This window comes from Streptomyces sp. NPDC057302, from assembly GCF_042667685.1.
Lineage (GTDB): Bacteria > Actinomycetota > Actinomycetes > Streptomycetales > Streptomycetaceae > Streptomyces.
Map to the genome: position 1 here is coordinate 54,745 of NZ_JBHUZJ010000003.1, position 57,092 is coordinate 111,836.

The 57,092-nt window shown below is 70.3% G+C and carries 49 protein-coding genes, 1 tRNA gene and 1 pseudogene; 20 read left to right on the forward strand and 31 right to left on the reverse strand.

All coding sequences use genetic code 11. From position 1 onward, the window contains the following. Positions 1-41: 41 nt before the first annotated feature. The 3 genes and pseudogenes from ACFUPX_RS03280 to ACFUPX_RS03290 form a co-directional block, all read right to left on the reverse strand. Positions 42-296: pseudogene (locus ACFUPX_RS03280) on the reverse strand (MMPL family transporter); the annotation flags it as partial. 128 nt (positions 297-424) lie between these two features. Next, positions 425-2,668 carry an MMPL family transporter gene (locus ACFUPX_RS03285; RefSeq protein ID WP_383315042.1) on the reverse strand — a complete coding sequence of 748 codons (2,244 nt, stop codon included), beginning with the start codon at positions 2,666-2,668 and terminating at the stop codon, positions 425-427. A gap of 108 nt (positions 2,669-2,776) precedes the next feature. Beyond that, on the reverse strand, positions 2,777-3,349 hold the full coding sequence (locus ACFUPX_RS03290) for a TetR/AcrR family transcriptional regulator (protein ID WP_383315711.1): 573 nt from the start codon (positions 3,347-3,349) through the stop codon (positions 2,777-2,779). Positions 3,350-3,547: 198 nt separating this feature from the next. Between ACFUPX_RS03290 and ACFUPX_RS03295 the strand changes: the two genes are divergently transcribed. Both ACFUPX_RS03295 and ACFUPX_RS03300 read left to right on the forward strand, forming a co-directional pair. After that, entirely contained in the window at positions 3,548-6,829 is a 3,282-nt protein-coding gene (locus ACFUPX_RS03295; protein WP_383315046.1) for a S41 family peptidase, read from the forward strand. A gap of 113 nt (positions 6,830-6,942) precedes the next feature. Next, positions 6,943-7,182, forward strand: a complete 240-nt coding sequence (locus tag ACFUPX_RS03300; protein ID WP_383315051.1) for a hypothetical protein — start codon at positions 6,943-6,945, stop codon at positions 7,180-7,182. Between the two features lie 150 nt (positions 7,183-7,332). Here ACFUPX_RS03300 and ACFUPX_RS03305 read toward each other — a convergent pair whose 3' ends face one another. The 3 genes from ACFUPX_RS03305 to ACFUPX_RS03315 are packed head-to-tail and all read right to left on the reverse strand — an operon-like array spanning position 7,333 to position 10,762. Continuing rightward, positions 7,333-8,211, reverse strand: a complete 879-nt coding sequence (locus ACFUPX_RS03305; RefSeq protein ID WP_383315054.1) for an SDR family oxidoreductase — start codon at positions 8,209-8,211, stop codon at positions 7,333-7,335. Continuing rightward, entirely contained in the window at positions 8,208-9,161 is a 954-nt protein-coding gene (locus ACFUPX_RS03310; protein WP_383315057.1) for an alpha/beta fold hydrolase, read from the reverse strand. The genes ACFUPX_RS03305 and ACFUPX_RS03310 overlap by 4 nt, the downstream gene beginning before the upstream one ends. After that, the gene (locus ACFUPX_RS03315) at positions 9,158-10,762 is read right to left on the reverse strand and encodes a flavin-containing monooxygenase (RefSeq protein WP_383315060.1); all 1,605 of its coding nucleotides are present in this window, start codon (positions 10,760-10,762) and stop codon (positions 9,158-9,160) included. Before ACFUPX_RS03315 ends, ACFUPX_RS03310 begins: the two co-directional genes overlap by 4 nt. A 177-nt stretch (positions 10,763-10,939) precedes the next feature. Between ACFUPX_RS03315 and ACFUPX_RS03320 the strand changes: the two genes are divergently transcribed. After that, positions 10,940-11,584 carry a MerR family transcriptional regulator gene (locus tag ACFUPX_RS03320; protein ID WP_383315714.1) on the forward strand — a complete coding sequence of 215 codons (645 nt, stop codon included), beginning with the start codon at positions 10,940-10,942 and terminating at the stop codon, positions 11,582-11,584. Between the two features lie 75 nt (positions 11,585-11,659). On the opposite strand, the gene ACFUPX_RS03325 is transcribed toward ACFUPX_RS03320, so the two are convergent. Together ACFUPX_RS03325 and ACFUPX_RS03330 are read right to left on the reverse strand one after the other, a co-directional pair. After that, positions 11,660-12,694 (reverse strand): DUF6528 family protein, encoded by a 1,035-nt coding sequence (locus ACFUPX_RS03325; RefSeq protein ID WP_383315063.1) that lies wholly within the window; start codon positions 12,692-12,694, stop codon positions 11,660-11,662. Between the two features lie 76 nt (positions 12,695-12,770). Next, positions 12,771-13,571: an exodeoxyribonuclease III gene (locus ACFUPX_RS03330; RefSeq protein ID WP_383315066.1), complete on the reverse strand. Its 801-nt coding sequence runs from the start codon at positions 13,569-13,571 to the stop codon at positions 12,771-12,773. Positions 13,572-13,637: 66 nt separating this feature from the next. Between ACFUPX_RS03330 and ACFUPX_RS03335 the strand changes: the two genes are divergently transcribed. After that, positions 13,638-14,150 (forward strand): GNAT family N-acetyltransferase, encoded by a 513-nt coding sequence (locus ACFUPX_RS03335; RefSeq protein WP_383315068.1) that lies wholly within the window; start codon positions 13,638-13,640, stop codon positions 14,148-14,150. Between the two features lie 76 nt (positions 14,151-14,226). Here ACFUPX_RS03335 and ACFUPX_RS03340 read toward each other — a convergent pair. The 7 genes from ACFUPX_RS03340 to galU all read right to left on the reverse strand — a co-directional run bounded on the left by ACFUPX_RS03340 (position 14,227) and on the right by galU (position 19,935). Beyond that, positions 14,227-14,300: transfer RNA gene (locus ACFUPX_RS03340), tRNA-Ala, on the reverse strand. A 91-nt stretch (positions 14,301-14,391) separates the two neighbouring features. After that, the gene (gene glpR / locus ACFUPX_RS03345) at positions 14,392-15,699 is read right to left on the reverse strand and encodes a gephyrin-like molybdotransferase receptor GlpR (RefSeq protein ID WP_383315071.1); all 1,308 of its coding nucleotides are present in this window, start codon (positions 15,697-15,699) and stop codon (positions 14,392-14,394) included. Between the two features lie 196 nt (positions 15,700-15,895). Further along, positions 15,896-16,519 (reverse strand): GNAT family N-acetyltransferase, encoded by a 624-nt coding sequence (locus tag ACFUPX_RS03350; protein WP_272902883.1) that lies wholly within the window; start codon positions 16,517-16,519, stop codon positions 15,896-15,898. Next, positions 16,516-17,016 (reverse strand): molybdenum cofactor biosynthesis protein B, encoded by a 501-nt coding sequence (locus ACFUPX_RS03355; protein WP_383315074.1) that lies wholly within the window; start codon positions 17,014-17,016, stop codon positions 16,516-16,518. Before ACFUPX_RS03355 ends, ACFUPX_RS03350 begins: the two co-directional genes overlap by 4 nt. After that, entirely contained in the window at positions 17,013-17,504 is a 492-nt protein-coding gene (moaC, locus tag ACFUPX_RS03360) for a cyclic pyranopterin monophosphate synthase MoaC (RefSeq protein ID WP_383315078.1), read from the reverse strand. Before moaC ends, ACFUPX_RS03355 begins: the two co-directional genes overlap by 4 nt. A 189-nt stretch (positions 17,505-17,693) precedes the next feature. Beyond that, positions 17,694-19,025 (reverse strand): gephyrin-like molybdotransferase Glp, encoded by a 1,332-nt coding sequence (glp, locus tag ACFUPX_RS03365; protein WP_383315081.1) that lies wholly within the window; start codon positions 19,023-19,025, stop codon positions 17,694-17,696. Positions 19,026-19,029: 4 nt separating this feature from the next. Further along, positions 19,030-19,935, reverse strand: coding sequence for a UTP--glucose-1-phosphate uridylyltransferase GalU (gene galU / locus ACFUPX_RS03370; protein ID WP_383315084.1), 906 nt, complete (start codon positions 19,933-19,935; stop codon positions 19,030-19,032). 94 nt (positions 19,936-20,029) lie between these two features. On the opposite strand from galU, the gene ACFUPX_RS03375 reads away from it, so the two are divergent. Continuing rightward, positions 20,030-20,641 (forward strand): 5-formyltetrahydrofolate cyclo-ligase, encoded by a 612-nt coding sequence (locus ACFUPX_RS03375; RefSeq protein ID WP_383315088.1) that lies wholly within the window; start codon positions 20,030-20,032, stop codon positions 20,639-20,641. A gap of 79 nt (positions 20,642-20,720) precedes the next feature. Here ACFUPX_RS03375 and ACFUPX_RS03380 read toward each other — a convergent pair whose 3' ends face one another. After that, positions 20,721-23,480, reverse strand: coding sequence for a penicillin acylase family protein (locus ACFUPX_RS03380; protein ID WP_383315093.1), 2,760 nt, complete (start codon positions 23,478-23,480; stop codon positions 20,721-20,723). A gap of 213 nt (positions 23,481-23,693) precedes the next feature. Between ACFUPX_RS03380 and ACFUPX_RS03385 the strand changes: the two genes are divergently transcribed. From ACFUPX_RS03385 to mscL, 6 genes are all read left to right on the forward strand, one after another. Beyond that, entirely contained in the window at positions 23,694-25,214 is a 1,521-nt protein-coding gene (locus ACFUPX_RS03385) for a potassium/proton antiporter (protein ID WP_383315718.1), read from the forward strand. 248 nt (positions 25,215-25,462) lie between these two features. Next, positions 25,463-26,728: an MFS transporter gene (locus tag ACFUPX_RS03390; RefSeq protein WP_383315096.1), complete on the forward strand. Its 1,266-nt coding sequence runs from the start codon at positions 25,463-25,465 to the stop codon at positions 26,726-26,728. A 67-nt stretch (positions 26,729-26,795) separates the two neighbouring features. Then, positions 26,796-27,152, forward strand: coding sequence for an FmdB family zinc ribbon protein (locus tag ACFUPX_RS03395; RefSeq protein ID WP_383315099.1), 357 nt, complete (start codon positions 26,796-26,798; stop codon positions 27,150-27,152). Positions 27,153-27,257: 105 nt separating this feature from the next. Next, on the forward strand, positions 27,258-28,109 hold the full coding sequence (locus ACFUPX_RS03400; protein ID WP_383315102.1) for an S-methyl-5'-thioadenosine phosphorylase: 852 nt from the start codon (positions 27,258-27,260) through the stop codon (positions 28,107-28,109). A 218-nt stretch (positions 28,110-28,327) separates the two neighbouring features. Further along, complete coding sequence (locus ACFUPX_RS03405; protein ID WP_383315105.1) at positions 28,328-28,810, forward strand: hypothetical protein; 483 nt, start codon at positions 28,328-28,330, stop codon at positions 28,808-28,810. Positions 28,811-28,972: 162 nt separating this feature from the next. Further along, entirely contained in the window at positions 28,973-29,455 is a 483-nt protein-coding gene (mscL, locus tag ACFUPX_RS03410; protein WP_383315108.1) for a large conductance mechanosensitive channel protein MscL, read from the forward strand. Positions 29,456-29,462: 7 nt separating this feature from the next. Here mscL and ACFUPX_RS03415 read toward each other — a convergent pair whose 3' ends face one another. The 4 genes from ACFUPX_RS03415 to ACFUPX_RS03430 form a co-directional block, all read right to left on the reverse strand. After that, positions 29,463-29,690: a hypothetical protein gene (locus ACFUPX_RS03415; protein ID WP_383315111.1), complete on the reverse strand. Its 228-nt coding sequence runs from the start codon at positions 29,688-29,690 to the stop codon at positions 29,463-29,465. Positions 29,691-29,727: 37 nt separating this feature from the next. Beyond that, positions 29,728-30,528 carry a pyruvate formate-lyase-activating protein gene (gene pflA / locus ACFUPX_RS03420; RefSeq protein WP_383315114.1) on the reverse strand — a complete coding sequence of 267 codons (801 nt, stop codon included), beginning with the start codon at positions 30,526-30,528 and terminating at the stop codon, positions 29,728-29,730. A gap of 18 nt (positions 30,529-30,546) precedes the next feature. Next, positions 30,547-32,817 carry a formate C-acetyltransferase gene (pflB, locus tag ACFUPX_RS03425; RefSeq protein ID WP_383315119.1) on the reverse strand — a complete coding sequence of 757 codons (2,271 nt, stop codon included), beginning with the start codon at positions 32,815-32,817 and terminating at the stop codon, positions 30,547-30,549. Between the two features lie 312 nt (positions 32,818-33,129). Then, complete coding sequence (locus ACFUPX_RS03430) at positions 33,130-34,572, reverse strand: NarK family nitrate/nitrite MFS transporter (RefSeq protein ID WP_383315122.1); 1,443 nt, start codon at positions 34,570-34,572, stop codon at positions 33,130-33,132. Between the two features lie 198 nt (positions 34,573-34,770). Between ACFUPX_RS03430 and ACFUPX_RS03435 the strand changes: the two genes are divergently transcribed. The 3 genes from ACFUPX_RS03435 (at position 34,771) to ACFUPX_RS03445 (ending at position 38,304) form a co-directional block, all read left to right on the forward strand. Next, positions 34,771-35,859, forward strand: a complete 1,089-nt coding sequence (locus tag ACFUPX_RS03435; RefSeq protein WP_383315125.1) for a P1 family peptidase — start codon at positions 34,771-34,773, stop codon at positions 35,857-35,859. Between the two features lie 224 nt (positions 35,860-36,083). Continuing rightward, positions 36,084-37,307 (forward strand): Ig-like domain-containing protein, encoded by a 1,224-nt coding sequence (locus ACFUPX_RS03440; RefSeq protein WP_383315128.1) that lies wholly within the window; start codon positions 36,084-36,086, stop codon positions 37,305-37,307. 172 nt (positions 37,308-37,479) lie between these two features. After that, positions 37,480-38,304, forward strand: coding sequence for a DUF6227 family protein (locus ACFUPX_RS03445; RefSeq protein WP_383315131.1), 825 nt, complete (start codon positions 37,480-37,482; stop codon positions 38,302-38,304). Positions 38,305-38,358: 54 nt separating this feature from the next. Here ACFUPX_RS03445 and ACFUPX_RS03450 read toward each other — a convergent pair whose 3' ends face one another. The 5 genes from ACFUPX_RS03450 to ACFUPX_RS03470 all read right to left on the reverse strand — a co-directional run bounded on the left by ACFUPX_RS03450 (position 38,359) and on the right by ACFUPX_RS03470 (position 43,549). After that, the gene (locus ACFUPX_RS03450; RefSeq protein WP_383315134.1) at positions 38,359-38,613 is read right to left on the reverse strand and encodes a hypothetical protein; all 255 of its coding nucleotides are present in this window, start codon (positions 38,611-38,613) and stop codon (positions 38,359-38,361) included. Between the two features lie 123 nt (positions 38,614-38,736). Further along, on the reverse strand, positions 38,737-40,731 hold the full coding sequence (locus ACFUPX_RS03455; protein ID WP_383315137.1) for a fructose-specific PTS transporter subunit EIIC: 1,995 nt from the start codon (positions 40,729-40,731) through the stop codon (positions 38,737-38,739). Positions 40,732-40,801: 70 nt separating this feature from the next. Next, entirely contained in the window at positions 40,802-41,761 is a 960-nt protein-coding gene (gene pfkB / locus ACFUPX_RS03460) for a 1-phosphofructokinase (protein WP_383315721.1), read from the reverse strand. A gap of 113 nt (positions 41,762-41,874) precedes the next feature. After that, entirely contained in the window at positions 41,875-42,636 is a 762-nt protein-coding gene (locus tag ACFUPX_RS03465; RefSeq protein ID WP_383315140.1) for a DeoR/GlpR family DNA-binding transcription regulator, read from the reverse strand. Between the two features lie 193 nt (positions 42,637-42,829). Then, positions 42,830-43,549, reverse strand: coding sequence for a TetR family transcriptional regulator (locus tag ACFUPX_RS03470; protein ID WP_383315144.1), 720 nt, complete (start codon positions 43,547-43,549; stop codon positions 42,830-42,832). Positions 43,550-43,667: 118 nt separating this feature from the next. Between ACFUPX_RS03470 and ACFUPX_RS03475 the strand changes: the two genes are divergently transcribed. Further along, positions 43,668-44,915 carry an extracellular solute-binding protein gene (locus ACFUPX_RS03475; RefSeq protein ID WP_383315147.1) on the forward strand — a complete coding sequence of 416 codons (1,248 nt, stop codon included), beginning with the start codon at positions 43,668-43,670 and terminating at the stop codon, positions 44,913-44,915. Between the two features lie 53 nt (positions 44,916-44,968). Here ACFUPX_RS03475 and ACFUPX_RS03480 read toward each other — a convergent pair whose 3' ends face one another. Next, positions 44,969-46,504, reverse strand: coding sequence for an MFS transporter (locus ACFUPX_RS03480; protein ID WP_383315150.1), 1,536 nt, complete (start codon positions 46,502-46,504; stop codon positions 44,969-44,971). A gap of 62 nt (positions 46,505-46,566) precedes the next feature. On the opposite strand from ACFUPX_RS03480, the gene ACFUPX_RS03485 reads away from it, so the two are divergent. After that, positions 46,567-47,595, forward strand: coding sequence for a helix-turn-helix transcriptional regulator (locus ACFUPX_RS03485; RefSeq protein WP_383315154.1), 1,029 nt, complete (start codon positions 46,567-46,569; stop codon positions 47,593-47,595). A 106-nt stretch (positions 47,596-47,701) separates the two neighbouring features. On the opposite strand, the gene ACFUPX_RS03490 is transcribed toward ACFUPX_RS03485, so the two are convergent. Continuing rightward, complete coding sequence (locus ACFUPX_RS03490; RefSeq protein ID WP_383315158.1) at positions 47,702-48,703, reverse strand: RNA polymerase sigma factor RpoD/SigA; 1,002 nt, start codon at positions 48,701-48,703, stop codon at positions 47,702-47,704. 184 nt (positions 48,704-48,887) lie between these two features. Here ACFUPX_RS03490 and ACFUPX_RS03495 point away from each other — a divergent pair, with 184 nt between their 5' ends. Further along, positions 48,888-49,418 (forward strand): GNAT family N-acetyltransferase, encoded by a 531-nt coding sequence (locus ACFUPX_RS03495; protein WP_383315161.1) that lies wholly within the window; start codon positions 48,888-48,890, stop codon positions 49,416-49,418. 93 nt (positions 49,419-49,511) lie between these two features. Next, positions 49,512-50,561: a questin oxidase family protein gene (locus ACFUPX_RS03500; RefSeq protein ID WP_383315164.1), complete on the forward strand. Its 1,050-nt coding sequence runs from the start codon at positions 49,512-49,514 to the stop codon at positions 50,559-50,561. Between the two features lie 13 nt (positions 50,562-50,574). Here the strand turns inward: ACFUPX_RS03500 and ACFUPX_RS03505 are convergent, their stop codons facing one another. Further along, positions 50,575-51,357, reverse strand: a complete 783-nt coding sequence (locus ACFUPX_RS03505; RefSeq protein ID WP_383315167.1) for a dioxygenase — start codon at positions 51,355-51,357, stop codon at positions 50,575-50,577. Between the two features lie 111 nt (positions 51,358-51,468). Between ACFUPX_RS03505 and ACFUPX_RS03510 the strand changes: the two genes are divergently transcribed. Continuing rightward, a complete protein-coding gene (locus ACFUPX_RS03510; protein WP_383315170.1) occupies positions 51,469-51,993 on the forward strand; it encodes a MarR family winged helix-turn-helix transcriptional regulator in 525 nt (174 codons plus the stop codon). Positions 51,994-52,033: 40 nt separating this feature from the next. Here ACFUPX_RS03510 and ACFUPX_RS03515 read toward each other — a convergent pair whose 3' ends face one another. Next, positions 52,034-53,551, reverse strand: a complete 1,518-nt coding sequence (locus ACFUPX_RS03515) for an MFS transporter (RefSeq protein ID WP_383315173.1) — start codon at positions 53,549-53,551, stop codon at positions 52,034-52,036. Positions 53,552-53,627: 76 nt separating this feature from the next. Further along, on the reverse strand, positions 53,628-54,284 hold the full coding sequence (locus tag ACFUPX_RS03520; protein WP_383315176.1) for a TetR/AcrR family transcriptional regulator: 657 nt from the start codon (positions 54,282-54,284) through the stop codon (positions 53,628-53,630). 252 nt (positions 54,285-54,536) lie between these two features. Between ACFUPX_RS03520 and ACFUPX_RS03525 the strand changes: the two genes are divergently transcribed. Further along, complete coding sequence (locus tag ACFUPX_RS03525) at positions 54,537-55,820, forward strand: M6 family metalloprotease domain-containing protein (protein ID WP_383315179.1); 1,284 nt, start codon at positions 54,537-54,539, stop codon at positions 55,818-55,820. A gap of 9 nt (positions 55,821-55,829) precedes the next feature. Here the strand turns inward: ACFUPX_RS03525 and rho are convergent, their stop codons facing one another. Further along, positions 55,830-57,026: a transcription termination factor Rho gene (rho, locus tag ACFUPX_RS03530; RefSeq protein WP_383315182.1), complete on the reverse strand. Its 1,197-nt coding sequence runs from the start codon at positions 57,024-57,026 to the stop codon at positions 55,830-55,832. Positions 57,027-57,092 lie beyond the last annotated feature (66 nt).

A 57,092-nucleotide genomic window follows, 5' to 3' on the forward strand; every position in this document is an offset into this window, starting at 1 on the left:
TTCCTCTCGCGCTCACCGCCGCCCCCGCCCCGCCTAGCTGCTCAGACCCGGACCGGCTCCCGGTCGGCGTCCGGCTCCTGGGCTGCGTCCTTCTCCGCTGCCGTGCGCAGGCCCTCGCCCTCGACGTCCACGTTCGGCAGCGCGCGGTCCAGCCACCTCGGCAGCCACCACGCCTTCTTGCCCAGCAGCGCCAGCACCGCCGGGACCAGCGCCATGCGCACGATGAACGCGTCGAAGAAGACCGCGATCGCGAGGCCGAAGCCGATCATCTTGACCATCTGCTCGCTGGAGCCGATGCTGCGTCTTCCCGGGGGACACCCCCGGACCCCCACCGCGAGCAGGTCACGACCGGACGACGGCCGACGACGACGGCGGCAAGCGCGTTCCTCTCGCGCTCACCGCCGCCCCCGCCCCGCCTAGCTGCTCAGACCCGGACCGGCTCCCGGTCGGCGTCCGGCTCCTGGGCTGCGTCCTTCTCTGCTGCCGTGCGCAGACCCTCGCCCTCGACGTCCACGTTCGGCAGCGCGCGGTCCAGCCACTTCGGCAGCCACCACGCCTTCTTGCCGAGCAGCGCCAGCACCGCCGGGACCAGCGCCATGCGCACGATGAACGCGTCGAAGAAGACCGCGATCGCGAGGCCGAAGCCGATCATCTTGACCATCTGCTCGCTGGAGCCGATGAAGCCCGCGAAGACCGCCATCATGATCACCGCTGCCGCCGAGACCACGCGCGCCCCGTGCCGGAAGCCGGTCACGATCGCCTGGCCGGGCCGCTCCCCGTGGACGTACGCCTCTCGCATGCGCGTCACGAGGAACACCTCGTAGTCCATCGCGAGGCCGAAGACGACGCCCACCATGAAGATCGGCATCATGCTCATGATCGGGCCGGTCTGTTCGACGCCGAAGAGCGAGCCGAGCCAGCCCCACTGGAAGACCGCGACGACCGCGCCCAGGGCCGCGAGGACCGAGAGCAGGAAGCCGAGCGCCGCCTTGAGCGGGACCAGGATCGAGCGGAAGACGACGATCAGGAGGAGGAAGGCGAGGCCGACGACCAGGGCCAGGTAGGGCAGCAGGGCGTCGTTCAGCTTCTGGGAGACGTCGATGTTCATGGCCGTCGAGCCGGTGACCATGACGCTCGCGCCGGTGTCGGACTTGATGTCGGTGCCCGCGTCACGGATCGAGTGCACGAGGTTCTCGGTCTCGATGCCGCTGGGCTTGGAGGACGGGACGACGCTGATGATCGCCGTGTCGCCCGCCTTGTTGATCATCGGCGGCGCGACCGACAGGACGTCGTCGAGCCCGGAGATCGTCTTGGTGATCTCACCGGCCGCGGCCTTCGGGTCGTCGGTCCCCTTGAGGTCGGCGACCGTCATCAGCGGGCCGTTGAAGCCGGGCCCGAATCCGTCGCTGACCAGGTCGTACGCCTTGCGCTGGGTCGTGGACGTCGGCTGTGCGCCGTCGTCCGGGAGGCCCAGTTCGAGGGAGGAGACGGGCAGCGCGGCGGCGCCGAGGCCGATGACGCCGATGAGCAGGACGGTCAGGGGGCGACGGACGACGAACCGCGCCCAGCGGGTGCCGAGGTTGTCCTTCGGCGCCACGCCTTCGGCGGCGGCGGCCTTCGCCTTCCTGCCACCACCGAGCACCTTGCTCTTCTCGCCCGTGGGCTTGACCTTCTTGCCCGCGTAGCCGAGCAGCGCCGGAATCAGGGTGAGGGCGATGAGTACGGCGATGACCACCGTGCCCGCCGCCGCGAAGCCCATCTTCGTCAGCATCGGAATGTTCACCACGGCGAGGCCGACCAGCGCGATGACCACGGTGAGGCCGGCGAAGACCACGGCCGACCCGGCGGTTCCCACGGCCCGGCCCGCCGCGTCCTCGCGGTCCCGGCCGTCGGCGAGCTCGCCGCGGTAGCGCGAGACGATGAAGAGCGCGTAGTCGATGCCGACCGCGAGGCCGATCATCATGGCGAGCGTGGAGGTCGTCGTCCCCAGGTCGAGCGCGCTGGCGAGCGCGGTGATCGAGGAGACGCCGATGCCGACGCCGATCAGCGCGGTGAGCAGCGGCAGACCCGCCGCGATCAGCGAGCCGAAGGTGATGACGAGGACGACGGCCGCGATCGCGATGCCGATGATCTCGGTGGCCCCGGTCTCGGGCATGGCCTGCAGCGCGTCGCCGCCGACCTCGACCGTGAGCCCGGAGTCCCGCGCCTCGTCGGTCGTCTTCTCCAGGGCGTCCCGGCTCTCCTCGGTCAGCTCCATCGAGGTGACCTTGTACGAGACCGACGCGTACGCCGTGGAGCCGTCCTTGCTGACGGTCTTGGCCTGGAAGGGGCTGTCCGCCCTCGCCACCTCGTCCGAACCGGACTTGAGGGCGGTGACGGTCTTCTGGATCTCGGCCTTGTTGGCCGGGTCCGTGACCTTCTCGCCGTCCGGCGCCTTGAAGACGACACGGGCGCTGGCGCCGTCGGCCTTGGCCTCGGGCACGCGCTCGTCGAGCAGGTCGAAGGCCTTCTGGGCCTCCGTCCCCGGAATGGAGAAGGAGCTGGAGGCGGCGGTGGGCGCGGACGCGGCGCCGACTCCGGCGAGCGTCAGGAGCGCCACCCAGATCAGGGCGACGAAGTGCCGCCGCCTGAAGGCGAGTCGGCCTAGTTTGTAGAGGAAAGTTGCCACGAGGGCGTACTCCCGGTCAGGTCGTGGTGGCTACGGGGCAGGGGGGATCAGCCCGACGACGTGAGCGGTCGCGTCAGGTGGAACGTACGTACGGGGAAAGGGAGTTGGTCAGACGCCGAGAGCGGGGAGAATCACGGCGTCGATGTACGAACAGAGGAACTCGCGGTCGACCGTGCGGTCCTCGATCAGGTCACGGGCGACGAAGCCGCCGACCATCATGTGGATGACGTAACCCAACGCGGGGTTGTCCGCGGCCACTTCGCCGCGCTCCACGGCCCTGCGCAGCAGTGCGTTCAGGCCGGTGATCTCCGGCTCGATGAGCAACTGCCGCAGCGCCTGGTGGAGTTCGGGGTTCTTGTGGATGGCGTGGAACAGACTCCGCATCAGCGCGGTGTCCCGCTCCATCTGACAGTCGTCCGAACGGTTCGCGGTCTCCATCAGATCGCCGCGCAGCGAGCCCGTGTCGATGTCCTCGATGGACACCGGCTTGTTGTGCCGCAGCGCGCGGGCGATCAGCTCGGGCTTGCTCCCCCACTGGCGGTAGAGGGTGGCCTTGCTGGATTTCGTGCGGGCCGCGATGGCGTCCATCGTGAGCGCTTCGTAGCCGACCTCGCGGAGCAGGTCGAGCACGGCCGCGTACAGCTCGGCCTCGCGCTCGGGTGTGATCCGGCTGCGCCGCACCGTTGCCGCCTCAGCCATGATCCCTCCGCCCCTTCGTCGAGTGTTGCGTACGTCATGACTGTACCCACCCGCTTAACGAAACGAAACCGTTTCGTACGTGTGCTGCGTCACCCGATCCCCGCACCGGTCTCCTCCTGCACGCCCGTTCGCCCCCCTGTACGAGTTGCCGGGCCCTGCGCACCGGAAAAGCATGGTGAAGTGACCGACGCGCGCGATGAAGCCCATGCTGACCACGCCTACCTGCGATTTCCGCACCTCAGCGGCGACCGCCTCTGTTTCGCGGCCGAGGACGATCTCTGGGTGGCCCCGCTGAGCCCGGACGGCGCACCGGCGGGCCGGGCCTGGCGGGTGACCGTCGACCGGACCAAGGTGAGCCACCCGCGCTTCTCGCCGGACGGCCGCCACATCGCGTACACGACATGGCGCAGCCTCGACCCGGAGATCCATCTCGCCCCGGTGGCCGGCGGCCCGGCCCGGCGGCTCACCTACTGGGGCAGTACGGACACCCGGGTCTGCGGCTGGTCCCCCGACGGCGACATCCTGGCCGTCTCCTCGCACGGCCAGCCCTTCTCGTACTTCTGCTGGGCCTACAGCGTGCCGATCGACGGCTCACCCGGCGGCAAGCTGCCCTGGGGCCCCGTGAACGACATCGCCGTCCACGACATCGACGGCGACCGCAAGACCCTCCTGCTCACCGGCAAGCCGCCGCACGAACCGGCCGCCTGGAAGCGCTACCGGGGCGGGGCGACGGGCCGCCTGTGGCTGCACGGCGACCAGCTCCAGCCCGATCTCGACGGGCATCTGGACGCCCCGATGTTCGTGGACGGCAGGGTCGCCTTCCTCTCCGACCACGAGGGCATCGGCAACCTCTACTCCTGTCTGCCGGACGGCTCCGACCTGCGGCGGCACACCGATCACGACACGTTCTACGCCCGGCACGCCTCCAGCGACGGCGAGCGCGTCGTCTACCAGTGCGCGGGCGACGTCTGGCTGGTGGACGACCTGTCCGCCGGCTCGGTGCCGCGCCGCCTCGACGTACGCCTGGGCGGGCCGCGCGCCGGACGGCGGATCTACCAGGTGCCGGCCGCGCAGCACGTCGACTCGCTCTCCGTGGACGCGACAGGACGGGCCAGCGCCGTCGTCGTACGCGGCAGCCTGTACTGGCTCACGCACCGGGACGGGCCCGCGCGCACCATCACGGACACCCCGGGCGTGCGCGTGCGGCTGCCGGAGATGCTCGGCAAGGGCGGGCAGGTCGCCTACGTCACCGACGCGGAGGGCGAGGACGCCGTCGAGATCGCCTATCTGCCGCGCGCCAGCGGCGAGCGCGAACCGCGCAGGCTGGCGCAGGGGAAGCTCGGCCGGGTCCTGGAACTGCTCTCCGATCCCGACGGCGAACGGCTCGCGATCGCCTCGAACGACGGGCGGCTCCTCCTGGTGGACGCCACCGAGGAGTCCGACGGCGAGGTGACGGAGCTGATCCGCTCCGTCAACGGGCCGGTGCGGGATCTGGCGTTCTCCCCGGACGGGGCCTGGCTGACCTGGTCCCACCCGGGCATCGGCCGCTCCCTGCGGCACATCAAGATGGCCCGGATCGAGGGGGCGGGCCGCCGCATCATCGTCGATGTCACCAACGGCCGCTTCGAGGACGAGAACCCGGTCTTCACACGGGACGGCCGCTACCTCGCCTTCCTGTCCTGGCGCGGCTTCGACCCGGTCTACGACGTGCACACCGGCGACCTGTCCTTCCCGCTCGGCTGCCGCCCCTACCTCGTCCCCCTCTCTTCGGCGACCCCCTCCCCCTTCGCCCTCTCCCCCGACGGCCGCCCGGCGGCGGGCGGGCTCGACCCGGCCGACGGCAGGTCGCAGGACGGCGCGGTCATCGTGGAGGTGGAGGGCCTGGAGAGCAGGGTGACGCCGTTCCCGGTCTCCGCCTCCAAGTACTCGGCGCTGCACCCCGTCAGCGGCGGCGGCCTCGTCTGGATGCGCTGGCCGATCTCGGGCGCGCTCGGCGAGACGTTCGCCAACCCCTCGGACACCTCGGGCCGCCCCACCCTGGAGTACTTCAACATCACCAAGGGCAAGAAGTCCGTCCTGGTCGACCACATCGACTGGTTCGCGCTCAGCGGCGACGGCTCACGGCTCGTGGTGGTCGACGAGGGCGACCTGAGCGCGGTCCCCTCGACGGAGGCGGGCGACGGCGACACGACCACCTGGATCGACCTGCGCCGCATCCTGCACGAGGTCGACCCGGCGGCCGAGTGGCGCCAGGCCTACGACGAGGCGGGCCGTCTCATCCGGGCCTACTTCTGGGAGCCGCACATGTGCGGCATCGACTGGCCCGCGGTCCTGGACCAGTACCGGCCCCTTGTGGAGCGGGTCGCGTCCCCCGACGAGTTCGCGGACCTGCTCCGCGAGGTCCTGGGCGAACTGGGCACCTCGCACGCGTACGTCACCGCCGCTCGCCGCAACGAAGGGCCACCGCACTATCAGCGGGCGATGGGGCTGCTGGGCGCCAACCTGGTCTGCCGGGACGGCAGTTGGATGATCAAACGGATCCTGCCCGGCGACTCGTCCGACTCCAAGGCGCGCTCGCCGCTCGCGGGTGCGGGCATCCGTGAGGGCGCGGTCCTCACGCACATCGACGGCCGCCCGGTCGACCCGGTGACGGGCCCCTTCCCGCTGCTCGCGGCGGCGGGCGGCACGACGGTGGAGCTGACGTTCCAGCCCGCGGACCGGGAGGGCGGCGCGCGCAGGGTGGCGATCGTCCCCCTCATCAACGAACGCCCCCTGCGCTACCAGGACTGGGTGGCCAAACGACGCGACGTCGTACGGGAGTTGAGCGGGGGAAGGTGCGGCTACCTGCACATCCCCGACATGGGCGGCTCCGGCTGGGCGCAGTTCAACCGGGACCTGCGCCTTGAGGTCTCGCGCCCGGCCCTGATCGTGGACGTGCGCGGCAACGCGGGCGGGCACATCAGCGAGCTGGTGGTGGAGAAGCTGACCCGCAAGATCCTGGGCTGGGACCTGACGCGCAACGCGCAGCCCGTGTCGTACGCGTCGAACGCCCCCCGGGGTCCCGTGGTGGCCCTGGCCGACGAGGCGACCTCCTCCGACGGCGACATGATCACGGCGGCCTTCAAGCTGCTCGGGCTCGGCCCCGTGGTGGGCCAGCGCACCTGGGGCGGTGTGGTGGGAATGACCGGACGGCACGTCCTGGGCGACGGGACGATCATCACGGTGCCGATGAACGCGGGGTGGTTCGACGAGTACGGCTGGTCCGTGGAGAACCACGGCGTGACCCCGGACCTGGAGGTCCTGCGCACGCCCCTGGACTGGGCGGAGGGCCGCCATGCCCAGCTCGACGACGCGGTGGGGGTGGCGCTGGACCTCCTGGAACGGCAGCCCGCGGCGACCCCGCCGGGCCTTGAGGACGTCCCGGACCGGCGGCGGCCGAAGCTGCCGCCACGGGACTCCTGACGGGTGCTTCTCGCGGTCGATCACTGCCCGTCAATGATCGAAATGCGAGGTATGCCCCCTCATGTAAGTCTGGTCGAGGCCCCTCCCACCTCACCCTCTAGGAGTGAACAAGCATGGGCATCAAGGACCAGTTCCAGGACAAGGCCAACGACCTCGCCGGCAAGGCGAAGGGCGCCATGGGCAGCGAGAAGGACGAGGCGAGCGAGCGCGCCTCGCAGGGTCGCGACGACATGCAGGAGCGCGGCCAGCAGGCCCAGGAGGAAGCGCGCAACCGTTCGGCCAAGTCCCCGGACGAGGCCAAGGAGGCCGCGCAGGAGCAGCAGGACAAGTTCAACCAGAACTACGACGCGTGACGCTGCGCTGCGCTTGACCAGTGGGGCTCATCCGGGACGCCGGATGGGCCCCACTGGCGCGTGGAGGCTTTCCCGAGCCGCCGCTCGCGGGACAGGATCTGCCCCCGCATGGGGCCGGCCCCACCGCGGGCAGCGGGGCCGAGCGGTCAACTACCCCCCGGCGCGGCCCTGCTCGTCGGCGGAGCCCCCCGCCCCCACGAGCCCCGTGGAGACCGACCCCAGCCGCGGCTCGAACCTCCGCATCTCGCGCTGCCCGACCGAGCCGATGACCCCGGGAAGGTAGCCCCGGATGCCCTGCATGCCCCGCAGCCACCACTGCGCGTACACATGGCTGGAGCGCCGCTCGATCCCGGCGACGATCCGGTCCACCGCGGGGCCCAGCGGATACGTCTTGTTGGCCGGCCACGGCAGCCGCTGCCGCAACTCCCGCATCACGTCGTCCTGGTCGGCCCCCCGGACCATGTCCGTGTCCGTCCAGGACAGGTAGCCGACGCCCACCTTCACGCCCTTGTAGCCGACCTCGGCCCGCAGACAGTGCGCGTACGCCTCGACGCCCGACTTCGACGCGCAGTACGCCGTCATCATCGGCGCGGGCGTGATCGCCGCCAGCGAGGCGATCTGGAGCAGATAGCCCCGGCTCTCCATGAGGACGGGCAGGAACGCCCGCCCCGTCACCGCGCTGCCGATGAGGTTGACCTCGATCACCCGGCGCCACGCCTCGGGATCGGACTCCACGAAGGGCCCCCCGTTGGCGACGCCCGCGTTGGCGACGACGATGTCGACCTTCCCGAACCGCTCCTTGACCTCCTGGGCGACCCGGGCCATCGCGACGTGATCCGTCACGTCCGCGTGCCAGGCCTCGGCCTCCGTGTGCAGCCGCCCCGCCACCTGCTTCAACTCGTCCGGCTCAAGCCCGACCAGCGCGATCTTCGCGCCCCGCGCCGACAGCTTGCGCGCGAGCAACTCCCCCACGCCCCGCGCCGCCCCGGTGACGACCGCGACCTGTCCCTCCAGGCTGACCTTGCTCATGCGCTGCTCCCCTCAAGACCCTGAACCTGCTGTTCGTCCACCCGTACGTACTTCCGCACGAGGTTCCTGATCCCCGCGGTGACCGTCTCCGGCGCCTCGACCGGCGTCATGTGACCGATCCCGGGCAGCTCGGTGAGACCGAGCGAGTCCGGCAGCATCTGGTCCAGGCGCCGCGCGAGCGTGACCGGCGTCATCCGGTCGGCCGTTCCCGCGACGATCGCGGTCGGTACGTTCAACTCCAGCACGCCCGCGTCGAGTTCGAGCTCGTCGAGCACGTGCGACCAGCGGTAGCGCACCACCCTGGGGCACCCGTGCACGATCCGCGCGCACACCTCGACCCGCTCCGGGGGCGAACCAGGCCCCATCGTCGCGTACTTGAGGACCTTGCGGGCCATGGGCGTGACGGGACCCAGCGGCGCCTTCGCCCCGAGCACCGAGCGCGTCAGCCGCGTCCGGATCCGCCCGGCCCGCAGCGGCACCACGGTCGACGCGGCGACGAGCCCCGAACTCCCGGTGCTGCACAGCAGGACGGCGACCGCGTGCTCCCGGAATCCCGGCCGCGTACTCGCCGCCATGATCGTCATGCCGCCCATGGAGTGCCCGGCGAGCACGGCCCGCTCCCCCGGTTCGAGGGTCGCCGCGAGCACCGCCTCCAGGTCATCGGCGAGGGCGGTGGTGCTGTACCCCTCCACCCCCGCGGGCGCGGCACTGCGCCCGTGCCCCCGCTGGTCGTACGCGATCACGCGGTGGTCGACGGCCAGCTCACGTATCTGCGCCACCCAGAAGGCGGTCGAGCAGGTCCACCCGTGCGCGAGCACCACCGCGGGCGCCCCGTCGGGCCCGTGCACCTCGGCGTGCAGCCGCGCGCCGTCCGCCGACACGACGGTCAGCTCCCGCGCGGCGGGCGGCGGCGCGAAGGGGCCGCTCGTCACATGCGTCAGCCTGCTCATGACCCTGCCTCGACCTTCTTCGCCGTACGCGACGTGCTCTTCCCCGCCGGACGGGGCTCCGGCGCCGCATCCGCCTTCGGCGGGCGCACCACCTCGTACTCGGCGAGATCCACCCGCCGCGTGGCGCCCCGGAACTCGGTCGTCGTACCCGGCCAGATCGTGGTGTTCACGCCGTTGTCGTCGAGGTACCAGCTGTTGCAGCCGCCGGTGTTCCACACGGTCCGCTTCATGCGCTCCTGAACCTTGTCGTTCCAGGCGTGCACGGCGCTCGTCCGCGCGGCGAGCGCGGCCCGGTCGCCCAGGACGTTCAACTGCCGCATGTAGTCGGCGAGATAGTTCAGCTGGGCCTCGATCATCAGGATCATCGAGGAGTTGCCGAGACCGGTGTTCGGACCGATGACCGTCATGAAGTTGGGGAATCCCGCGGCGGTCGCACCTCGCAGGGACTTCATCCCGTCCTTCCAGGACTCCATCAGCGTCCCGCCGTCGGCGCCCACCACGCGGTTGGCGATCGGCATGTCCGTCACATGGAATCCCGTACCGAAGATGATCGCGTCGACCTCGGTCTCGGTGCCGTCCGCGGCGACGACGGTGTTCCCGCGCACCTCGCTGAGCCCGCTGGCCACGACATCGACATTGGGCTGCGCGAGCGCCGGGTAATAGGTGTTGGACAGCAGGATCCGCTTGCAGCCGATGCGGTACGAGGGTGTCAGCTTGGCCCGCAGGGCCGGGTCCTTGATGGCGCGGGAGATGTTCCGCTTGGCGAGCTGCTCGACCGCGCCGAGTTCGTTCGGCCGCTTGGTGAACGCCTGGACCTGCAACTCCCGTATGCCCCACAGGATGCCGCGCCGCGCGTGCGTGGTGAACGGCAGCTGGCGGTGCACCCAGCGCTCGGCCTTGGTGATGGCGCGGTCCATGCGCGGCATCACCCAGGGCGGGGTGCGCTGGAAGAGGGTCAGCTTGCCGACCTCGCGCTGGATGGCGGGCACGATCTGGATGGCGGAGGCGCCGGTGCCGATCATCGCGACGCGCTTGCCGCGCAGGTCGTAGTCGTGGTCCCAGCGCGCGGAGTGGAAGACCTTGCCCTCGAAGGTGTCCAGGCCCGGGATGTCCGGGAGCCTGGGGTCGGAGAGCGGCCCGGCGGCGGAGACGACGACGTCGGCGTGCAGGGTGCCGTTGCTGGTCTCCACCTCCCACCACAGCCGCTCGGCGTCCCAGCGCATCTGCGTCACCTCGGTGTCGAGGCGGATGTGCGGGCGCAGCCGGAAGGTGTCGGCGACCTGCTCCAGGTACTCCTGGATCTTCTCCTGGCCCGAGAAGGTGCGCGGCCAGTCGGGATTGGGCGCGAAGGAGAACGAGTACAGGTGCGAGGGCACGTCGCACGCGCAGCCCGGATAGCTGTTGTCCCGCCAGGTGCCGCCCACCGCGCCGGCCCGCTCCAGGACGACGAAGTCGGTGATGCCTTCCCGGCGAAGACGGACCGCGGCGCCGATCCCGCCGAAGCCGGAGCCGATCACCGCCACCCGCACATGCTCGCGCTCGCCCCGCGACTCGCCCTTCCGCTCGCGCTCCCGCTGGCGCCCGTCCTCGACCTCGGCCATGCCGCCGCCTCCCGAACTGCTTCACGACTCTGCCAGTGACCACTGGCGCAATGGGGAGACTAGAACAGCTGCGTACTGATGGGTAGGGGTCTGGCGTCGTGAGTTACCGCCGGTAGAACACACGCACGATCCAGCAGCACATAGGCTGCTGCCGTGGCAGAGACACGCGAGTACCGCATGGAGGAGCTGGCCAAGGCGGCCGGCATCACGGTGCGCACCGTGCGCTTCTACCGTGAGCGCGGCCTGATCCCGCCACCCCGCCGCGAGGGCCGCATCGCCTGGTACGACGACCATCACCTGGCCAGGCTGCGCACGATCGCCGCGCTCCTGGACCGCGGCCACACCCTGAGCGGCATCGCGGAACTCGCCGAGGCCTTCGAGAACGGCCGCGACGTCGGCGAGCTCCTGGGCATCGGCGAACCCACCGAGGAGACCCCGGTCCGCCTCACCCCCGAGGAGCTGGCCGACCACTTCGCGGGCGAGGTCACCCCGGAGAATCTCGCCGCGGCCATGGACCTCGGTTACCTCGGCACGGACGGCCAGGAGATCGTCCACGTGAGCCGCCGCCTCCTGGACGTCTCGTCGGCCCTGGTCCGCGAGGGCATCCCGCTCGCGGCGGTCCTTGAGGCGGGCCAGCGCGTGCGCGAACACGCCGACGCGCTCGCGGAGTTGTTCATCACGACCATCCGCACCCACGCGTCCGCCGAGACGGGCACCGTGAGCATCGACCGCCTGCGCCCGCTGGCGAAGAGCGTGGTGGAGGCGGAACTGTCGATGGCGCTGGACCGCCGCCTGGCGTCGGAGAAGCCCGAAGAGGACTAGCCCGCCCGGCACTTGAGGACCGGCGCGCCCGGCACTTGAGGGCGGCTACGGCCAGACGGGCGCGAGGAACCGCCCCTACCTGGGCAGGAACCACCGGGCCTTGTAGATCCCGCCGTCGATCAACTCGTACTCCCCCTGCGGCCGATGGACACTCACCTTCGTCGTCCACCACGTCTCCTCGAGCCCGCTCTCCGGCACGGTGGTGAGGACCTGCCCGGTGCGCGCGTCGTTGCCGACGGCCTTGACCGACTTCCGGTCGATCTTCTCGTGACCCGCGTAGTCCCGCACGAATCGCGCGCCGGAGATGTCGTACTGGAAGACGGCCGCGTTCGTCGTCACCCAGAGCCGTCCAGGGCGCCCGGCCACGGGAAAGAGATCGTGCCCGCCGGGCGTCTTGCCCGGCGTCCCGACCGGAAGCCCGACCGAGGACCGCCGCGTCAGCGCCGGACGCGCCCGCGTGCCGCCCACCTCGTACGTGACCAGCTCGTCGTCGCCGATGGCCCACAGCACCTCGCGCGCACCGTCCCAGTGCAGCCCGTGCGCGCCCTTGAGCTCCGCCTCGGCGTACCGCGACGCACGCGGGCCCTGCGACGCCGCGTACAGCCTGACCAGCGCACCCGTGCTGCACGCCACCGCGACATTGCCGTCGGGCAGGATCTCGGCGCTGTGCGGATTGAAGAGGTCGTCGCCGGGGCCGATCGCCGCACCCCAGTAGCGCTTGCCCGAGGGGTAGTCGACGACCGCGACGAAGCCGAAGGACGCGGTCGTCAGGACGTACGTACGCCCCTTGTGTCTGCGCACCTTCGACTCGCTCGGATAGACCCAGCTGTCCTCGGGCCGCAGATCCTTGTACCCCGCGTGCCGCGTCGGCGAGAACGCCCACCGCACCACGGAGGGATCACCTTCCGTGTCCCAGACCCTGCGCCGCGGATCGAGTACGAGGATCTGCTGGGTCGCCTGCTCCGTGAGGAGCACGGGAGGCGTGCCCCGGGGCACCTCGCCGGAAGCGGAGGCGGGCGACGCGGCCGTCAGCGGCAGCCCCGCCCCGATCCCGGCGCCCAGAGCCCCGAGCAGTACACCCCGACGAGACGGCAACGACATACCGGACATGAAGTCTCCCCCACACGGCTGACAGTTGAGACATTGTCAGGTACGTGCCCGCAACATGCCATGGCGCCGCGCGGCATCACATGTCGTAGACCACCGTTACGGGCGCGTGGTCCGACCACCGCTCCTCATGACTGGCCGCCCGCTCCACGAACCCCTTGACCGCGCGCTCGGCGAGGCCGGGCGTCGCCACGTGGTAGTCGATCCGCCAGCCCGTGTCGTTGTCGAAGGCGCGCCCCCGGTAGGACCACCAGGAGTAGGGACCCTCGACGTCGGGATGCAGCGCGCGCACCACGTCGACGTATCCGGCGTCCCCCTCGAAGACCTCACTGAGCCAGGCACGCTCCTCGGGCAGGAAGCCCGAGTTCTTCTTGTTGCCCTTCCAGTTCTTGAGGTCGGCCTCCTGGTGGGCGATGTTCCAGTCGCCGCAGACCACGACCTGGCGCCCCTCGGCGGCGGCCCGCTTCCTGAGCCCCTTCAGGTACGTGAGGAACTCGCCCATGAAGCGGATCTTCTCGTCCTGGCGCTCCGTGCCGACCTCACCGGAGGGCAGGTAGAGGCTCGCGACCGTGACGCCGGGCAGATCGGCCTCTACGTAGCGCCCACTGCCGTCGAACTCCTGCGACCCGAATCCGATCTGCACGCGGTCCGGCTCACGGCGCGTATAGAGGGAGACGCCCGCACGCCCCTTCGCGGCGGCCGGCGCGTGCGTGACGTGCCAGCCCTCGGGCTCCCGCACCGCCTCCGGCAGCTGCTGCGGCTCGGCCCGTACCTCCTGGAGGCAGAGCACGTCGGCCGAGGTCCCGGCGAGCCACTCCACGAAGCCCTTCTTGGCGGCGGCGCGCAGCCCGTTCACATTCACGCTGGTCACTGTGAGCATCCCGGAACGATACCGGCACACTTAAAGGGATACGCACACCCACCGCATAGAAGTACGATGATTCGCATGACTATCCAGCCCTCGCTGCAGCGGTCCTCCGTCGAGCTGCGCCCCACCCCCTTCGACCACCCCGACGCGGTCAAGCTCAACGACCGCGTCCAGCTCGAATACGCACAGCGGTACGGCGACGAGGGCGACGTCACACCCCTCGACCCGACCATGTTCGCCGCCCCGCTCGGCCTGTATCTCGTCGCGTACGACGAGCACGGCACCCCGCTGGCCACCGGCGGCTGGCGCGGTCACGGGGAGAACGACGAGGGCTACAGCGACGGCGACGCCGAGATCAAGCGCATGTACGTCACCCCGGAGGCCCGCGGTCTCGGCCTGGCCCGCCGCATCCTGGCGGCCCTGGAGGACCACGCGAGGGCGGCGGGACGCACGCGCATGGTCCTGGAGACGGGCACGAAGCAGCCGGAGGCGATAGCCCTCTACGCGTCGACGGGTTACACCCCGGCCCCCGCCAAGTTCGGCCACTACCGCTTCGAGGACCTGAGCCGCTGCTTCGTGAAGCAGCTGTAGCCGCCCCGTGCTTCACATGGGGGGCACAGCAAAGATCCCGCCCAGTTCGATGAACTGGACGGGATCTCATGTGCAGTGGACCTGTGGGGATTTGAACCCCAGACCCCCTCGATGCGAACGAGGTGCGCTACCAGACTGCGCCACAGGCCCTTGCAACGAGTGAAACTCTAGCATCCCGATCCGGGTGCTCGGAAATCCGTTCCTGGCTGGTCACCTGGCTGGTCACCTGGCCGGTCAGGCCTCACTCGTTGGCGGCCCGTGGCCGCTGCCCTTCCTCGTACTGATCGAACAGCGGCGTACGCCCGCGCTCGCGCGCCCGGCGCGCGGACGCGGCCCGCCGTGCGTCGCTGCGACCGCCGACTCCGTCCACGCCGTCGGCGTCTTCCGCGCCCTCGGCGTACTCCGCGTGGCCGCCGTACTCGCCGTATTCACCCTCGTCCGCCTCGTCGGCGGCGGGCTCCACGGAGCTCGACCGCGCCGAGCTCCAGGCGTCGGGGGCGCCCAGGTCGACGTCACCGGTGGCCCGCGGGGCGACCGGCGCCGTCACGTACGTCGGCAGGGGCACCGGCACCGGGTCCCAGCTGTCGCCGTGCCCGGGGCGGCGCTGGCGCTCGCGCTGCTGGTCGACCCATTCCGCGTGGTCGGTCTGCTCGACCAGGGCGCGGCGGTCGGCGGCGAGCGAGGAGAGGCCGGTCTCCGTGTCGGGGCCCGGTCCTTCCTCCACGTCGTCGACGACCGCTTCCGCGCCGCCCGCCTGTCGCCTGCGCGGCTGACGCTCCCGCAGCCGCTGCGCCGCGACCTCGGCCCTGCGCCGGTCCATGGTGTAGGTGAAGCGGCGCCGCTCCTGGCCCCGCAAGTACACGATGTACGCGCTCAGGAGCGCCGCCGGTGCGGTCGGCGCCCAGAGGAACGCGAGGCCGCCGACCGCGGCGACGACCGCGCCGACCGTGAAGGCGGCGAAGAGCATCACCGTCGTGCGCCGACGGCGCGCGAGCACCTTCACGCGCCGGGCGCGCGCGGCGGCTTCCGCGGACGCGGCCCGCTGGGCGGACGACTGCTTGGGCCGCGCGCCGGACGGGGCGGGGGTCGGAACCGGGGCCTGCACCGAAGAGTTGACCTGGGCCTTCGCCGAAGGCCTCGCCTGGTGCTTCGCCGCGGCCTGCGCCTGGGGCCGTGCCGGAGGCTGCTGCGCCGGCGGCCGCACCGAGGGCTGCTGCGCCGGGGGTTTGACCGGCGCCTTGCCCTGCGGCTCGGGCCGCTCTTCCTGGTCGCCCTGTCGATGCGAGGGCGCGACGAAGGCCCGGACGTCCACCGAGCCGGTGGCGTTGTCCGGGTCGCGCGACTCCTCCTCTTCAGGCGAGCGCGCTTGCAGGTCCTTGGCGTATCGGCGCTCCATCCCCGCACGTCCGGACAGGAGCCGGATGGCGGTGCTGAAGCGTTCCGTCGGACGGGCTTCATTGAGCTCGTCCTGCCTACGGAGCCACATCGGCACCAAGTAGGCGGCCCAGGCCCCGACGATGACTGCGTAGATGAGGCCGCTGCTGCTCACGCCTCACACGGTAGAGGGGTTTGGTTGAGGCCATCTGCCAATTGAGCCGGTGTGTCGCACGATCTGGCTGATATCTCGAACTTTTTTTGTGACTGGTGCGATCAACAGGCCACCGAGACCGTGAAATTAATGCTGTAGAGGGATCAAGTCGGGCCCCAGACGGTCGATCACCGTCAATTTCAAACACTTATTCTATTTACGCGGTGTTCCGAGGTCGTGCCTGGTGCCAGCGCCGCAGCAACCCTTCCGGTACCTCTTCCGCGGTGAGCGCGAAGACAAGATGATCGCGCCAGGCGCCGTCGATGTGGAGATAGCGCGGGCGAAGCCCCTCCTCGCGGAATCCGAGTTTCTCCACGACCCTGCGGCTCGGCCCGTTCTCGGGACGAATACAGACCTCGATACGGTGCAGCCCGACCGATCGGAAGCAATGGTCGACCGCGAGGGCGACGGCGGTCGGCATCACGCCGCGGCCCGCGACCGACTGGTCGACCCAGTAGCCGACATGGCCCGAGCACATCGATCCCCAGGTGATCCCGGCGACCGTCAGCTGTCCGACCAGCCGCCCCTGGTACTCGATCACGAAGGGCAGCATGCGCCCGGCGTGCGCCTCGGCGCGCAGATGCCGGACCATCTGACGGTACGTCGGACGGTGCACGATCGGGCCGCTGGGCGTGGGCGGCGGGATCGTCGCCTCCCAGGGGCGCAGCCAGTCCCGGTTGCGCCGGTTGACCTCACGCCAGGGCCGCTGGTCGCGCATCTTTATCGGACGGAGGGCGACATCGCCGTCCGTCAGCTCGACGGGCCAGGATGGGCTGTTCAGCTCGCACCACCTGGGGGTCTGGGGTGATCGCCGCCCCGGAGCTGCTCGATGGCGTGCACCAGGAGGGGCTCCAGGACGGCCAGACCGTCCCGGACGCCGCCGGTGGAGCCCGGCAGGTTCACGATGAGCGTGCGCCCCGCGACTCCGGCGAGTCCGCGGGACAGCGCGGCCGTGGGGACCTTCTCCCTGCCGTACGCGCGAATCGCCTCCGGGATGCCCGGCACCTCGTGGTCGATGACGGCGCGGGTGGCTTCGGGGGTGCGGTCGGTGGGCGAGATGCCGGTGCCGCCCGTGGTGAGGATCACGTCGTATCCGGCGTCGGCTCCGGCGCGCAGGGCCTGCTCGACGGGGGCTCCGTCGGGGACGACCTGGGGGCCTTCGACGGAGAAGCCGAGCGCGGCGAGCGCATCGGCGATGGCCGGGCCGCCCCGGTCGGCGTAGACACCGGCGGCGGCGCGGTTGGAGGCCGTGACGACGAGTGCGCGGTAGGCCGTCATGCGCCGGCTCCTTCGCGACTCCAGTCCCCGGACTTGCCGCCCGACTTCTCCTCGACGCGTACGTCCGTGATGACCGCGCCCTTGTCGACGGCCTTGACCATGTCGATCACCGTGAGGGCGGCCACGGTCACCGCGGTGAGGGCCTCCATCTCGACGCCCGTACGGTCCGTCGTCTTCACCGTGGCGAGGATCTCGACCGCGTCGTCCGCCACGGAGAGGTCGAGCTTCACTCCGGAGACGGCCAGCGGGTGGCAGAGCGGGATCAGGTCGGGCGTGCGCTTGGCGCCCATGATGCCCGCGATCCGCGCGGTGGCCAGGGCGTCGCCCTTGGGCACCCCTTCCCCGCGCAACAGCTCGATCACGCGGGGCGAGACCAGGACACGGCCACTGGCGCGGGCGGTGCGCGCGGTCACGTCCTTCGCGGATACGTCGACCATGCGGGCGGCGCCCGCTTCGTCGATGTGCGTCAGTCTCTGGTCCGTACTCATGTGCTGTGGCGCTCCCGGTCCGGGCCTCCCGCGGTGCGGCGCTAGGGCCTGTCGTCAAACTCCCGTCGTCCGCCCGGAGGGCGGGCCACGCGGCGAGAGTGCGTGCATGGCGTCGCGGGGCAGACGGGAGTTTGGCGACAGGCCCTAGGGGGCCTATGTGCGCGACACCGTACCGCGCGCGGGCGCCTCTCAGCCGAGCAGGACCACTTCGACGTCGGCGCCGGGCTCCAGGGACGTGGTGTCCTCCGGGACGACGATCAGCGCGTCCGCGTGCGCGAGGGCCGCGACGAGGTGGGACCCGGCGCCGCCCACGGGCCGCACGCTGCCCGCCTCGGCGTCGTACCGCCCGCGCAGGAACTGCCGCTTCCCCGCGGGTGAGGCCAGCGCCTTGTCGGCGGTGAGCTCCGCGCGCGCCGTGGGCCGGTGGACGTCCGGAAGGCCCATCAGGGCGCGCACCGCGGGGCGCACGAAGATCTCGAAGGAGACGTACGACGACACCGGGTTGCCCGGCAGGGCGAGCAGCGGGGTGTGGTCGGGGCCGATGGAGCCGAAGCCCTGCGGCTTGCCCGGCTGCATGGCGAGCTTGCGGAACTCGATGCCGCTGCCCGCCTCGTCCTCGTCCCCCACCGACGAGAGGGCTTCCTTCACGACGTCGTACGCCCCGACGCTGACGCCGCCCGTGGTGACGATGAGGTCGGCGCGGATCAGCTGGTCCTCGATGGTGGAGCGCAGCGTCTCCGCGTCGTCGGCGACCGCGCCCACGCGGTAGGCGATGGCCCCGGCGTCCCGTGCGGCGGCGGTGAGGGCAAAGCTGTTGGAGTCGTAGATCTGGCCCTTGGCCAACTCCTCGCCGGGCTGGATCAGTTCGCTGCCGGTGGACATGACGACCACGCGGGGGCGCGGGCGCACCTTGACCGTGCCGCGGCCGATCGCGGCGAGCAGGCCGATCTGCGGGGCGCCGAGGACCGTGCCCGCGCTCAGTGCGCGGTCACCGGCCTGGACGTCGCTGCCACGGGCCCGCACGTGTGCGCGTGCCTCGGCGGGGCGGTGCACGCGGACCTGGCCGGAGGCTCCGTCGGGAGCGGCGCTGTGTGCGCGCATCCCGGATACGGGGCCCTCGCCGAGGCCTCCGTCGGTCCACTCCACGGGGACGACGGCCTCGGCGCCCGGGGGCAGCGGGGCGCCGGTCATGATGCGGGCGGCCTGCCCCGCGCCGACTTCCGGCTGCTCGCCCTGGCCGGCGGCCACGTCGCCGATGACCGTCAGGACGGCGGGGAACTCCTCACTGGCGCCCGCGATGTCGGCGACCCGGACCGCGTAACCGTCCATGGAGCTGTTGTCGAAGGGTGGCAGCGAGACGGGCACCGTGACGTCCTCGACGAGGACGCAGCCCTGCGCGTCGAGGAGTTGGAGCTCGATGGGCTCCAGGGGGCGGACGGATCCGAGGATGTCGTCCAGGTGCTCGCTCACCGACCAGACATGTTCCTGGCCGGTGACTTCGGTCGTCGCGCTGCTGCTCAAAGTGCTACATCTCCTCGGACACGTAACTGCGAAGCCAGGCCTGGAAGTCCGGGCCCAGGTCTTCACGTTCGCACGCGAGTCTGACAATGGCACGCAGATAGTCGCCGCGGTCACCGGTGTCATAGCGGCGGCCCTTGAAGACGACGCCGTGCACGGGGCCGCCGACCTTCTCGTCGACCGCGAGCTGCTGGAGTGCGTCGGTGAGCTGGATCTCGCCGCCGCGGCCGGGCTCCGTCGTGCGCAGTATGTCGAAGACATGAGGGTCCAGGACATACCGGCCGATGATCGCGTAGTTGCTGGGGGCGTCCGCCGCGTCGGGCTTCTCGACCAGGCCGGTCACCTTGACGACGTCGCCCTCGTCCGTGGTGTCGACCGCCGCGCAGCCGTAGAGGTGGATCTGCTCCGGGGCCACCTCCATGAGGGCGATGACGCTGCCGCCGTGCCGCTCCTGGACCTCGACCATGCGGGCCAGGAGCGGGTCGCGCGGGTCGATCAGGTCGTCGCCGAGGAGGACCGCGAACGGTTCGTCGCCGACGTGCGGGGCGGCGCACAGGACGGCGTGACCGAGTCCCTTGGGGTCACCCTGGCGTACGTAGTGCATGGTCGCGAGGTCGCTGGACTCCTGGACCTTCGCCAGTCTCGCCTCGTCGCCCTTCTTCAGAAGGGCCGACTCCAGCTCGTAGTTGCGGTCGAAGTGGTCCTCCAGGGGGCGCTTGTTGCGGCCCGTGATCATGAGGACGTCGTCGAGGCCCGCCGAGGCGGCCTCTTCGACCACGTACTGAATCGCCGGCTTGTCGACGACCGGCAGCATCTCCTTGGGAGTGGCCTTGGTGGCCGGCAGGAACCGGGTGCCCAGACCTGCTGCCGGAATGACAGCCTTGCTGATCCTGTGGGGGTGAGACTCAGTCATGTCCGTAACCATAACCGGTGAGTATGTGCGGAATCTGTGGCTCCGGACATTTTGTTCTCATATGAGCGCACCTGGAAGGGTTTGTGAGCGCACCATGAAAGAAACCGGCTCGGACAAGCCAACCAAGCGCACATTGCGCGCGGGATTCCTCACGGTGAGAAGCCGGTTGACTAGGGATGACGCGCAGAAGGCCGCCGCGGTTCTCGCGGAGCGCGCATTGGAGCTGCCGGAGCTCGCCGGGGCCCGCACGGTCGCCGCGTACGTCTCCGTGGGGAGCGAACCGGGCACGCGCGCGCTCCTCGACGCCCTGCACGCGCGCGGGACGCGGGTCCTGCTTCCGGTGCTCCTCGCGGACAACGACCTGGACTGGGCGGCCTACGAGGGCGAGGGCTCGCTGGCCCGCGTGCAACACCAGGGAAAGATGGCGCTCTTGGAGCCCTCCGGGGCGCGGCTCGGGCCCGATGCCGTGGTGGCGGCGGACGCCGTGCTGCTGCCCGGCCTGGCGGTGGACGGGCGCGGGATGCGGCTCGGGCGCGGCGGCGGCTCGTACGACAGGGTGCTGGCCCGGCTCGGGCGGGCCGGGGCCGATCCCGCCCTGGTGGTCCTCCTGTACGACACGGAGGTCGTCGCGCACGTCCCCCAGGAGCCGCACGACAAGCCGGTGCACGCCGTCGTCACGCCGTCGGGAGTGCGCCGCTTCCGCTGATCCCCTCCGTACGCGAAAGGGCCCTCCACGCGCGCGTGGAGGGCCCTTTCAGTGGTGCGTCAGCGGTGCGCGCGGCAGGTCAGGGCCGCAGCACCAGGGTGTCCTTCGTGCCCTTCTTGACGGCGCCCGACGAGAAGGACCACGGCAGCAGCTCGCCCTTGACCCACTTGCTGGTCTGGTCGGTGTAGTGCGCGCTGTAGGCGTGCCCCGAAGCCCCGGTGAGGTTGATCCACTTGGACTTGTCGAGGTCGGCGAGGTTCACCACCATGCGCATCGAGGGCACCCACTGCACTCCGTAGCCGCCCGCCGCGTTCCAGCCGGTGGCGTTGACCGCCGCCTCGCCGCCGCCCAGCTTGAACGGGCCGCGGTTGAGCATGAACTGGAGCCAGCCGGGGCCTTCGACGCCCAGGGTCTGGTTCTTCAGGGTCAGCCGGTGCAGGCGGCCCCAGCTCCAGGTGTCGACGTCCTTGCCGAGCTTGGCCGTCAGGTCCCAGCGCGCGTCCTCCAGGGCCCGGCCGAACAGCTGGTCGCGGGTCTTGGTCGCGGCGTCCGTGCGGGTCTTCGGCGACTTCCACCAGTCGTTGTCCTGGTCGTCGATGATCGACCGGATCACTTCGTAGTAGCGGTCGCCGCCGTCGGGCTGCGCGGACTCGGAGTCGCGCTGCCCGCACTCGCGCACCGGTTCGGCCTCGTCGGCGGGGCCGGTGTTCCCGGCCGGCTCGACGTTCAGGCACTGGCCCTTGACCCGCAGCTCCTTGGGCAGCTTGTTGCCGATGGAGAGCTTGAGGATGTTGCGCCAGACCGAGTTGAAGTACGCCGCCGCCGCCGAGTCGGGATCCTGGGTGTAGTCCCAGCCCTCCAGGAGCTTCTGCGCCTCACGGACGTAGCTGTCCTTGACGTCGATCTTGAGCAGCTTGGGTACGAGCAGCTTCGCGATCTCGCTGCTGTTGTCCATCTGCATGGTGCGCATGTCCTCGGTGGAGACCTTCCCACCGTTCTTGATCTTGGACTGGATCAGATCGGTGATCCGCTGGCTGCGCGCCCCGTAGCCCCAGTCCGACGTGAGCTTGTACGGGTACTTGTCCTCGTCGATGACGGCCTGGTTGGCGGTCACGATGTAGCCGCGCTTGGGGTCGTACTCGTAGGGCAGCGCGGACTGCGGGATGTAGCCCGTCCAGCGGTAGTCGGAGTCCCAGCCGGGCGCGGGAAGCGCGCCGTCGCCCTTGCCGCGGACCGGGATCTTGCCCGGCGCCTGGTAGCCGATGTGGCCGTCGCGGTCCGCGTAGATCAGGTTCTGCGAGGGCACTTCAAAAGAAGAGGCGGCCTTGCGGAAGCCGGCGAAGTCCTTCGCCTTGTTGAGCTCGAAGACGGCGTCCATCGAGTTGCCCGGCTGGAGCGCGGTCCAGCGCAGCGAGACTCCGTAGCCGTCGCCCCGGTCGGGGGCGGCGCTGTCGACGGTGGCCTTCTTGCCGACCTTCACGAGTTCGTCGTCGCGGTCGGACAGCAGGGGGCCGTTGTCGGTCTCTCTGACGGTGATCTTCTTGGACTTGCCGCCCGCGACCTTGATGGTCTCCACGCGCGACTTGAAGGGCAGCACCTTGTCGTCGTACTCGTAGCCGTCGCCCGCGAACTTCTCCAGGTAGAGGTCGGTGACGTCGGCGCCGAGGTTCGTCATGCCCCAGGCGATCTGCTTGTTGTGTCCGATGACCACACCGGGCATCCCGGCGAAGGTGTAGCCGGAGACGTCGTACCGGCAGTCCTTGGAGACCGTCCGGCAGTGCAGGCCCATCTGGTACCAGGTGGAGGGCAGCTGCGGCGACAGGTGCGGGTCGTTGGCGAGCAGTGGCTTCCCGGTGATCGTGTGGTCTCCGGAGACCACCCAGGAATTGGAGCCGATGCCGTTGCCGTTCGGGCCGAGGCCCGCGTCCGGGACGCTGTCCAGGATGTCGGAGAGGCCCGAGAGCTGGGACTGCAGCCCACCGGGGGCCTGGGTGTTGCCCGCGAGGCCCGTGCCGGCCGCGCCGCCGGTCTGCGACTGCGACTGACCGCCCGCGCCGCCCTTGCCCTCGTACTCCTTGGTGACGCTGTTGTAGGCGCCTTCCTGGACGATGGGCTTGTTCCGGTCGTACGGGTACTCCGGGTACAGGTCCTTGATCTGGGACGGGCCGAGGCGGCTGGTCATCAAGGAGCGGTCGATCTCGTCCTGCATGTTGCCGCGCAGGTCCCAGGCCATGGCCTTGAGCCACGCCACGGAGTCGACGGGGGTCCACTCCTGGGGCGCGTAGTCGTTGGTGAAGCCAAGGGCGGCGTACTCCAGGGAGATGTCCTTGCCGCTCTTGTCCTTCAGGTAGGCGTTGACTCCCTTGGAGTACGCCTGGAGGTACTTCTTCGTCGCCGGGGAGAGCTTGGTGTCGTACTCCTTCTGCGCCACACGGTGCCAACCGAGCGTCCGCAGGAACTCATCGGTCTTTACTTGGCTCTTGCCGAACATCTCGGAGAGGCGGCCTGAGGTCGTATGGCGGCGTACGTCCATCTCCCAGAAGCGGTCCTGCGCCTGGACAAAGCCCTGGGCCATGAACAGGTCGGCGTCGGACTCGGCATAGATCTGCGGGATGCCGTTGCCGTCACGCTTCACGTCGACGGGTCCGGCGAGGCCGTCGAGCTTGATCGTTCCCTTGGTCTGCGGGAAGGAGGCCCGCACCGTACTGACGCTCCAGTACGCGCCGTAACCGACGCCCGCCACGATGGCCAGGACCAGGACGATCACGATGAGGCGGGCTCGGCGCCCCTTCTTCTTGCCGGACTTATGACCGGAAGAGGCGGTGGTATTCGAGGGCATCGCTGTCCTTGCTGTCCTTACGCGAGCGGCAGGGCTGGCTGGGCGGTGGTGGGAGCGCTGGAGCAACCATAGGCGCAGGGCACCGCGGCCCCGGACGCGGAGTCAGGAACCCGCACCGCGACGCATCGTATGAGTGTTCGAAGGCGTCAAGGAAGCGTTAACAATTAGGTAAGGTAACGAAGTACTCGGCTCGCGCGGTGGAAGGAACGGCCCCTGACTGTCCACGACCTCAACCAGCTTCTGCTCATCTGTTCGCTCGTCCTGCTCGTCGCGGTCGCGGCGGTTCGCATCTCGTCGCGCAGTGGGCTCCCCAGCCTGCTGCTGTACCTCGGCATCGGCATTGCCATGGGCCAGGACGGCATCGGCAACGTCACGTTCAACAATGCCGAGTTGACGCAGGTCATCGGCTATGCGGCGCTCGTCGTGATCCTGGCCGAGGGCGGACTCGGCACGAAGTGGAAAGAGATCAGACCCGCGTTGCCCGCGGCCGCCGTCCTGTCGCTCGCCGGCATCGCGGTCAGCGTCGGCGTGACGGCCGCCGGTGCCCACTACCTGGTCGGCCTGGAGTGGCGCCAGGCGCTCATCATCGGCGCGGTGGTCTCCTCGACGGACGCGGCGGCGGTCTTCTCCGTGCTGCGCAAGGTGCCGCTGCCCTCTCGCGTGACGGGCATCCTGGAAGCGGAGTCGGGCTTCAACGACGCCCCCGTGGTGATCCTGGTCGTGGCCTTCTCCACCGCGGGCCCCGTGGAGCACTGGTACGTCCTCATCGGCGAGATCGCCCTGGAACTGGCCATCGGCGCCGCGATCGGCATCGCGGTGGGCTGGCTCGGCGCCTACGGGCTGCGGCACGTGGCACTGCCCGCCTCGGGCCTCTACCCCATCGCCGTGATGGCCATCGCGGTCGCCGCCTATGCGGCCGGAGCCATGGCGCACGGCAGTGGATTCCTCGCCGTCTACCTCGCCTCGATGGCCCTCGGCAACGCGAAGCTGCCGCACTGGCCCGCCACCCGCGGCTTCGCCGAAGGACTCGGCTGGATCGCGCAGATCGGCATGTTCGTCCTGCTCGGCCTCCTGGTGACCCCGCACGACCTGCTGGACGACACCTGGCCCGCGATCATCATCGGCTTGATCCTGACCATGGTGGCCAGACCGCTGGGGGTCATCGCCAGCCTGCTGCCGTTCCGCATGCCCTGGCAGGAGAAGGCCCTGATGTCCTGGGCGGGCCTGCGCGGCGCCGTGCCCATCATCCTTGCCACGATCCCGATGGTGAACGGCGTCGACGACAGCCAGCGGATCTTCAACATCGTCTTCGTCCTGGTCGTCGTCTACACCCTCATCCAGGGCCCTACGCTGCCGTGGCTGGCCAGGAAGCTGCGCCTTGGCGACTCTTCGGGCGCCGCCGACCTGGGCATCGAATCCGCGCCCCTGGAGCGCCTTCGCGGGCACCTGCTCTCGGTGGCGATCCCGAAGGGCTCGCGGATGCACGGTGTCGAGGTGGGCGAGCTGCGGATGCCGGCGGGAGCCGCGGTCACGCTCGTCGTTCGCAACGGCGAATCGTTCGTGCCGCAACCCACGACCGTGCTGCAACGCGGGGACGAGCTCCTGGTGGTCGCGACCGACCCGGTGCGGGACGCGGCGGAGAAGCGGCTGCGGGCCGTCGGACAGGGCGGAAAGCTGGCCGGATGGCTGGGAACCGCTGGTCAGGAGCCACAAGGGCGGGCCAATCGCAGGTGATGGGCGCCTCATTCTCCGTATTCACAGGTCTGGTGGGCCCATTGCCTGTAGGATGAAGGAACACTTCTTCTGTACCAACTGATCGAACCAACTCTGTCTGAAGCAGAGCTGGCGCCGACCGTATGGCGGCCGCGTGTCCTCGCAGTGGGCAACCGGCATCTACCGCAGTTCCGCGCAAGAGGACAGCTCTCGGCGCCGTCCCCCTGACCACAGGGGCCGCGCTACCAGGCGGCAGAAAGGCACGGGCCGTGGCATCCACGGTCACCTCCCGCCCCGGATACGGACAGCTGCTGCGCACCCGCGGCGCCTGGACGTTTCTCCTGCCCGGCTTCGCGGCACGCCAGCCCTTCGCGATGCTGACCATCTCCATCGTGCTGCTCGTGCAGCACACCACCGGCTCGTACGGCGTCGCCGGCGCCGTATCGGCCGTCACCGGCGTCTCCATGGCGGTGTTCGCCCCCTTCGGCGGCAAGCTCGCCGACCGTTTCGGCCAGCGGGCCGTGCTGGTGCCGGGTGTCCTCATCCACACGGTGTCGGTGCTCTCCCTGACCGTGCTCGCGCTCTCCGACGCCCCCTTGTGGGCGCTCTTCGTGGCCGCGGTGCCCACCGGCGCCTCCCAGCCGCAGATCAGCCCCATGGTGCGGGCCCGCTGGGGCGTCAAGCTCCAGGACACCCCGCTGGCGGGCACGGCGGCGGCCTTCGAGTCGGTCACGGACGAGCTGACGTTCGTCCTGGGCCCGCTCTTCGCGACCGCGCTGTGCACGACCATCGACCCGGCGGCCGGACTCTTCACGGAGGCCGGACTCACCCTGGTGGGCGGCCTGCTGTTCGCCGCGCAGAAGAGCACTCAGCCCAAGCCCGCCTCCCGCGAGGAGCACGCGCGCGTGGAGCACGTCTCCGCGCTGCGGATCCCCGGTGTGCGGGTCCTGATCGTGACCTTCCTGGGCATCGGCGCCGTCTTCGGCGGCATGCAGGTCTCGCTGGCCGCCTTCACCGAGTCCATCGGCGAACCCGGCCTGAACGGCGTCCTGTACGGCACGTTCGCGGCGGGCAACATGCTCTCCGGCCTCATCTGCGGCGCCGTCGCCTGGAAGATCGCCCCGCAACGGCGCCTCCTCGTCGGCTACGCGGCACTGACCCTGATGGCCTCCGGACTGTGGGCCGCGCACTCCGTGCCGCTGCTCGCCGGACTCGGCCTCCTGGTCGGCGTCTGCATCGCGCCCGCGCTGATCACCGGCTACACGCTGGTCGACCGGCTGGTGGACCCGTCCGGCAGGACCGAGGCGTTCACCTGGCTCACCGGCGCCGTCGCGCTCGGCCAGGCGGCCGCCGTCACGGTCGCCGGACAGCTGGAGGACCGCTTCTGGGACGGCGCCGGATTCCTGGTGCCGCTGGGCGGTACGGCGCTGGCGCTCGCGGTGCTCGTGACCTTGCGTTCGCGGCTCGTTCCGCGGTCCGTCGGACGCACCGTGGCACGTGGCGTCGGTCACCGCGAGCCGGTCGCGGTGGACTGATCTCGCGGAATACGTCACTATGGACCGTCGTTAGCACTCATCGAGTGAGAGTGCCAGGAGGAAGCAAGTGCCGACGTACCAGTACCAGTGCACCGAATGCGGCGAGGGCCTCGAGGCGGTGCAGAAGTTCACCGATGACGCCCTGACCGTGTGCCCCAGCTGCGAGGGACGCCTCAAGAAGGTGTTCTCGGCGGTCGGCATCGTCTTCAAGGGCTCCGGCTTCTACCGCAACGACAGCCGCGGCTCGTCGTCCAGCAGCACGCCGTCGACGGCGAACGCGAAGTCCTCGGACTCCAAGCCGTCGGACTCCAAGTCCTCCGCGGGCGCTTCGTCCTCCTCTTCGGGCTCGGACTCGAAGTCGTCCGGCTCGTCCTCGGGTTCGTCGGCCGGTTCGTCCAGCTCTTCCAGCTCGTCGGCCGCCTAGGGCAGACCCGCCCCGGGCAGGCCTTCCTGCCACGTTCTTCCAGGTCCCCGCCGTCCTCCGACGGCGGGGACCTCGGCGTTCCGGGGCCCGGCTACTGTGCTCGGCATGGTGAATACGGCGAACGGGACGCGGGCGGAGATCGGTGTCATCGGCGGCTCCGGCTTCTACTCCTTCCTCGACAACGTGACCGAACTCCAGGTCGACACGCCCTACGGAGCGCCGAGCGACTCCCTCTTCCTCGGCGACATCGCCGGGCGACGGGTCGCGTTCCTGCCCCGGCACGGCCGCGGACACCATCTGCCGCCGCATCGCATCAACTACCGCGCCAACCTCTGGGCACTGCGCTCGGTGGGCGTACGGCAGGTGCTCGGCCCCTGTGCGGTGGGCGGGCTGCGGCCCGAGTTCGGGCCCGGGACGCTGCTGGTGCCCGATCAGCTCGTGGACCGCACGAAGACCCGTACGCAGACGTATTTCGACGGGGTTCCGCTGCCGAACGGGAGCGTCCCGAACGTCGTGCACGTGTCGCTGGCCGACCCGTACTGCCCCGCCGGGCGCAATGCCGCCCTCAAGGCGGCCCGCGGCCGCGAGTGGGAGCCGGTGGACGGCGGGACGCTCGTGGTGATCGAGGGGCCCCGGTTCTCGACCCGGGCCGAATCGCTCTGGCACGCGGCGCAGGGCTGGTCGGTGGTGGGCATGACCGGGCACCCCGAGGCCGTGCTCGCCCGTGAACTCGAGCTCTGCTACACCTCGTTGACCCTGGTCACGGACCTGGACGCGGGAGCGGAGAGCGGCGAGGGCGTCTCGCACGAGGAAGTGCTCCAGGTGTTCGCGGCGAACGTGGACCGGCTGCGGACGGTGCTGTTCGACGCGGTGGCGGGGCTGCCGGCGGAGGGCGAGCGGGACTGTTCGTGTGCGGGGGCGCTGGGCGGGATGGATCCGGGGATCCGGCTGCCGTGAGGGGCCAGGAACGCAGGGGAAGCCGGAACTTCCCCTTCGGGTGAGGGAGTTGTCCACAACCCGCGAGTAGTCCACGGGGCTCAGCGGGATGCGGCGCGGGCCTGCATCGTGAGAGCGGAAGGCAAGGTCCTCAACTCTCCGAATCCCCGCAGGCGGTGGCCGTCGTGGCACATGTTCCCTCAGACATCTCCTCCCCTCCCCCTCCCCCGCCGTGTCCCGTGCCGCACTTCTCCCCCGTGCACGTCCACGGCGGGCGGCAGCGGCTGCGCAGGCTGCTGCGGCACAGACGGCGGGCCATGGCCGCGGGGCTCGCGGTGACCGCGGCGGCACTGGTGGCCGCCGGGCCACGGGATGCCGGGCCGCGGGATGCCGAGCGGGTGCGCCAGCGAGAACGTCCGGCAGCCGTTGCCGCGCCCGCGCAGGCTGCCGCCCTCGTGACGGCGCCCGTACGGATCGCGGACGCGGAGACGGTGCGCCTGCTGCACCGGGGCGACCGGGTGGACGTCGTCGCCTCCGATGGCTCCGCGTCACGGGTGGTGGCAGCCGGGGCCAGGGTGACCGAGGTGCCCGAGCCTCAGGAGGGCGCGGCCCGAAGCGCCACCGAGGCCGGGGCGTTGGTGGTGCTCTCCGTGCCCAGGGCTACTGCGGCACGGCTCGCCGGAGCCGGCGCGAGCATGCGTCTGGCGGTGACGCTGTGCTGAGTGCGCTGAGTGCGTTGGGTGTCCTGAGTCACGACATGTGCAACTGCATCGGCGCCCTGTCAAGTCGCTCATTCGTGTTACCCAATTGGACAGTCCCGCCAGGCCCTGCCGTAGGTTTCGAAGCTGTTTGTTTCACGACCTGCACTTGCAACGAAAGGCCTCGTGGTGAGCGAGAAGAACGAACCGGGTCTCTGGGACGGCTTCAAAGCCTTCCTGATGCGCGGCAATGTCATCGACCTGGCGGTCGCGGTGGTCATCGGAGCCGCGTTCACGAACATCGTGAACTCCGTGGTGAAGGGTGTCATCAACCCGCTGGTCGGTGCCTTCGGTACGAAGGATCTCGACCACTACAGCTCGTGTCTGAAGTCCCCGTGCCGGATGAACGAGGCGGGAGAGGTCACCGACGGCATCCCGATCATGTGGGGTTCCGTGCTCAGCGCGACCCTCAGCTTCGTCATCACCGCGGCCGTCGTCTACTTCCTGATGGTGCTGCCCATGGCCAAGTACCTGGCGCGGCAGGCCGCGCGGAAGGCCGAGAAGGAGGGCACGCAGGAGGTCATGGAGCTCTCGGAGCTGGAGGTCCTCAAGGAGATCCGCGACGCCCTGGTGGCCCAGCGCGGCTCGGGTCCTTCCGACGAGCGGTAGCGCGGGCTCAGAGGTGGTGGGGCGGCTTCTCGTCGAGGAAGCGCGCCAGGTCGGCGGCGCTGTCGCCGCCGGCCGAAGGCCGCTCTCCCCACCCGCGGTCCGTGTCGTCCGAAGACTGCTGCGACAGGGGGTCGTCGAAGACCAGGGCGCTCTTCGGCTTCTTCGGTGCCGTGGAACCCTTCGGGGTCTTCGACTGCTCCGGATCGCGCGGTTCGGGGGCGGGGGCGGTGCTCATGTCTCCAGGGTACGTCCGTGGGGCGTCTCGGCGGCCGTCAGACGGCCGTGAGCCCCTGGGCAGCGAAGATCTCCTTGGCCGTGGCCACCTGCCCCGGGGTCGGCGAGGGGGTGTCGCGCAGGACGAAGTCCTTGCCGAGCGCGTCCCACTTCGCCTCGCCCAGCTTGTGGAAGGGCAGCACGTCGACCCGCGAGACGTTGCCGAGCGAGGCGGCGAAGCGGGCGACGCCCTCGACGTTCTCCGGGTCGTCGGTGAGACCGGGCACGAGGACGAAGCGCACCCAGACGTCCTTGCCGAGGTCCGCCAGGCGGCGGGCGAAGTCGAGGGTGGGCCGCAGCGGGCGCCCGGTGGCCTTCTTGTACGTCTCGCGGTCCCAGGACTTGATGTCCAGGAGCACGAGGTCGACGTCGCGCAGCAGCGCGTCGGTGGCACGCACTCCGAGGAAGCCGGAGGTGTCGAGGGCGGTGTGCAGGCCCAGCTCGTGCTTGAGGCGGTGCAGCAGCTCGCCGGTGAAGACGGGCTGCAGGAGGGGTTCGCCGCCGCTGACGGTGGCGCCGCCGCCGGCCGCCGAGATGAACTTGGTGTACTTGGCGGCTTCCGCGATCACGTCGTCGGCGGTGGTCCGCTTGCCGTCACGCATCCGCCACGTGTCGGGGTTGTGGCAGTACAGGCAGGTCAGCGGGCAGCCCGAGAGGAACGTGACGAAGCGGGTGCCGGGTCCGTCGACCCCCGTGGACAGGTCCCAGGAGTGGAGGGACCCGGTCACGGGGCGACGGGTGACCGCGGCCGCCGGGGTCGCCGTGCCGAACGGGGGCGCCGATTCGAGCAGAGCAGTCATGGCGGAGCTCCAGGTGGCTCAGAGAGAGCCGTGGAAGGTGCGGTTGATGACGTCGAGCTGCTGGTCGCGGGTCAGGCGGACGAAGTTGACCGCGTAGCCGGAGACCCTGATGGTCAGCTGCGGGTAGTTCTCCGGGTGCTCCATGGCGTCCTGGAGGGTCACCTTGTCGAGGACGTTGACGTTCATGTGGAAGCCGTCGCTGGCCATGTAGCCGTCGAGGACCCCGGAGAGGTTCTGGATCCGCTCGCCGGGGGTGCGTCCCAGGGCGTCCGGCGTGATCGTGTTGGTCAGCGAGATGCCGTCCTCGGCGTCGTCGTAGTCGAGCTTGGCCACCGACAGCGCGGAGGCGATGTAGCCGTGCTGGTCGCGGCCGTTCATCGGGTTGGCCCCGGGGGCGAAGGGCTCGCCCGCGCGGCGGCCGTCGGGGGTGTTGCCGGTCTTCTTGCCGTAGACGACGTTCGAGGTGATCGTCAGGACGGACTGGGTGTGCACCGCGTTCCGGTAGGTCGGGTGCTGCCGGATCTTGCTCATGAAGTCCGAGACGATCCGCTGGGCGATGGCGTCGGCCCGCTCGTCGTTGTTGCCGTAGGCGGGGTAGTCGCCCTCGATCTCGTAGTCGACGGCCAGGCCCGTCTCGTCGCGGATGACCTTGACCTTCGCGTGCTTGATGGCGGAGAGGGAGTCGGTGGCGACGGAGAGGCCCGCGATGCCGCAGGCCATCGTGCGCAGGATCTCCTGGTCGTGCAGCGCCATCTCGATGCGCTCGTAGGCGTACTTGTCGTGCATGTAGTGGATGACGTTCAGCGCGTGGACGTACGTCTTGCCGAGCCAGCCGAGCATCGCGTCGTAGCGTTCGAGGACCGTGTCGTAGTCGAGGTAGTCGCCCTCGATGGGCTCGAAGCCCTCGACGACACGCTTGCCGGTCTTCTCGTCGCGGCCGCCGTTGATCGCGTAGAGCAGGGTCTTGGCGACGTTGACGCGGGCTCCGAAGAACTGCATCTGCTTGCCGACGGCCATCGCCGAGACACAGCAGGCGATCGCGGTGTCGTCGCCGTACTTGGGGCGCATCAGGTCGTCGGACTCGAACTGGATGGCGGAGGTGTCGATGGCGACCTTGGCGGCGAAGTCCTTGAAGCCCTTGGGCAGTTCCCGCGCCCAGAAGACCGTCAGGTTCGGCTCCGGGGCCGGGCCCAGGTTGTAGAGGGTCTGCAGGGCACGGAACGTGGTGCGGGAGACCAGCGGGCGGCCGTCCTCGCCGATGCCGGCCATCGACCAGGTGACCCAGGTCGGGTCCCCGGAGAAGCCCTCGTTGTACTCGGGGGTGCGCAGGAAGCGGACGATGCGGAGCTTGATGACGAAGTCGTCGATGAACTCCTGGGCCTCGGCCTCGGTGATGCGGCCGGCCTCGATGTCGCGCTGGAGGTAGATGTCGAGGAAGTTGTCGATGCGGCCGATCGACATGGCGGCGCCGTTCTGCTCCTTCACGGCGGCCAGGTAGGCGAAGTACAGCCACTGGACGGCCTCGCGGCCGGTGGTGGCGGGGGCGGAGATGTCGTAGCCGTACGACATCGCCATGTCCTTCAGCTCGCCGAGGGCCTTGATCTGCTCGGAGGTCTCCTCGCGGGCGCGGATGACGTCCTCGGTGGCCCACTCCTCGCCGAGGAGCGCCTTGTCGGCCTCCTTGGCGGCGATGAGGCGGTCGACTCCGTAGAGCGCGACGCGACGGTAGTCGCCGATGATGCGGCCCCGGCCGTAGGCGTCGGGCAGGCCGGTGATGATGCCGGCGGAGCGGCAGGCGCGGATCTCGGGCGTGTAGGCGTCGAAGACGCCTTCGTTGTGGGTCTTGCGCAGCTGCGTGTAGACCTCCTTGACCTCGGGGTCCGCCTCGTAGCCATAGGCGTTGAGCGCGCTCTCGACCATCCGCCAGCCGCCGTTGGGCATGATGGCGCGCTTGAGCGGGGCGTCGGTCTGGAGGCCGACGATGAGGTCCGCGTGGTCGGCGGCGGCACCGTCGACGTAGCCGGGCTTGAAGGCGTCGATGCGGGAGGGGGTCTTTACGTCGACGTCGTGGATGCCGCGCTCGATCTCCGCCGGGAACATCGAAAGGAGCTTCTGCCAGACCTGGGTGGTGCGTTCGGTCGCGCCGGCCAGGAAGGAGTCGTCCCCTTCGTACGGGGTGTAGTTCTGCTGCACGAAGTCACGGACGTCGATGGCGTCCCGCCACAGGCCGCCCTTGAAGCCGTCCCATGCCTCGCCGTGCACTGTCGTTTCCGCGGGAGTGGCAGTCATCGCAGACACCTTCCGAGTCGCCGTTTCGCTATGCCTCCATTGCACTCCGATGTGATCGATCGGCGGCGCCGCAATGGTCCCCACTTCAGGGTCCGAGGTCCCCTCTCTCCGCTCACACGGCCGGGTGAACCTAGTCTGACCTGGTGTTTTCCTTGGGACTTTGGACCCAAGTTCGCTTGTGAATGCATTCACAAGAATTTCCTCGCGATCTCGCGGTATGGCACCGGGACACACGGACGGACCAGGACCGGGACATGCGAGAGGGCCGGGTGCTCCCACACCCGGCCCAGCCCGCCGACGCCGCTCAGGACGTCAGCTCGGGAACTCCGCGCCCCTGCGGGCGTAGAACCACCAGCAGACCGCGATACAGCTGACGTAGAAGGCCACGAAGCCCCACATCGCACTGGTCACCGCGAAGTTGGCGAACATCGCCGGGATGAAGAAGAAGCCGTACGCCGCGATGGCGGAGGTGAAGCCGGTGACGGCGCCCGCCTCCATCTCGGACTGCTTCAGCGCCTTCGTGTAGGCGGGGGTGCCCTCCGTCAGGCCCTTCAGGTGCTGGGCGCGGAAGATGACCGGGATCTGGCGGAACGTCGAGCCGTTGCCGATGCCGGAGAAGAAGAACGCGCACAGGAAGCAGGCGAAGAAGCCGTAGAAGTTGCCGTTGTCGCCGCCGGAGGGCAGGAAGTTGATGACACCGATGATCGAGATCGCCATGCCGACGAACGAGATGATCGTGACCTTGGCGCCGCCGATCTTGTCGGCGATCCAGCCGCCGGCCCAGCGGGCGAGCGCGCCCACGGCCGGGCCCATCCAGGCGTACGTGGCCGCGGAGTAGGCCGCGTCGATCGGCGTGAACGTCGTCTTGATGAGCATCGGCAGAGCTGCCGCGAACCCGATGAAGGAGCCGAACGTGCCGACGTAGAGCCAGGTCATCAGCCAGTTGTGCTTGCGCTTGAAGATGATCTTCTGCTGGCTGAAGGGGGTCGAGGCGACCTTCAGGTCGTTCTGGCCGAACCACGCGACGACGGCCAGGATCACCAGGACCGGCACCCACAGGAACGCGGCGTTCTGCAGCCACACGGGCGTGCCGTCGGCCTTGTGCTGGGCCGAGCCGACCGCGAGGACCGAGCTGGTGATGACGATCGGGGTGACCAGCTGGACCACGGAGACACCGAGGTTGCCCAGGCCGCCGTTGATGCCGGTGGCGTTGCCCTTGTCGCGCTTGGGGAAGAAGAAGCCGATGTTGGCCAGGGACGAGGCGAAGTTCGCGCCGCCGACACCGCACAGGGCCGCGATGGCGACCATCACGCCGTACGAGGTGTTCGGGTCCTGGACCGCGATGCCGAGCCAGATCAGCGGGATGACCAAAATGACCGTGGACAGCGCGGTGAAGCGGCGCTGGCCGATCATCGGGCCGAGGAAGGTGTAGAGGACGCGCGCCGTGCCGCCGGTGATGCCGGGGATGGCCGTCAGCCAGAACAGCTGCGAGGTGGAGAAGCCGAAGCCGACGTCCTTGAGGTTGGTCGCGGTGACCGACCACACCTGCCAGACGACGAACGCGACCAGGAGCGCGGGGACGGCGATCCACAGGTTGCGGGAGGCGACCTTCTTGCCGATGGACTTCCAGAAGAGCTCGTTCTCCGGCTCCCAGTCGGTGATGGTCTTGCCGGGGCGGTACTGCGTCGTGTCGTACGTCTCGTACGTCGCGTCCGCTGCTGCGGTCCGCGGCTCTTGGGTGGCAGGCGATCTCATGTTGGTTCCCAGTTCGCTACCGGTCCCGACCTTGCTCCGGGGCCTGACGTTTCCACGTTCCCGCGTGCGGCTCCCGCGGAGCAGAGGCGTAGGACATGCGCCGACCGGCCCAAAGGCACCAAGATCAGGGGCCCTTCGGACCTCGGGGCCGTGGCGGGAGACGGCCACGAAACTCCCCCGCGTGATACGCAGGTCGGCATGGCTTCCTCGAACTCCCTCACCGACGTCCCCGGCCTGCGCGTGGGCCATGCCACCCGCACCGCTCCCGCCCACGAGGGCCACCTCACCGGCACGACCGTCGTGCTCGCCCCGGTGGGCGGCGCCGTCGTGGCCGTGGACGTGCGCGGCGGCGGCCCCGGCACCCGGGAGACGGACGCCCTCGACCCCCGCAATCTGGTGCAGCGCGTCGAGGCCGTCGTACTGACCGGCGGCAGCGCGTACGGCCTGGACTCCGCGACCGGCGTGATGGCGTGGCTGGAGGAGCAGGGCCGCGGCGTGCGCGTCGGCCCCGATCCCTCCCACGTCGTGCCCGTGGTCCCGGCGGCCTGCGTCTTCGACCTCGGCCGCGGCGGCGACTTCACGGCACGCCCCGACGCCACGACGGGCCGCGCCGCCGTGGAGGCCGCCGCGGGCAGCGAGCCGTTCACCCCCGTCGAGGAGGGGAACGTGGGTGCGGGCGCCGGCGCGGTGGTCGGCAAGGTCAAGGGCGGTATCGGCAGCGCGAGCGTCAGGCTGGACTCGGGAGTCACGGTCGCCGCCCTGGTCGTGGCGAACGCGGCGGGCTCGGGGGTCGACGCGGGGACGGGCGCGCTGTACGGGCGGTACTTCGAGGGGCGGCGCGTGACCTACCCCGACCCGGAGGTCCACGAGGAGGCCACGCGCCGCCTCGCCGAAGCCGCCGCGAAGAGTGGCCCTCCCCCGCTGAACACCACCCTCGCCGTGGTCGCCACGGACGCCGAACTCACCAAGGCCCAGGCGCAGAAGCTCGCCGGCACGTCGCACGACGGCATGGCGAGGGCCGTGCGCCCCGTCCATCTCCTCAACGACGGGGACACCGTCTTCGCCCTCGCGACCGGCGAGCGGCCCCTGCCGGGAGCCGAGCGGAACCCGCTCGCCCTGAACGAGATCCTCGCGGCGGGCGCGGACATGGTGACGGCGGCGATCGTCCGGGCGCTGCTGGCCGCGGAGTCCGTGGAAACGCCGGGCGGCAAGTTCCCTTCGTACAGCGATCTTTACCGTCAGGACCGCCAGGGCCGTCCGGGCCGCCAGGACCGCCAGGACTCTTAAGAAACTCAGGACCCTCAGGAACCTCAGGAATCCCAAAGCAGCACCTAAGGGAATTCACAGAAAGAACAGCTACAAATACCCACAGAACGCAGCCCGTTGGGCCGCCGACGGGCCATGCCTCTGTGCCCGCCCTCACATCAAGCGGACGGAACCTTTCCGCCTGTGAGCGGCTCTTAAGCCTTACTGGATCAGAACGCGCACTTCGCACAAAGATGGAGCAGCCCGTGACAACGTCGCACATAGCCAAGCCCCGGCGGCGCACCCTTCTGGCGGCCACCGCGCTCGCCGCCGTGGGTGCCCTCGCCCTCACGGCCTGCGGCGGCGACGCGGACGCCGACGGCGACAGCGACGGCAAGGACGGAAAGACCAACGCCCAGGGCGCCGACATCACCATCTCGGCGAAGGACGGCTCGACCGGCGCCTCCATCAACGCCACGGGCGTGAAGGTCAAGGGCGGCAAGCTGACCGAGGTGAAGATGACCCTGGTCTCCACCGGTACGGCGGTCGACGGCACGCTGTCGTCCGACGGCACCAGTTGGAAGCCCAAGGCGCAGCTCGAGCGCGGCATGAAGTACAAGATCACGGCCGACGCCAAGGACACCAAGGGCAAGGAAGCGACCGAGAACTCGATCTTCACCACCGTCTCGAAGGACAACAGCTTCATCGGGAGTTACACCCCCGACGGCGGCACGAAGGTCGGCGTCGGCATGCCGGTCTCCTTCAACTTCGACAAGGCGATCACCGAGAAGCAGTCGGTCCAGTCGCACATCACGGTCACCTCCGACAGCGGCCAGAAGGTCGTGGGCCACTGGTTCGGCAACCAGCGCCTGGACTTCAGGCCCCAGGAGTACTGGAAGGCCGGCTCCAAGGTCACGATGAAGATCGACCTGGAGGGCGTGAAGGGCGCGGACGGCGCCACCGGCGTACAGAACAAGACCGTCAGCTTCACCGTCGGCCGCGCGCAGGTCTCCACGGTCGACGTGAACGCCAAGAAGATGACGGTCGAGCGGGACGGCAAGGTCATCAAGACGATCCCGATCTCCGCGGGCAGCCCGTCGAACCCGACGTACAACGGGAAGATGGTCATCGCCGAGAAGTTCACCCAGACCCGGATGAACGGCGACACGGTCGGCTTCGGCGGTGAGTACGACATCAAGGACGTCCCGCACGCGATGCGCCTGTCGTCCTCCGGCACCTTCATCCACGGCAACTACTGGGGCTCGCCCTCGATCTTCGGCAGCGCCAACACGAGCCACGGCTGCGTCGGCCTCCAGGACGCGCAGGGCGCGGGCGACTCCAGCACGCCCGGCGCGTGGTTCTACGACAACTCCCTCATCGGTGACGTCGTGACGGTCAAGGGTTCCCCGGACGAGACCGTCGCCCCGGACAACGGCCTCAATGGCTGGAACATGTCCTGGAGCCAGTGGACGGCGGGCAGCGCGGGCTGATCCAGCCGCCGGGCCGGTCGCCCCACCAGCCCCTCTCACCAGGCCCAACACCACGAGCCGCACGGGAACTTGCCGTGCGGCTCGTGCGTTTTCCAGTTCCCGGGCATGATGTCCGACGCAGGGGCTACGGTATGCACTCACAAGGTGACATGCAGCAACGCCGGGAGAGACCTTGAGCGTTCCGTACGAGTACGAGACGGCGTACGAGCCACAGTCGGAGCCGCAGTCGGTGTCGGATCCGCAGTCGACCGAGCAGGAGTCTGCACACTCTCCGCAGGAGCATCTCGAGCGGCTTCTTCGCCGCGCCCTGAACTCCTTCGACCTGCCGGACGACACGATAGGGCACCTGGACTCCGCGCTCGCGTACGACAGTTCGCTGCACTCCGCACACCACAGCGCGGGCCTGCACCGCGAGACGTACCGGCACACGTGGCTGCTCGCCGACGCCGGCGCGCTCACCCTCTGGGAGCTCGTGCACAACACGGGCCCCGGCAGCCAGCCCCAGTACGAGCTGTACGCGGACGAGGAAGAGGCCGGTGTCGCCACCTCGCGCCTGCCGCTCCCGCCCGACACGCCCGTCTCCGTCTGCGAGCAGCCCGTCGTGCTCCAGCTCCCGGTCGACTACGAACCCCGTCATACGTACGTCCCCGACGACTCCGCGGACCACGCGCGCCGGCTGCTGCGCCGCGCGGAGAACTCGGTGGGCGAGGGGCGGCCCGCCGAGGAGCTGGAGCGGTTACTGCGCTCGGCGTTCGCGCACCAGATCACCCAGGCCTTCGGCCGCCCCTGCCTGGCGGGCGAGGCACGCCTCTGCTTCTCGCTCTACGAACACGCGTTCCTGCTCTTCGACGGCAGCGAGCTCAGCCTCTGGGAGGTCGAGCACACGGTCACGCCCGACAAGCGGCACAGGTGCGAGGTGTACGTCTCCCAGGAGGCGGCACGCGCGGCGATGGAGCAGCGCGCGAGGACCATTCCGCAGCAGCAGCGCAGGAAGTAGACGGCGCCAGAAGACGCAGGCGACGGCAGGAGACAGAAGAGGCGGCGTCCGGCTTCAGGAGCGGCCGTCGCCGAACTGCCGTACGAGACCCGCGAAGGCGGCCCGCTCGTCCGGCGTCAGCTCGACCGTCTCCGCGCGCGGCGGGCCCGTCTGCGCGGGCAGCGCGCGCAGCGCCTGGGACCGGCGCCAGACGTCCACGTCGACTTGATCGCGACGCAGCACCCGCACCAGGCCCACGGCCCAGACGACGGTCGCCACGGCCAGTACGGCCACGCCGGTCTGCTGGAGGATCGAGACATTCTGGAGCATGCCGCACAGTAGACAACACGATCCGGGGCTTACGACAGGGGGGTTGTGGGACTTACGTCCTGAAGTGACGCATGTCGCACAACCCCCACACAAGCCCCCTCATAGGGCCCGAACGCTCCCGCCTCAGACAGCGGCCGGTACGCGCTCGTCCGTCGCGGCCTCGTCGGCCTTGGTGCCGCCCTCCGAAGAGACCGCCTTCCGGCCGCCCTTGAGCAGGATGACCACCACGGTCGAGACGGCGACTCCGGCGGCGATCGCCACCAGGTACAGCAGCGGCTGGCCGATGAGCGGCACCACGAAGATGCCGCCGTGCGGGGCCCGCAGCGTACAGCCGAAGGCCATCGACAGGGCGCCGGTGACCGCACCGCCCGCCATCGACGCGGGGATCACCCGCAGCGGGTCGGCCGCGGCGAACGGGATCGCGCCCTCCGTGATGAAGGAGGCGCCGAGGAACCAGGCCGCCTTGCCGTTCTCGCGTTCGGTCTTGGTGAAGAGCCGGCCGCGGACGGTGGTGGCCAGGGCCATGGCGAGCGGCGGGACCATGCCGGCCGCCATCACCGCGGCCATGACCTTGAAGCTGCCCTCGGTCGGGTTGGCGAGGCCGCCGACGGCGAAGGCGTACGCGACCTTGTTCAGCGGGCCGCCGAGGTCGAAGCACATCATCAGGCCGAGGATGACGCCGAGGATGATGGCGTTGGCGCCGGACAGGCCCTCCAGCCAGTCGGTCAGCGCGCTCTGCAGCGAGGCGATGGGCTTTCCGATGACGAGGAACATCAGGAAGCCGACGACCGCGGACGAGATCAGCGGGATCACCACCACGGGCATGATCCCGCGCAGCACCGCCGGGATCCTCACCCGCTGGATGCCCATCACGACCGCACCCGCGATCAGACCCGCCGCGAGACCGCCGAGGAAGCCCGCGTTGATCGTGACGGCGACGGAGCCGCCGACGAATCCGGGGACCAGTCCCGGCCGGTCGGCCATTCCGTACGCGATGTAGCCCGCGAGGACCGGCACCAGGAAGGCGAAGGCGAGCCCGCCGATCTGGAAGAGGAGCGCGGCCCAGCTCGTGGTGTCCGTCCACACGAAGTGCTCGGCGACGGACGGGGCCTTGTCGATCTTCCAGCCGCCGATGGCGAAGCCGAGCGCGATGAGGAGGCCGCCCGCCGCGACGAACGGGACCATGTAGCTGACGCCGGACATGAGCCACTTGCGGAGCTTGGTGCCGTAGCCGTCGCCGCTCTCCCCCGCGCTGTCGACGGGGCTCGGCCCGACATCCGCGGTGCTCTCGCCGCGGGCCGCCTTCGCGCGGACCTCCGCGATGAGCTCGGCGGGCCTGCTGATGCCCGCCTTCACCCCGACGTCGACGGTCGGCTTACCGCCGAAACGGTCCTTGTCCCGTACGGGGACGTCGTGCGCGAAGATGACGGCGTCGGCGGCGGCGATGACCGCCGGGTCGAGGCGGGTGAAGCCCGCTGACCCCTGGGTCTCCACCGTCAGCTCTACGTCTGCCTCGCGGGCCGCGTTTTCCAGGGACTCCGCTGCCATGTACGTGTGCGCGATGCCCGTGGGGCAGGACGTGACCGCCACGATGCGGAACGGCTCCGCCGGGGTGGGGTCACTCTCCGGGTGCGGGTCGGTGGGTTCGCCTGTTGGTTCCCCACCCGCCCGCTCATTACCCCGGATCAAGTCCGTCACCGTGTCCGCGTCAGCGGCGCTCCTGAGCGCGCTCGTGAACTCCTCGTCCATCAACTGCCGTGCGAGCGACGACAGGATGGTCAGGTGCGCGTCGTCGGCGCCCGCCGGGGCCGCGATCAGGAAGATCAGGTCGGCGGGTCCGTCCGGCGCCCCGAAGTCGATGCCGTCGGCCGAGCGGCCGAAGGCGAGGGTCGGCTCGGTGACGTGGGTGCTGCGGCAGTGCGGGATGCCGATGCCGCCGTCGAGGCCGGTCGGCATCTGCGCCTCGCGGGCGGCCACATCGGCGAGGAACCCCTCCAGATCGGTCACCCGGCCCAGGGCCACCATGCGCTCGGCGAGGGCACGGGCCGCCGCTTCCTTGGTTCCGGCGGACCGGTCGATTTCGAGGTCGACCAGTTCCGCGGTGATCATCTCGCTCATCGCGGGCTCCTTCGCACGCGTATCGCCCAGGGGGCGGGGGTGGGGACGGGGGTGTGAGGGGGGTGGGGAGTCATGACACGGGCTCCGAAACGGGCTCCGTCAGTACGCGGTCCATGGGGACCTCCGACGTGACGGTCACCGCGTCGGGCGCGAGGTCCGACGGGGTCGGCATCGCGCTGCCGGGGAGCTGGACCGCTGCCGCTCCGTGCGCCACGGCCGAGGCGAGGGCCGGGGCTCCGGTGCCGCCCGCGATGAGGAAACCGGCCAGGGAGGAGTCACCGGCGCCCACGTTGCTCCGTACGGCGTCGACCGGTGCGCTGGCGAAGTACGCGCCCGAGTCGTCCACAAGGAGCTGGCCGTCGGCGCCGAGGCTGGCGAGCACGGCCCGCGCGCCCAACTCCCGAAGTTCCTCCGCCGCCTTGACCGCGTCGCCGACCGTCGCCAGGGGGCGGCCCACCGCTTCGGCGAGCTCCTCCGCGTTCGGCTTGACCACGTCGGGGCGCTCGGCGAGGGCGGCGAGCAGGGCCGGGCCCGAGGTGTCCAGGGCGATCCGGGCGCCGGCGGCGTGCGCGCGGGCCACGAGGTCGGCGTACCAGGAAGGGGCGAGCCCGCGCGGCAGGCTGCCGCAGCAGGCGATCCAGTCGGCGCCCGCGGACCGCTCCCGCACGGCGGAGAGCAACAACTCGGCCTCCACGCCCGTCAGTTCGGGCCCGGCTGCGTTGATCTTCGTGAGGGTGCCGTCGGGTTCGGCGACCGCGATGTTCGAGCGGGTCTGGCCCGCGACCCACACCGGGGCGACCTTGATGCCCTGCTCGTCGAGGAGCTGGGCGACGAGCGCGCCCGGCGCACCGCCGAGCGGCAGGACGGCGAGCGTCTCCGCGCCCGCCGCCGCGACGGCCCTCGATACGTTCACGCCCTTGCCGCCCGGGTCCATGCGGTCGCCGGTGGCCCGGATGACCTCGCCGCGGTCCAGCGAGGGGACCTCGTAGGTGCGGTCGAGGGAGGGGTTGGGGGTGAGGGTGAGGATCATGCGCGTACGTACCGTTTCCTTGCCGACCTGCGTGTTGTCCTTGCCGCTGCCCACGTTCGCGTCCACCTTCGCGTCCGCGTCCAGGTCCGCGTTCATGTCCGCGTCCTCTCCGCTCACGCCCGGATCACCTCCGTGCCGCCGGCCTCGATCGCCGTGGCGTCCTCGGGGCTGAGCCCGGTGTCGGTGATCAGCAGGTCCACGTCGTCGAGACCGCCGAAGCGCGCGAAGTGCTCCTGCCCGTGCTTGCTGGAGTCCGCGAGGAGCACCACGCGGCGGGCCGCGCCGATCGCCGCGCGCTTGACGGCCGCTTCGGCGAGGTCGGGGGTGGTCAGGCCCGCTTCGGCGGAGAAGCCGTTCGCGGCGACGAAGAGGACGTCGGCGCGGATCTCTCCGTACGCCCGCAGCGCCCACGCGTCGACGGCCGCGCGCGTACGGCTGCGGACGCGGCCCCCGATGAGGTGGAGCTGGATGCCGGGGTGGTCGGCGAGGCGGGCGGCGGTGGGCAGGCCGTGCGTGACGACGGTGAAGGTGGCTTCCAGCGGGAGGGAGGCGGCGAGGCGGGCGACGGTCGAGCCCGCGTCGAGAATGACGCTGCCCTCGGTGGGCAGCTCGGCGAGGGCGGCCCGCGCGATGCGGTCCTTCTCGTCGGCGGAGGTGCCTTCCCGCTCCGCGAGGTCGGGCTCGAAGTCGAGGCGTCCTGCCGGTATGGCACCGCCGTGCACGCGCCGTACGAGACCCGCGCGGTCCAGCGCCTTCAGGTCGCGCCGGATGGTCTCGGCGGTGACCTTGAACTCCTCGGCCAGCGACAGCACGTCGACCCGCCCGCCGTCACGCGCGAGCCGCAGGATCTCCTGCTGACGCTCCGGTGCGTACATGTCTGTCTGCCTCCGCCTGATGCCCGAACCTGTGGATTCACTCGCAGACTACGACCAGGTTCCGGCAAAGTAAACAAGCTCGGACCTCAAACAGACATAAACGGGCTTTGGTCCTGCCGGGAGGGGAACGTGGCGGGCCATCCGGCCCGCGAGACGGTGCCGTACGCCCCCCGCCCACGCCCACACCCCAGCCCTACGGCCAGCGAAAGCCCTCCAAAGCTTCGACGCAGCGTTCCGCAAGGGCCGCGGGGCCCGCGTCTCCCCCGGCCGGTTCGTCGCCGGAGGCCCACGTCTCCACCGCCACCCGCACCGCCGCACTGGCGACCGCCGCCACCAGCCGCAGCTCCAGCGAAGGCGCATCTACCGCCACCCCGCGCCCCTCGCACCCCTCGCGCCCCATCAAGATGGAAAGGAGCGTCTCCTCCGAGGCGTGGCAGGCATCCGACCACACCGCCCGCAGCGCCGCGCTCTCCCCCGCCATCCGCAGCAGCGCCCGCACCCACTCCAGCGCCTCCGCGTCCCCGATGGCGACCCCCGGAGCGGCATCACTGTCGGGGACGAGCGCCCTCGACGCCGCGTGCCGCAGCGCGTCCCGCACCGAAAGCCCCGCGGGCGCGCCCCGCACCGCCTCGGCCCACTGCTGCGCACCGGCGGCGAAGAGCGGGGCGACCGCCTCCTCCTTCGTGGCGAAGTAGCGGTAGAAGGTGCGGGGTGCGACACCGGCCGCACGGGCGATGTCCTCCGCGCGGGTGGCCCGCAGCCCGTTCTCCACGAAGAGCGCGGCCGCGGTCCGCGCGATGTCCAGGCGCGTCTCCACCTTGCGCCGCTCCGTGAGCGAACCGACGGAACCAGCCGAACCGGCGGTACGTGCGGCACCAGCGGAAACGAGCGAATCGGACGGGTTGAGAGGCATGCGACGCAGGTTATGCCAGCACCGGCCGCAGAAGACCGACTCCCCACCGGCACAACATGCCTGTGTGGCAGAATCTGCCACCTCAAGCTCAACCGCGTTCAAGAAGGTGGCAAGCCCGGTGCGACGTCGACAGTTCCTGGCCCACTCCGCCGGCCTCGCGGGCCTCACCACCCTCGGCCTCGGCGCCTGCGCGTCCGACGGCGACACCACCCTCAAGGTCCTCGTCGCCAGCTACGACAAAAGCGTCGGCTCCTCCATCGGCGACCAGTGGGACGGCCTGGTCGGCGCCTTCGTGAAGGCCCACCCCACCGTCAAGATCGCCCTGGAACGCGTCCCCTTCGACAAGCTCGACCGGACCCTCGCCCGCAGGGTGAAGGACGGCGACGCCCCCGACATCGCCCAGTCGAACATCTTCGCCCCCTACGCCGAGGACGACCAGCTCTACGGCACCTCCGACCTCTTCGACATCCGCACCGAGGCCGACTTCACCCGCTCGTACGCCGAGGCGGGATCGGTCAAGCACATCCAGTACGGCATCCCGTTCCTCGCCAGCACCCCGCGCCTCTTCTACAACAAGGCCCTCTTCAAGCAGGCCGCCGTCACCGGCGCCCCCACCACCTGGGACGAACTGCGGTCGGCGGCACAGGCGCTGAAGGGCATCGGCGTGAAGACGCCGTACGGGCTCCAGTTGGGCCCCGAGGCCGCCGAGGACGAGGCCCTGTCCTGGATGCTCGCGGACGAGGGCGGCTACGCGGGCCTCGCGGGCTACGACTTCCACACCGCGAGCAACGTCAGGACGCTGACCTGGCTGCGGGACGAACTGGTGGCGAAGGGCCTGGCGGGCGCGGACCCCGCGGGGCTCAACAGGACGGCCGCGTACGAGCAGTTCATGCGCGGCGGCATCGGGATGCTGATCGCGCACCCGGTGCTGATGGGCGCCGCCGACAAGGTCAAGTTCCCTTACGCGCATGCCGCGTTCCCGACGCGCAGGGGCGGGGCGGCGGCGCCGGTGGGCCTGAGCGACTGGCTGATGGCGTTCAAGCAGAACGGTCACGGCGACGCGTGCGGCACGTTCCTCAGCTATCTCTACGGCCGCAAGTCGGCGAAGGCGTACGGCGGCGGACAGGCCGCGCTCCCGGTGACGAGCTCCGCGTCGTCGGCGCTGCGCGCGGACGCGGCCCAGCGCCCGCTGTGGAAGTTCATCGACCAGATGCCGCAGGCGCAGTTCCAGCCGGTCGGCCTGCGCTCGTGGCCGACCGTCAGGGCGGCCATCCGCAAGGAGATCGGGGCCGCCGTCACGAAGGGCGGCAACCCCGGCGCCGTACTCGAATCCCTGGACGCGACGGCGACCCAGGCGGAGCTCTAGGCTCCACCCGGGCCGCACCCGCCGCTCAGGAATACCTCGTCGGGAAGACCCCGTCAGGGAATCAACACACCCTCCCGCTCGGGGAGTTCACCACTCTCACCCGGCTCCGCGTCCTGACCCTCGACGTGCTGACGCGGCTTGCCCGGCAGGGCGAACATCAGCAGGAAGATGACGACGAGTACGCCGACGACCCACCACAGCGAGTTCTGGAACGCGCCCACGATCTCCGCGGGCATCTCGCTCCGCGCCGCCTTCTCGTCGATCATGCCGAAGAAGACCACGGAGACCAGGCCGAGCCCGAGCGCCGTACCCATCTGCTGCACGGTGTTGAGCAGCCCGGACGCGGATCCCGAGTGCTCGCGCGGCACGTCCGACAGGATGGCGTCCGTCAGAGGGGCGACGATCAGCCCCATGCCCGCGCCCATCACGAGCAGCGGCAGCGCCATCTGCCAGGACGCGATGCCCGCCCCGTACCGGTCGGCCTCCCAGATGTAGAGCAGCACCCCGGCGGCCATGACGAGCGCGCCGCCCTGGAGCACCTTGCGTCCGAACTTCGGCACGAGCTTCTGCACGGACATACCGGCCGCCACGGAGACGGCGATCGAGAACGGGATCCCGGTCGTGCCGGCCCGCAGCGCGGTCCAGCCGAGCCCCGTCTGCATGTAGAGCGTCCAGACCAGGAAGAAGATGCCCATCGCGACACCGAACACGGTCTGCACCGCGATGCCCGCGGCGAAGCTCTTCACCTTGAACAGGGACAGCTCCACCAGCGGCGAACCGTCCTTCGCCGCCTTCGCCTTCTCGTACGCGATGAGCGCGCCGAAGACGACGAGCCCGCCCGCCATCATGGCGTAACCCCACAGCGGCCAGTCCAACTCCCGCCCACGGGTGAGCGGGTAGAGCACCATCAGCAGGCCGAGCGTGACCAGGACGACGCCGACGAGGTCGAGCTTGAGGGCCTTGGGGGCCTTGGACTCGCTGATGAACTTGCTGCCCAGGATCAGCCCCGCGATCCCGACGGGCAGGTTGATGAGGAAGATCGGCCGCCATTCGAGCCCGAACAGGTTCCACTGCGTGAGCAGCGCGCCCAGCAGCGGTCCCGATACGGCGCCGAGCCCCACGATCATCCCGAAGAGCCCGAAGACCTTGCCGCGCTCGTGCGCGGGGAACGTGGCGTGCACGATCGACAGGACCTGCGGCACCATCATCGCGGCCATGGCGCCCTGGAGGATCCGGGACGCGACCAGCATCTCCGGGTTCACGGCGAATCCGCAGAGCGCGGAGGCGAGCGTGAAGCCCGCGATGCCTATGAGGAACATCCGCTTGCGCCCGTGGATGTCGCCGAGCCGCCCGCCGGTGATCAGTCCGGCCGCGAACGCGAGCGCGTAGCCCGCGGTGATCCACTGGATCTGGCTGTACGAGGCGCCTGCGTCCTCCTGGATGGACGGAATCGCGATGTTGACGATGGTGACGTCGACGAGGTCCATGAAGGCCGCGGTCATCACGATGGCGAGGGCGAGCCAGCGACGCCGGTCGGCGGCGGCGGCCGCCGTTCCGGTCGGTGCTGGGGCGGGGCTGCTGAAAGTCATGAGAAGAGACTAGAAGCCATATAGGTCAGGCCGTGTCCTACTTGAGCGGCATCCTGACGGACATGACTTCGACTTCCGGTACGACCTCGGCCTCGGAACGGTCCGGCGGCGGCGCTGGTGGCGGTGGCGGTGCGGACACCCCGGCCCGGCTGCTGCAACTCCTCTCCCTGCTCCAGACCCCGCGCGAGTGGCCGGGCGGGGAGCTGTCGGAGCGGCTGGGCGTCAGCCGCCGCACGGTGCGGCGCGACGTCGACCGGCTGCGGGACCTCGGCTATCCGGTGCAGGCGAGCCAGGGGGCGACCGGTGGCTACCGCCTGGTCGCGGGCAAGGCGATGCCTCCGCTCGTCCTGGACGACGAGGAGGCGGTGGCGATCGCGGTGGGGCTGCGGGCCGGGGCGGGCCACGCGGTGGAGGGGGTGGAGGAGGCGTCGGTGCGGGCGCTGGCGAAGCTGGAGCAGGTCCTGCCCTCGCGCCTGCGCCACCGGGTGCAGACCCTCCAGATCGCGACGACCCCGCTGACCAGCGGCGACGGCGCCACCATCGCGCCCGAGACCCTCACGGTGATGGCGTCCGCGGCGGCGGGCCAGGAGCGCCTGCGTTTCGCGTACCGCTCCGGCGACGGCACGGAGTCCCGCCGTCTGACGGAGCCGCACCGCCTCGTGTCGACGGGGCGGCGGTGGTATCTCGTCGCGTACGACATCGACCGCGACGACTGGCGCACGTTCCGGGTGGACCGGGTGTCGTCGCCGTTCGCGACCGGCGCGCGCTTCGTCCCGCGGGAGCTTCCGACGGGGGACGCCGCCGAGTACATCCGCCGGTCGATGTGGCGGGGCCAGCCTTCGTACGCGATCGACGTGACGTACGAGGCTTCGGCGGAGTCCGTCGCGGCGAGGCTTCCGGCGGCCCTGGGCACGCCGGAGCCCCTGACGGCCACCACGTGCCGCGTGCGGGCGACGGTGACGGACGCGGTCGAATGGCTGGCGGTGCGGCTGGCGATGACGGGCTTCGACTTCGTGGCCCACGAGCCACCGGAACTGATCGCTTCCCTGCGCGAACTGGGCTCCCGCCTGACCCTGGCGTCGGGAACGTGACCGGGAGCTGACCGGAGCCGCCCCGCGGGCCGAACAGAAATGAGCCCCGGTGCCGGGGGGGGATGGCACCGGGGCTCAGCTATAGGGGGCCGCTCAGGCAGGCTGCCTAGGCCGCCGCGTCGAAGCCCGTGTCCCGAGCCAGCTTCTTCAGCTCCAGAAGCGCGTGCTTCTCTATCTGGCGGATCCGCTCGCGCGTCAGGCCGTGCTGCTTGCCGACCTCCGTGAGGGTCCGCTCGCGGCCGTCCTCGATGCCGTACCGCATCTTGATGATGGAGGCCGTGCGCTGGTCGAGGCGGCCGATCAGGTCGTCGAGCTCCTCGCTGCGCAGCAGCGTCAGGACGGACTGCTCGGGGGAGACCGCGGAGGTGTCCTCCAGCAAGTCACCGAATTGCGTGTCTCCGCTGTCGTCCACGCCCATGTTCAGCGAGACCGGGTCACGGGCCCAGTCCAGGACGTCCGTCACGCGCGCGGGCGTCGAGTCGAGCTCGGCGGCGACCTCCGCGGGCTCCGGGTCGCGCCCGTGCTTGCGGTTGAACTCGCGCATCACCCGGCGGATCCGCCCCAGCTCCTCCACCAGGTGGACGGGGAGGCGGATGGTGCGGGACTGGTCGGCTATGGAGCGCGTGATGGCCTGACGGATCCACCACGTGGCGTACGTGGAGAACTTGAAGCCCTTGGCGTAGTCGAACTTCTCGACCGCGCGGACCAGGCCCGCGTTCCCCTCCTGGATCAGGTCGAGGAGGGGCAGACCGCTCCTCGGGTAGCGGCGGGCCACAGCGACGACGAGCCGGAGGTTCGACCGGATGAAGACGTCCTTGGCCCGCTCGCCGTCGGCGACGAGCGCCTCGAGCTCCTCGCGGGACGCCTTCGCGCCCGCGCTCTCGACCTCACCGTCGATTATCTTGCGGGCGTACACACCGGCCTCGATGATCTGGGACAGCTCGACTTCCTTGGCGGCGTCGAGCAGCGGCGTACGCGCGATCTCGTCGAGGTACATGCCGACCAGGTCGCGGTCGGCGATCTCCCCGCCTACGGCGCGAACACTGCGTGCCGCGTCGGTCTCGCCGGAGGTGGCGGACTTACGACGGGCGACGGCACGGGTTGCCATGCGTGCTCCCTTGCGTGTGGAGGTCCTGGTCGGCCCTTTTCACGGGCCTCTGTGGTGGAAACCACACCCTTGCGGGTGCCCTGCTTCCGATGGAAACAACGACTGGAATCCGGACAGAATTCCCAAGCCGTGCATCTATTTTCCTGACGTTGCAGTACCCTGTGCCGCCACATGGGGAGGCGAGATGCCGTCGGAACGTACAGAGGTGCAGGTCAGGGCGGGCACGGAGGCCGATCTCACGGCCCTGACCGCTCTCTACAACCACTACGTACGTGAGACGGCGATCACATTCGACACGGCCGTCTCCCTGCCGGAGGAGCGCCGCCCTTGGCTGCTCTCCCATCCTGAAGACGGCCCCCACCGCCTCTTGGTTGCCCAGGAGCGGGATTCCGGCCTGATCCTCGGATACGCCACCAGTAGTCCTTTCCGAACGAAGCCTGCGTACGCCACCTCCGTGGAAGTCAGCGTCTACTGCGCACCGGACGCCGCGCGGCGCGGCATCGGCACCCTGCTCTACAAGGCGCTCTTCGAGGCCTTGGAAGGCGAGGACCTGCACCGCGCCTACGCCGGGATCGCCCAGCCGAACGACGCGTCGCAGCGCCTCCACGAGCGCTTCGGCTTCCGGCATGTCGGCACGTACCGCGAGGTGGGCCGGAAGTTCGGCCGCTACTGGGACGTCGCCTGGTACGAGCGTCCCCTGACGCCGGGCCCCTGACGCGGGCCTTAGGTCCTGACCAGGCCCGTCCTAAGCCCTGACCTAGGCCCAAAGGCCGTTACGCCCCGCGTGCGCCCGCCCTACCGTGCCCCCATGGACGCAGCCCACACCACGGCCGACACCACAGGCACCCTCGACGAAGCCCTTCAGCGCCTGCACGCATCGGGCCCCGAGCGGCTCGGACGGCTCACCAACCACGCGCCGATGGCCGTCGAGGCGCTCGCCGCGCACGGCCGCTCCGGTGCCGTCCACCGCTGGCTCGAGCTGTACGCGCCGAAGTTGGAGGAGTACCCGAGCAAGGTCGAATCAATCACCGCCGACAACTGGCGCGAGGCCCTCGGCGATCCCGGCCGCGCGGCGGACTGGATCGCGTACTTCGGCCGGGAGACCGCCGAACGCCCCTGGCGTGACGTCCTCGCCGCGTGGTGGCCGCTCCTGCTGCCCGGCATGTACGGCGGCTCCACGCACCCGGTGATCCGGGTGGGCCACGCGGTGCGCACGCTCCTGAGCGGCGAGGAGACGGAGCCCCGCCGCGCCGAACTCGCCCACGGCCTCGGCTACTGGGCCGCCCGCCACCACCCCGTCACCGGCATCGAGCTCCTGCCGCTCGGATACGGCGGCCACGCAGGCACCGCCGCCGCGGCCCTGGACGCCGTCGAGCCGATCCCGGACAGGGAGAGCGGTGGTTTCCCCGCCCGCCTCGGCCGGGTGGCGGGCCTGCCCGCGTGGGCGGCGGGCGTGCGCGACCCGGACGAGGCGCACCGGAGGCTGACCGATCTGGTGCGTGCGGCGACCCACCGGTACGCCACACACGGCCATGGCGAGGAGACGATGCTGGTGCACGCCTCGACCGCGCCCAACGCCGTGCTGCGCGCCCTGCCCGCGCTGCCCCGCACCCTGTGGGCGCCGAGCCTGCACGCGGCCTGGACGGCGTCGGCAGCCGTGACCTCGATGTACGCCCCCGACGCCCCGGTCGCGTACACCGCACCCGGCACCTTCGCCGCCGAAGAGGTCTTCGAGCGGGCCCTGGCGCACGGCGACGAGCACGTCATCAAGTTCGCCGACACGGCACTGGACGTGGGCGACGAGCGGGCCCTGGCATCCGCCCTGCGCGCGATCGAGATCAGCGAGCCGCTCACCTAGAGCGGCACACCCGTCAGCCGAACTGCACCGACCTCTTCGCGAGCCCCATCCAGAACCCGTCGATCACGCTGCGCTGCCCGCCGAGGTCGCCCGCCGCCTCGGCGGCCCCCAGCGTCACGAACAGGGGCGCGAAGTGCTCCGTACGCGGGTGGGCGAGCTCGCCCGCCGGGGACTTGTGCCGGAAGTCGAGGAGCCCGTCCACGTCGCCCGCGTCGAGCGCCTCGTGACCCCACGCGTCGAACTCCACCGACCACGACGGCGTACCGCCCTGGCGCAGTGCCGCCAGATTGTGGGTGAAGAAGCCGCTGCCGACGATCAGCACACCCTCGTCCCGCAGCGGGGCCAGCTTGCGGCCGATGTCCATCAGGCGCCGAGGGTCGAGGGTCGGCAGGGAGATCTGGAGCACGGGGACGTCCGCGTCCGGATACATCTCGACGAGCGGGACGTACGCTCCGTGGTCGAGCCCGCGATCCGGGATGTCCTGCACCGGCGTGCCCGCCCCGCGCAGCAATTTACGTACGGAGTCGGCCAGTTGAGGAGCGCCCGGAGCGGCGTACGTGACCTGGTAGTAGTGCTCGGGGAAGCCCCAGAAGTCGTAGACCAGCGGCGTCGTCTCCGTCGCGCCCAGTGCGAGCGGGGCCTCTTCCCAGTGGGCGGAGACCATGAGGACGGCCTTGGGCCGCGCCAGCCCCGCCGACCAGGCGCGGAGCTGGCCGGGCCAGAGCTCGTCGTCGGCCAGCGGCGGTGCTCCGTGACTGAGGTACAGGGCGGGCATGCGCTCCTGGGTTGCGGTCATGACGGCGCCTCCGAGAACGTACAGAAAGACGATTTACTTTAACTCTCAAGCTTCTGCTTGAGGGTGACCCTACTGCAGCATTGTTTAAGATTCAAGGAAGGGCTGCGTACAGTGGAGTACATGGACACGGCACCCACTTCTCCCCCCGACGGGGAACCGCGCTGGCTCGACGACGGGGAACAGCGCACCTGGCTCGCGTATCTCCAGGCCACCACGCTCCTGGAGGATCACCTCGACCGCCAGCTGCAGCGGGACGCCGGTATGCCGCACATCTACTACGGCCTCCTGGTCCAGCTCTCCGTCGCCCCGCGGCGGCGGCTGCGCATGACCGAGCTGGCCAGGAACACCAAGATCACCCGGTCCCGTCTCTCGCACGCCGTCGCGCGCCTGGAGAAGAACGGCTGGGTGCGCCGCGAGGACTGCCCCTCGGACAAGCGCGGCCAGTTCGCGATCCTCACCGACGACGGGTACGAGGTCCTGCGCAGGACCGCGCCCGGCCATGTCACCGCCGTACGCCAGGCCCTCTTCGACCGGCTCACCCCGGAACAGCTGAAGTCCCTCGGCGAGATCATGGTGATCGTCGCCGAGGGACTTCAGCCGAAGGAGGCGGGGGCGGACCTGCCCTGGCTCCGCTGAGCCTCCCCTGTCAGTACGTCAGTGCCAGTACGTCAGCGCGTCAGTGCGCGACCACCGGGATGCGCACCTCGTCCTCGATGTTCTCCACGCCGTCACCGTCACCCGAGGCGGCGGGAGAGCCGCCCTGGGCGCCGGTGTTGATCAGCGCGAAGGCGATCGCGGAGGCGGCCACCAGGATGCCGACGGCCCACCAGATCGCGCTGGTGTAACCCTCGACCATGGCTTCGGCCTGGAGCAGCTTCTGCGCCGCCGGAGTCGTCGCGCCCGCCGCGTGCGAAGTGATGTACGCGGTGGTGGCGGAGGCGGCAATGGTGTTCAGGAGGGCCGTGCCGATGGCGCCGCCGACCTGCTGCGAGGTGTTGACCATCGCGGAGGCGACACCGGAGTCACGCGCCTGGACACCGTGCGTGGCGAGCGACATGGCGGGCATGAACGCCGTACCCATACCCAGGCCGAGCAGCAACTGGCCGGGCAGGATCACGGCGGCGTACGAGGTGTCGACCTCCAGCTGCGTCAGGAACAGCATGCCGCCGGCGGCGAGCAGGAAGCCCGGCCCCATGAGCAGCCGCGGCGGGACGCGGGTCATCAGGCGGGCGCCGATCTGCGTGGAGCCCGTGATCATGCCGACGATCATCGGCAGGAACGCGAAGCCGGTCTTGACCGGCGAGAAGCCCTGGACGATCTGCAGGTAGTACGTGAGGAACAGGAACAGGCCGAACATCGCGATGATCGCGAGGCCGAGCGACAGGTAGACGCCGCCACGGTTGCGCTCGGTCAGGACGCGCAGCGGAAGCAGCGGCGACTTGACCTTGGCCTCCGTGAGGACGAACGCGGCGAGCAGGACGGCGGAGCCGACGAACATGCCGATGGTCACGGAGTCCGACCAGCCCTCGGACTCGGCGCGCGTGAAGCCGTAGACCAGGGCGACCAGACCGAGGGTGGACAGGACCACGCCCGGGATGTCGAGCGGCGAGCGGTTGCGGCCACCGGACGGCTCACGGATGACGAAGTACGCGCCGAGGGCGGCGACCGCGGCGAAGGGGATGTTCACGAAGAACGTCCAGCGCCAGTTCAGGTACTCGGTGAGGAAGCCGCCGAGGATGAGGCCGACGGCGCCACCGCCACCGGCGATCGCACCGTAGATGCCGAACGCCTTGGCGCGCTCCTTGGCATCGGTGAACATCACGGCGAGCAGCGAGAGGGCGGCGGGCGCGAGCAGCGCGCCGAACACACCCTGCAGGGCGCGGGCGCCCAGCATCATGGCCTCGCCGGTCGCGGCGCCGCCGAGCGCGGAGGCCGCGGCGAAACCGATCAGGCCGGTCACGAAGGTGCGCTTGCGGCCCCACAGGTCGGCTATGCGGCCGCCGAAGAGCAGCAGACCACCGAAGGCCAGGGCGTAGGCCGTGATGACCCACTGGCGGTTGCCGTCCGAGATGCCCAGGTCCTGCTGGGCGGAGGGCAGCGCGATGTTCACGATGGTCGCGTCGAGCACGACCATCAGCTGCGCGAGCGCGATGAAGATCAGTGCTTTCCAGCGTCTGGGATCTGTTTCTGACATGGGTGTAGCCACCTAGCGATACGAGTGGTGAAAAAAGTGACGGAAAGACGAGAAGAGATGCCGGGGTAAGGCGGACTCAGGACTGGCGGAGGTCCTCCAAGGTCGCCGATGCACCCGGCAGCTCGGAGCGGGCCGGTGCCATCAGGCCGTCGAGGAACAGCTGGAGATGGCGGTGGACGAAGCGGTCCATGTTCAGGCACGCGGTGCCGGGCAGCGGCCTGGTGAGCTGGGAGAGGGCGACCATCAGGTCTCCGACGGCGATGTCGGTGCGCAGCTGCCCGGCCGCGCGCGCCCGTTGCATGAGCCCGTCGACGACGGCTTCGAGCCGCTCACGGGCGTCGACCAGATCCGGATGATCAGGGTCGAAGGCCGCCTGGAGCATCGGGCACAGGGCGCCGATCCGCTCGTCGGCGGAAGAGTGCACGAACCGGCGCAGGGCGTCGAAGGCGGCGCCCGGGTCGGCGTCCGCCGCCTCGATCGCCTCCGTGGCATGTGCCGAGACGCGATCGGTGACCAGCAGGACGACCTGGTGGACCAGTTCGGAACGGTCGGAGAAGTGCCGGTAGACCGTGGCGTTGCCGACGCCTGCCCTGCGCGCGACCTCGTCGAGCGGCACATCGGGGCCGAACTCGACGAACATCTCGCGCGCGGCGGCGACGATCCGCTCCCGGTTGCGCAGGGCGTCGGCCCGCGGGCGGGGCGTGCGGCGCTGTGCAGCGGTGGCGGTTTCCACGACGGCTCTCCTCAAGCTTGTGGGGCGATGCGGGGAATCACTCCCCGTTTCGCTCGGACACAGGTCTAAACGGGGAGACAGTCCCCGGATATTTCCCGCCGCCCGACTTTCTTTCCGTGACCCGCGTCACACCTTCTCGGGCGAGAAACCCACGATCGGTCGCACCCAGCGAGCGCCCGCGCACCCTCCGGCAGAGGGTGATCGAAAGGGTGCAGCCAGGACCGGCGGCTGCCGTGAGGGGAAGGCCCACGCATGCAGCAGCCGACCTGGAGGCAGATACGCGGGGCCCGACGCGGCGCGGCACTCGCCGCGTGCGCCGCCCTTGCCCTCACGGTCACCACATCGGCGAGCACCGGCCGCCTGATGGAGGAGTCACCCACGGCGGCGGGCCCGGTCTCCCTGGCCCGAGCGACGACACTCAGCCCGTGCATGATCAACGGCACGATGGGCGTCCAGATGTCGGAGGGCATGCCCACGTCCGCCGGCTACTCCCGCTCCACCGGCACCGTCCGCGCCCTGAACCTGATGGTCGACTTCTCCGACGCCCCCGGCGAGGGCAGCGCGCTCGACCGGCTCGCGGAGTTCTTCCCGCAGACGTCGGACTGGTTTCGCACCAGCTCCTACGGGCGTCTCGACTACCGCCCCGAGTCGCCGGTCGCCGACTGGCTGCGGATGCCCAAGAGCTTCAAGCAGTACGGGATAGAACGCGGCGCCCCCTTCGATCCGGGCTACCGCGATCTGGTCAAGGACATCGTGGCGGCGGCGGATCCGCAGGTGGACTTCCGGGAGTACGACCTGGTGAACATCCTCATCACGCCGAACGCGGGCCCTTCCGCGCTCGACACGGTCCTTTCGGTGACCTTCGCGGGCAACACCGAGGCGCCCGTCGCGGACGGCGTCCCCGTCTCCAACGCGTCCTTCGTCTACAGCCGCCAGGACGACGGCTCGGGCAGCTACCGCGAGACCGGCTACCGCGTGCTCCCGCACGAGAACGGCCACGTCTTCGGACTGCCCGACCTCTATACGCAGGAGGGCGGCGGCGCGGTCGGCCACTGGGACATCATGAGCGAGGACTGGGGCGCCAACAACGACCTGCTCGCCTGGCACAAGTGGAAGCTCGGCTGGCTCGACGACGACCAGATCAGCTGCGCGTCGAACTCCGGCACCACCGAGCACACGATCAGCCCGCTGCCGACGAGCGGCGGCACCAAGCTCGCCTTCGTGCCGCTGAGCGCGGCCAGGGGTTACGCGGTCGAGGTGCGCACCCCGGGCGGCAACGACGAGGCGATCTGCAAGCCCGGCGTCCTGATCTACCGGGTGGACGCGGAGGTGGACACGGGCCAGGGCCCGGTCACCGTCTCCGACTCCACGAAGGACAGCGGCGGCTGCACGCGCCGGCCGAACGTCCACGCGGAGCTCTCCGACGCGACCTACGAGCCCGGCCAGACGTTCACGGACAAGAGGACGGGCGTGCGCATCACGGTGTCGGACATCGACGCGGAGGGCCGCTACCGGGTGCACGTCACGCGCCCGTGAGGCCACGGCTCAGCCGCCGTTGACCTTGGCGGAACCGGCGCCGGGCACGGTCTGCTGCACCTGGCGCAGGAAGGCCGCGTTGTTCGGGGTCTTGCGCAGGCGTTCGATGATCGCCTCCAGGTTGCCCTGCGCGTCCCTGCCGTGCAGGGCGCGCCGCAGGCCGCGTACGGCCGTCAGCTCGTCGGCGGGCACCAGGAGTTCGTCGCGGCGCGTGCCGGACGGGGTGACGTCCACGGCGGGGAAGACGCGGCGCTCGGCCATGCCGCGGTCGAGGCGCAGCTCCATGTTGCCGGTGCCCTTGAGCTCCTCGAAGTAGTAGTCGTCGGCACGCGATCCGGTCTCCACGAGCACGGTGGCGAGCATGGTCAGGGACCCGCCCTCCTCCGCCAGGCGCGCGGCACCGAAGAGGCGCTTGGGGCCCTGGATGGCGGCGGCGTCGACACCTCCGGAGAGGGTGCGGCCACCGCTGGAGGCCGCGTTGTTGTACGCGCGGCAGAGCCGGGTGAGGGAGTCGAAGAGCATGACGACGTCCTTGCCCTCCTCGGTGAGCCGCTTGGCGCGCTCGACGGCGAGTTCGGCCAGGGCGATGTGCTGCTTGGCGGGCCGGTCGAAGGTCGAGGCGAGCACTTCGCCGCGTACGGAACGCTTCATGTCCGTGACTTCTTCGGGCCGTTCGTCGAGCAGCACCACCATGAGGTGGGCCTCGGGGTGGTTGGCGGCGACGGCCGCCGCGATCTGCTGGAGCAGGACGGTCTTGCCGGTGCGGGGCGGCGCGACGATGAGGCCGCGCTGGCCCTTGCCGACGGGGGCGACCAGGTCGATGAGCCGGGTGGCGACGCCGCCGCCGCCCTCGCCCGGCGTTTCGAGGCGCAGCCGCTCGCGGGGATGCAGCGGGGTGAGGTCGCCGAACCGGGCGCGCCGGCCCAGGGCTTCGGCGGAGTGTCCGTTGACCCGCTCGACGGAGGTGAGGGTGCGGGCCTTGCCGCAGCTCCCCTGGACCATGTCGCCCGCGCGCAGGCCGAGTTGGCGGATCAGCGTGGAGGGGACGGTCACGTCGTTGGGGTTGGGGAGGCAGTCGCCGGTGCGCAGATGCCCGTTGGCGTTGTGACTGACGTCGAGGATGCCGGAGGCGGCGACGACGGGGGTCGTGGCGGATGTGGTGGTGCGGGTGGTGGTCTTGTTTCGGGTGATCGTTGCGGTACTCATGATGGGGTCCTTTCGCGGACATGCGAATGAGGGGCCCGGCAGGACGGTGTGTTCACGTCCCGTACG

Coding starts and splice junctions, on each gene's coding strand:
- ACFUPX_RS03465 (WP_383315140.1), bottom strand. CDS start 42,636: ATGTACGCACCGGAGCGTCAGCAGGAGATCCTGCGGCTCGCGCGTGAC.
- ACFUPX_RS03490 (WP_383315158.1), bottom strand. CDS start 48,703: ATGGCAACCCGTGCCGTCGCCCGTCGTAAGTCCGCCACCTCCGGCGAG.
- ACFUPX_RS03305 (WP_383315054.1), bottom strand. CDS start 8,211: ATGAGCAAGGTCAGCCTGGAGGGACAGGTCGCGGTCGTCACCGGGGCG.
- moaC (WP_383315078.1), bottom strand. CDS start 17,504: ATGAGTACGGACCAGAGACTGACGCACATCGACGAAGCGGGCGCCGCC.
- ACFUPX_RS03485 (WP_383315154.1), top strand. CDS start 46,567: ATGACTTCGACTTCCGGTACGACCTCGGCCTCGGAACGGTCCGGCGGC.
- rho (WP_383315182.1), bottom strand. CDS start 57,026: ATGAGTACCGCAACGATCACCCGAAACAAGACCACCACCCGCACCACC.
- ACFUPX_RS03480 (WP_383315150.1), bottom strand. CDS start 46,504: ATGACTTTCAGCAGCCCCGCCCCAGCACCGACCGGAACGGCGGCCGCC.
- pflB (WP_383315119.1), bottom strand. CDS start 32,817: ATGACTGCCACTCCCGCGGAAACGACAGTGCACGGCGAGGCATGGGAC.
- ACFUPX_RS03505 (WP_383315167.1), bottom strand. CDS start 51,357: ATGACCGCAACCCAGGAGCGCATGCCCGCCCTGTACCTCAGTCACGGA.
- ACFUPX_RS03515 (WP_383315173.1), bottom strand. CDS start 53,551: ATGTCAGAAACAGATCCCAGACGCTGGAAAGCACTGATCTTCATCGCG.
- ACFUPX_RS03450 (WP_383315134.1), bottom strand. CDS start 38,613: ATGCTCCAGAATGTCTCGATCCTCCAGCAGACCGGCGTGGCCGTACTG.
- ACFUPX_RS03470 (WP_383315144.1), bottom strand. CDS start 43,549: ATGCCTCTCAACCCGTCCGATTCGCTCGTTTCCGCTGGTGCCGCACGT.
- ACFUPX_RS03315 (WP_383315060.1), bottom strand. CDS start 10,762: ATGGCCGAGGTCGAGGACGGGCGCCAGCGGGAGCGCGAGCGGAAGGGC.
- ACFUPX_RS03330 (WP_383315066.1), bottom strand. CDS start 13,571: ATGCTCACAGTGACCAGCGTGAATGTGAACGGGCTGCGCGCCGCCGCC.
- ACFUPX_RS03400 (WP_383315102.1), top strand. CDS start 27,258: ATGGTGAATACGGCGAACGGGACGCGGGCGGAGATCGGTGTCATCGGC.
- ACFUPX_RS03435 (WP_383315125.1), top strand. CDS start 34,771: ATGGCTTCCTCGAACTCCCTCACCGACGTCCCCGGCCTGCGCGTGGGC.
- ACFUPX_RS03380 (WP_383315093.1), bottom strand. CDS start 23,480: ATGCCCTCGAATACCACCGCCTCTTCCGGTCATAAGTCCGGCAAGAAG.
- ACFUPX_RS03355 (WP_383315074.1), bottom strand. CDS start 17,016: ATGACGGCCTACCGCGCACTCGTCGTCACGGCCTCCAACCGCGCCGCC.
- ACFUPX_RS03455 (WP_383315137.1), bottom strand. CDS start 40,731: ATGAGCGAGATGATCACCGCGGAACTGGTCGACCTCGAAATCGACCGG.
- ACFUPX_RS03310 (WP_383315057.1), bottom strand. CDS start 9,161: ATGAGCAGGCTGACGCATGTGACGAGCGGCCCCTTCGCGCCGCCGCCC.
- pfkB (WP_383315721.1), bottom strand. CDS start 41,761: ATGATCCTCACCCTCACCCCCAACCCCTCCCTCGACCGCACCTACGAG.
- ACFUPX_RS03325 (WP_383315063.1), bottom strand. CDS start 12,694: ATGTCCGGTATGTCGTTGCCGTCTCGTCGGGGTGTACTGCTCGGGGCT.
- ACFUPX_RS03525 (WP_383315179.1), top strand. CDS start 54,537: ATGCAGCAGCCGACCTGGAGGCAGATACGCGGGGCCCGACGCGGCGCG.
- galU (WP_383315084.1), bottom strand. CDS start 19,935: ATGACTGAGTCTCACCCCCACAGGATCAGCAAGGCTGTCATTCCGGCA.
- ACFUPX_RS03415 (WP_383315111.1), bottom strand. CDS start 29,690: ATGAGCACCGCCCCCGCCCCCGAACCGCGCGATCCGGAGCAGTCGAAG.
- ACFUPX_RS03500 (WP_383315164.1), top strand. CDS start 49,512: ATGGACGCAGCCCACACCACGGCCGACACCACAGGCACCCTCGACGAA.
- ACFUPX_RS03300 (WP_383315051.1), top strand. CDS start 6,943: ATGGGCATCAAGGACCAGTTCCAGGACAAGGCCAACGACCTCGCCGGC.
- pflA (WP_383315114.1), bottom strand. CDS start 30,528: ATGACTGCTCTGCTCGAATCGGCGCCCCCGTTCGGCACGGCGACCCCG.
- ACFUPX_RS03430 (WP_383315122.1), bottom strand. CDS start 34,572: ATGAGATCGCCTGCCACCCAAGAGCCGCGGACCGCAGCAGCGGACGCG.
- ACFUPX_RS03375 (WP_383315088.1), top strand. CDS start 20,030: ATGAAAGAAACCGGCTCGGACAAGCCAACCAAGCGCACATTGCGCGCG.
- ACFUPX_RS03320 (WP_383315714.1), top strand. CDS start 10,940: ATGGAGGAGCTGGCCAAGGCGGCCGGCATCACGGTGCGCACCGTGCGC.
- ACFUPX_RS03495 (WP_383315161.1), top strand. CDS start 48,888: ATGCCGTCGGAACGTACAGAGGTGCAGGTCAGGGCGGGCACGGAGGCC.
- ACFUPX_RS03335 (WP_383315068.1), top strand. CDS start 13,638: ATGACTATCCAGCCCTCGCTGCAGCGGTCCTCCGTCGAGCTGCGCCCC.